The sequence below is a fragment of the Saccharopolyspora sp. NFXS83 genome (assembly GCF_026241095.1).
Classification (GTDB): domain Bacteria; phylum Actinomycetota; class Actinomycetes; order Mycobacteriales; family Pseudonocardiaceae; genus Saccharopolyspora_C.
The window spans coordinates 56715-113549 of record NZ_JAPFGB010000019.1 but is presented as its reverse complement, the minus strand read 5'-3'; the positions used below and the strand labels follow the sequence as shown (position 1 = coordinate 113549).

Sequence of the window (56835 nt, the reverse complement as noted above, 5' to 3'; positions counted from 1 at the left end):
TGGCCGGGTTCCTGGTGCGCGCCGCCGAGCACCGGCTGCGCGGCAGCGACCTGCGCGTCGACGCCGGCCGCCAGCAGGTGCTCGACCGCAGCTCGTGCCAGCTGCTGCCCGGTGGCGGGGTGCGGTTGCGGCTGGGCATCGATCTGCCCGGCCGGGGCCGCAGCATCGACGGCCGCGCCGCCGAACGCGCCCTGTGCGACCGGTTGCCCGACATGGTCGCCGCGGCCCTGCGCCACGACACCGCCGACCAGCAGCGGATGCGGGAGTTCGTGGAATCGGTGGAGGACACCGACGCGCTGCGGGAGGAACTGGCCGCCCGCGACCTGGTGGCGTTCGTCGCCGACGGGGCCGTGCTGCCTCGGCGCAGCGGAGTCGACGAACGCCCCTTGACCGACGCGGTGCCGTTCTCGTCGCCGGAGTCGATGCGGGTGCGCGTGACCCTGCCCAACCGGGGCGAGATCACCGGCATGGGCATCGGGGAGGGCATCACCCTCATCGTCGGCGGCGGCTTCCACGGCAAGTCCACGCTGCTGCGGGCCCTGGAGAACGGCGTCTACGACCACGTGCCCGGTGACGGCCGCGAACTGGTCGTGGCCCGCGAGGACACCGTGAAGGTCCGCGCCGAGGACGGGCGCCGCGTGCACCGGGTCGACGTGAGCCCGTTCGTGAGCCACCTGCCCACCGGCGCCGACACCGCGGACTTCTCCACCGACAACGCCTCCGGCTCCACCTCGCAGGCCGCGTCCATCGTCGAGTCCGTCGAAGCCGGAGCGGGGGTGCTGCTGGTCGACGAGGACACCGCCGCCACGAACCTGATGATCCGCGACGCCCGCATGCAGGCGCTGGTGGCGAAGGAATCCGAACCGCTGACCCCGTTCCTCGACCTGATCCGCCCCCTGTCGCGGTCCCGCGGTGTCTCCACGGTGCTGGTGATGGGCGGGTCCGGGGACTACGTGGACGTCGCCGACCGGGTGCTGATGATGGACTCCTACCAGGCCAAGGAGGTCACCGGGCGGGCGCGGGAACTGGCCGCGACCCCCACCGGCCGCAACCGGGAGGCCGACGAGTTCCCCCCGGTGCGCCGGCGGGTGCCGGATCCGCGGTCGATCCCCACCGAACGCCCGAAGGTGCGGGCGCGGGGCACCGACGCGCTGACGCTGGGGGAGTCGACCGTGGAGCTGCGGGCCGTCGAGCAGATCGTCGACCCGTCCCAGGTCACCGGGATCGGGCTGGCGCTGGTGACGTGCGCGCGTTCCGGCCTGCTCGACGGGACCCGCACAGTCGCCGAGGTCCTCGACGGTTACGGCGCCGAGGTCGCCGAACGCGGGGTCGATGCCGTCGACGCCCGCTACGTGGGCGACTTCGCGGTGCCGCGACGGTTCGAGCTGGCCGCGGCGCTCAACCGGCTGCGGCTGCTGCGGGTGGTGTCCTTCCGCGACTGAGCGAGCCACGTTTCCCGGTACCGGCGCGGCGGGCACCTTCGGTGGTGGGAGCAGGGCGCCTCTAGGTGGGACGGAGGCTCGTGATGGCGGGCATCGGCGCGGCCGGTCGCTACCGGGACCGCCGCCACGCGGGTCAGGTGCTGGCCCGCCACCTCACCGGCCGCGATTGGCACCGCCCGCTGGTGCTGGGGCTGGCGCGCGGGGGCGTGCCGGTCGCCGCCGAGGTCGCCGCCGCGCTGGGCGCGCCGCTGCGGGTCGCGGTGGCCCGCAAGATCGGCGCCCCCGGGCGGGCGGAACTCGCGCTGGGCGCGGTCACCGCCCACGGCCCGCCCACCTACGACCAGCGGCTGCTGCGGGCGTTCCACCTCGATCCGGCCGCGCTGGAGCAGGAGTGCGAACGGGAACGCGCCGAGGCCCGCAGCAGGGAGGCCCGGTTCGGCCAGCACGACGGCCCACGGCCCGCGGGGCGCGACGTGCTGCTGGTCGACGACGGCTTGGCCACCGGTGCCACCGCGCGCGCGGCGATCCGGATGCTGCGCGAGTCCGAGCCGCGTTCGATCGTGCTGGCCGTGCCGGTCGGGGCCCCGGACGCGGTGGCGGCGCTCGAGCAGGAAGCCGACGAAGTGCTGTGCGTGCTGCGGCCGGTGGACTTCAGCGCGGTGGGGCAGTGGTACGGCAGTTTCCGGGAGACCACCGACGACGAGATCCTGCGGCTGCTGGCGGACCCCGACACGGGCGGGCGGGACTGACCCCGCCCGCGGTTCGCTCCGCGCTCGTCGGCCGTGGTCTCAGGAAGGCTCGCACCACCCACCCCGAGTGTTTCCCGATGCGCAACATGCTGAGGAGGTTGTGCGGGAAACGGGTGGATTCGGGATCTTTCGTCCCGAAGGTGTGGTCTCGACCGCTCAAGTGGGGTTGGCTGAGCCCTTATGACCCTCCCCGGACATTCCCAACACCCGCCGGCCCCGACGCAGCGGTCCGCCGCTCGCTCCGGCGCCACGCGCACCGGGGACGACGACGGCCGCTACACCGCCGAGGTCGCCGCCCAGATCGGCGAAGCCGCCCAGGTCCTCGGCGAACGCCTCCAAGACCCCGCGATGCCGCACAGCGTCGAGGACCTCGAACACGTCACCCGCGGCTTCGCCACCACCGTCGAGGGCATGTCCGCCGGAGTCGCGGGCATCACCGAATGGCTGCGCGCCGCCGGGCACGCCGGGGCGCTGTCCGGGCACGCCAGCGTCATGTCCGAACGGCTCAGCCACATCAGCCGCGAACTCGCGCGGCTGGCCGATGCCGTCGACGCCGCCGAACACCCGGCCTGAACCAGGGCGCTCAGGCGTTCTCGTCGTCCTCCGGAGCGGGGGAGTCCAGCACCGCGGGATCGTCGTCGGCGGGCGGTTCGGCGTCGAGCTCCTCCCGCGCCCGCGTGGGGTGGTTGTCCTGGAGCATGCCGCGCACGTCGCTTTCCATCGCGTCGTCCTGCAGCGAGCCGTGCTTGTCGCTGCCGCGTTGCATCGTGCTCACGTCCTCACGTCGGTTTCCGCGCCCCGCGTGCTGCGGGCGCGCAACAACCACCCGGCGCCGCGGTGATCCGCACCCCGAACCTTTGAAGTTAGGCAAACTAAAGAACTAGGCTGGCGTGACGTGACCGCCCCACCCGCAGACACCCGCGAAGGCGGACGGCACCTGCCCCGGGGTTTCGTGCTGACCATCGCCGCCGGCTCCGTGCTCCAGGCCCTCAACGCCTCCACCATGACCGTCGCGATGATCGACATCCGGGACGCGTTCGACGCGGGCGCCGCCGCGTCCTGGGTGATCTCCGGGCTGTACCTGGCCACCGCCGTCGGCTCACCCACCGCGGGCAGGCTCGCCGACCGCGTCGGCGCGCGCCGCGTGTTCCTCGTGGCGCTGGCGCTGACCGTGCTCAGCTCGCTGCTCGCGCCGCTGGCACCGGACCTGGGCTGGCTGATCGCGCTGCGCATCCTGCTCGGACTGGGCACCTGCGCGGCGTTCCCGGCCGGCGTCGCGATGCTGCGTGCCGAATCGGACCGGCGCGGCATGGCGCTGCCCGCAGGGGCGCTGAGCCTGCTGGCCATCGCCGGGCAGGTGATGGTCGCGTTCGGCCCCGTCCTCGGCGGAGTGCTGGTGACCTGGCAGGGCTGGCAGTCGATCTTCCTGATCAACGTGCCGCTGGGCGTCGGAGTCGCCGTGCTCGCCTGGAGGTACCTGCCCGCCGACGAACCCCGCGAACGCGCCTCGATCACCGAGGTGCTGCGCGGCCTCGACCTGCCGGGCGCGGCGCTGTTCACCGGGGCCGCGGCGGTGCTGATGCTGTTCCTGCTGTCGCTGACCGCCACCCCGAACTGGTGGCTCGCCGCGGCGCTGGTCGTGCTCGTGGCCGCGTTCGTCGCGTTCGAAGCGCGGGTGCCCGACCCGTTCGCCGACGTGCGGATGCTCGCCCGCAACCGGGCGCTGAGCGCCACCTACCTGCGCACCGCGCTGACCTACGTGGCGTTCTACACCGTGTTCTACGGCTACCCCATGTGGTTGCAGAACGCCCGGGGGCTCAGCCCGGACGGCGCGGGCCTGGTCGTGCTGCCGATCGCGGTGCTGGCGATGGTGTCGGTCGCGGCGGCGGGCCCGGTGATGCGCCGTCGCGGCCACCACCCGGTGCTGGTCGCCGGATCGGTGGCGCTGCTGGCCGGTGGCCTCGGACTCACCTGGCTGCACTCGGCCAGCCCCCTGGTGTGGCTGCTGCTGGTGGCTGCGGTGCTGGGCGTGCCCAACGGGTTCAACAACATCGGCAACCAGGCCGCGATGTACCGCCAGGCCGATGCCTCCGACGCCGGGATGGCCTCCGGGCTGTACCGGACCTCGCAGTATGTTGGTGCCAACATCGCGGCGGCCGTGATCGAACTCGGCTTCGCCGGGCCCGCCGCCGATGACGGGCTGCACCGGCTCGGTACCGTCGTCGCCGTGATCAGCGCGGCACTGCTGGCCGGTGCGCTGCTGGAACAGGTGCTCGGTCACCGCCGCGGCGGGCGGCGGTCCCCGACCGCGCACAGTTGATCACTAGGGTGGCGTGCGGCGGGCGCGGACGGCGCCCGCCGATGTGGAGGTGTACCGGTGGATCGGGGCAGTGCAGGCGATGCGTCGGCCGCATTCGATTCGCTGCTCAACAGCCTCGTCGAAGGCGGCGGTGAGCAGCGGCGCGCCGAGGCGGGCCCGGGTGGGCTCGGCTTGGCGAACCTGCTCGACCCCGAAGCCCACGACGTGGTGTCCAAAGCGATCCGAGCCACCGTCGACTGGGGCAGCCGCGAACTCGACAGCACCCACCTGCTGTGGGCCGTGACCCAGGTCGAGTCGACCTCCCAAATGCTGTCGGACTCCGGGGTGCGCGTCACCGACCTCGCCGCCGGAGTGCGCACCGTGGCAGGCACCGTCGACGCCGTGTCCGGAGGCGCCCGCCGCGCCCCGATCCTGTCGTCCTCGGCGCGCCGCGCCCTGCTCGGCGCCCACCAGCAGGCGCTGGGGGAGGGCGCCGAAGTCGTCGGGGCCCGCCACGTGCTGCTGGGCCTGGCCACCGACCCCGAATCCGTCGCAGGCCGCGCCCTGGCGCGCGCGATGGAAGGCGGCGGCGACCGGGCACGCGGATCCCGCACGTCGAACTCGGCGCTCAGCGCCACGCCGCGCCTCGACGAGTTCGGCCTGGACATGACCGAACTGGCCCGCGCGGGCCGCCTGGACCCGGTGATCGGCCGCGGCGAGGAGATCGACCAGGCCGTGGAAGTGCTGGGGCGGCGCTCCAAGAACAACCCGGTGTTCATCGGCGACCCCGGGGTGGGCAAGACCGCGCTCGTGGAGGGCTTGGCGCAGCGCATCGTGGACCGCGAAGTGCCGTGGCCCCTGGCCGGCAAACGCCTCGTGTCGCTGGACCTGGCGGGCATGGTCGCGGGCGCGAAGTTCCGCGGCGAGTTCGAACAGCGGTTCCGCGATGTGCTCACCGAACTGCGCTCGCACCGCGACGAGGTCGTCGTGTTCATCGACGAGATGCACTCCATCGTCGGAGCGGGCGCCGGTGAAGGCTCCATGGACGCGGGCACCATGCTCAAACCGGCCCTGGCCCGCGGCGAACTGCACCTGATCGGCGCCACCACCGTCGAGGAGTACCGCAAGCACGTCGAGAAGGACCCGGCGCTGGAACGCCGGTTCCAGCCGATCCTCGTGCCCGAACCGTCCGTGCCCGACACGGTGCGGGTCCTCGAAGGCGTCGCCGAGAAGTACCGCACCCACCACCGAGTGCGGATCGCCCCGGAAGCCCTCGACGCCGCCGCGCACCTCTCCGACCGCTACCTCACCGACCGGTTCCTGCCCGACAAGGCCGTCGACCTGCTCGACCAGGCCTGCTCGCGGGTGCGGATGCGCCGCGGCGGATCCTCGTGGGGACCGGAACCGCTCGTGGGCGCCTCCGACGTCGCCGACGTGGTGGCCCGCCGCACCGGCATCCCCGTCGACGAAGTGTCCGCCCAAGACCGGCGGCGACTGCTGGACCTGGAGAAACGACTCACCGAACGGGTCGTGGGCCAAGACGTCGCGGTGCGCTCGGTCGCCGAGGCGGTGCGCCGCGCCCGAGCGGGCCTGGCCGACCCGGAACGCCCCATCGGCAGCTTCCTGTTCCTCGGCCCCACCGGCGTCGGCAAGACCGAACTGGCCCGCGCCCTGTCGCGGGTGCTGTTCGGCGACGCCGAACGCATGACCCGGTTCGACATGGGCGAATTCCAGGACAAGCACACCGTTTCCCGCCTCATCGGCGCCCCACCGGGCTACGTCGGCTACGGCGAAGCGGGGCAGCTGACCGAACGGGTGCGCAGGCAGCCGTACTCGGTGGTGCTGCTCGACGAAGTCGAAAAAGCACACCCCGACGTGTTCAACACGTTGCTGCAGGTCCTCGACGCCGGACGGCTGACCGACTCCCAAGGCCGCGCGGTCGACTTCCGCAACACCGTGATCATCATGACCTCCAACATCGGCTCCGACCGGATCCTCGACTCCGCCGCGCCCGCCGACGAACTCGCCACCCTGCTGCTGGAGGACCTGCGCGGCTTCTTCCGCCCCGAATTCCTCAACCGCATCGACGAGGTCACCGTCTTCCGCGCCCTCGGCGAACGAGAACTCGGCGAGATCACCGCGCTGCTGCTGGAACGCACCGCCGCGCAACTGCACGACAAGGGGGTGCGCCTGGAGGTGTCGACGGCCGCGGTGGCGTGGTTGACCGAACGCGGCGCCGGCGGCGAGTACGGCGCCAGACCGCTGCGGCGGGTGATCCAGCGGGAACTCGACACCCGCCTGGCGTCGCTGCTGCTCGACGGATCCCTGACCGAAGGCAGCGAAGTCCTCGTCGAAGTTCTCGGCGGCGAACTGTCCCTGCACGTCTCCGCCGCCCGCCACGGCGCGGCAGGCGGACGCCACGCCGCGCCCGCCCACCGCCGCACCGGCGCCCCCGCTTGACCGCACCACCCCGGTAGATCGTTTCGCCACGCCGCCGAGCGGGTAGTCCGCCGGAGACCGACGGTGATCGGCCACGACAGGGCAGGGGAGGCGCGATGCCGCGGACGCTGGCGCACAAACTCATCGACGCGCACCTCGTCGACGGCGAAACCACGCCCGACGCGGAGATCGCGCTGCGCGTCGACCAGACCCTCACCCAGGACGCCACCGGCACCCTGGTCATGCAGGAACTGGAGGCGTTCGGCCTGGACCGGGCCCGCACCGAGCTCAGCGCCCAATACGTCGACCACAACCTGCTGCAGGCCGACGAGAAGAACGCCGAAGACCACACCTACCTGCGCACCGCCTGCGCCCGCTACGGGCTGTGGTTCTCCCGCCCCGGCAACGGCGTCTCCCACCCCACCCACATGCAGCGGTTCGGGGCACCGGGCAAGACCCTCGCCGGATCCGACTCCCACACCTGCGCCGCCGGCTCCCTGGGGATGCTCGCGATCGGCGTCGGCGGATTGGAAGTGGCACTGGCCATCACCGGCCAGCCGCTGCGGCTGCGGATGCCGCGGGTGTGGGGCGTGCGGCTCACCGGCGCACCACCACCGTGGGTGTCGGCCAAGGACGTGGTGCTGGAGATGCTGCGCCGCCACGGCGTGTCCGGCGGCGCGGGCCGCATCATCGAATACCACGGGCCGGGCCTGGCGTCGCTCTCGGCGATGGACCGCCACGTCATCGCGAACATGGGCGCCGAACTGGGCGCCACGACCAGCGTGTTCCCCGCCGACGACGCCGTGCGGGACTTCCTACGCGCCGAGGACCGCGACACCGACTTCACCGAGTGGGCCGCCGACGACGACGCCACCTACGACCTCACCGAGGACATCGACCTGTCCCGGCTCGAACCGCTGATCGCACGCCCCTCGTCGCCGGGTGACGTGGTGGCCGTGCGGGAGGTCGCGGGCACCGACGTCGGCCAGGTCGTCATCGGGTCCTCGGCGAACCCGGGGCTGCGGGACTTCGCGGTGGCCGCGGCCATGGTCCGCGGCCACCACACCGCCCCGCAGGTCAGCTTCGACGTGAACCCCACCTCGCGGGAGATCCTCACCGACCTCGCCCGCATCGGCGCCCTCAGCGACCTGATCACGGCGGGCGCCCGCCTGCACCAAACGGGCTGCCTGGGCTGCATCGGCATGGGCCAAGCCCCCGCGTCCGGGCAGAACTCGCTGCGCACCTTCCCCCGCAACTTCCCCGGACGCTCCGGCACCCCGCAGGACTCGGTGTGGCTGTGCTCCCCGGAGACCGCCACCGCCGCCGCGCTGACCGGCCGGATCACCGACCCCCGCGACCTCGCCGACCGGCTCGGACTGACCCACGAGGTCGCGCTGCCCGACCGGGCCTCGGTCAACACCGCCATGCTCGTGGCCCCACCACCGCCCGGCGAAGCCGCGCAGGTCCAGCCGGTGAAAGGCCCCAACATCTCCGCGCTGCCGGAGTTCACCGCGCTGCCCGAGAGCATCGAGGCACCGGTGCTGCTGATCACCGGCGACGACGTGTCCACCGACGAGATCTCCCCGGCGGGCGCCCGTGCGCTGCCGCTGCGCTCCAACATCCCCGAACTGGCCCGGTTCACCTTCACCCGCATCGACCCCGACTACCCGGACCGCGCCGAACGCACCGGCGAGCACATCATCGTCGGCGGCGACAACTACGGGCAGGGCTCGTCGCGCGAGCACGCCGCGATCACACCCCGCTACCTGGGGGCGCAGGTCGTGCTGGCGAAGTCGTTCGCCCGCATCCACTGGCAGAACCTGGTCAACTTCGGCATCCTGCCGCTGCGCTTCACCGACCCGGCCGATCACGACCGGATCGGCACCGGCGACGTGCTGCGCATCGACGCCGCGCGCTCCGCCGTCGCCGACGGCGGCCACATCACCGTCCGCAACACCACGCGCGGTGACATTTTCACCGCCTTCCATCACCTGTCCGAGCGACAGGTGCAGGCGGTCCTCGCGGGCGGACTCATCCCTCTGTTGGCGGCCTCCCCGTAAGTCTTCACACGATGGTGGCCACCCTTGTTTCGGTTGGACTAGCGCTCCTACGGTGGGAAAACGCGGTTGAGCACCAGGCCACGACAGCACTGGCCGCCCTCGATCCGCGGCGTCGCGGGAGGCCCCGCACCACCCGGTGTACTCGGCGTGATCGCCGATGCCCTCGCTGCGCGCCGCGGCCCCGTCGGCGACCGGCAGCGGCCCGCGACCGCGGCACCACGTCGACCAAGGGGAGGCAGTGTGATTCTCGCGAACACCGGCAACAGCGACCGCACGGCGCAACACCGGCGCCCCCCGGTCGGCACGCCACGGCACGGCACGATCGCACCGCCTCGGGACGCGGGAGAACCGATCACCGGCACCCCCGCCCACACCAGGTCGCTGCGCCTGTCGGTGCAGCGACCCGACCCGGGCGTCGTCGTGGTCCGCGTCGGCGGCGAAATCGACCTGTCCTCAGCACCCCGCCTGGCCGAACTGGTGCGGCAACGCCTCACCGCCGCCACGCTGCGCGCCGTCGTGCTCGACCTCTCCGAAGTGACGTTCTTCGGCTCGGCCGGACTGGAACTGCTGCTGCACGCCCAACGCCGCGCAGAAGGCCGCCGAACACCCCTCTACGTCGTGTTCGGCACCGGAGCGGTGCGCCGGCTGATCCTGCTGACCGGGCTCACCGACCGCTTCACCAGCCGCGACACCGCCACCGAAGCCGTCGCCGCCATCCGCCGCCACCACGGCTGACGCCCCACCTCAGAGGTCGCGGCGCATCGCGACCCGCGCATCACCCGGCAACAACTCGGCCTCGGCAGCCAGCCGCGCCACCAGCCCCGGCGTGAGCTCACCGGTCTCGATCGCGCGGAAACCCAGCCGCGCGTAGTACGGGGCGTTCCAGGCCACGTCGCGAAACGTCGTCAACGTCAACGCCCCCACGCCGCGCCCGGCCGCGCGCCGGGCGGCGTGGGCGAGCAGCGCGGCCCCGATGCGGCGGCGAGCCCACACCGGATGCACGCTCAGCTGCGCCACGTGCACCGCGCCGTCGAGGTCCTCGGCGGCCAGGAACGCCACCGGGCCCACCGCCTCCACCGCCACCCACAGGCCCCCGGAGTCGCGGTAGCCGTTCAACATCGGCACCGGCATCGGCGGATCGTCGGCGACGTGGCCCATCCCGACATCCCGGAACCACCTGCCGGATTCGCGCTCGACCTCGGGCAGCAACGCCACCTCACCGCCACGAGCGTCCCGGATCCGCACGAGCACGCAGCCTTCCCGACACGGGCAACCGCGGCAACCGAATTCGCCCCCGAGGTGTGGCCTTCGTCGGTATGACGATGGAACCCGCACCGCCGGCCCCCTGCGCAGGGCAGACTGGCCCGGTGACCGGATCAGTGGAAGATCGGCCCGTCGCGTCCCGAGCCCCCAGCATCACCGACCCGCCGAGCCTGGTGGAGCTCGCGGCGAGCACCGTGCGCCGCATGATCGTCCGCGGCGCGCTGCGCTGCGGGGAACGGATCATCGAAAACCGCCTCACCCAGGAACTCGGCATCAGCCGCCCACCGCTGCGGGAAGCGCTGCGCATGCTGGAACGAGAAGGCCTGGTGCGCCAACTGCCTCGCAAAGGCGTGATCGTCACCCCGCTGACGCTGCACGACGTCTACGAGATCGTCACGCTGCGCCGCGAACTGGAACGCCTCGCCGTGCGCCTGGGGGTGCCGGTGCGCGACCCAGCGCGCTTGCGGCGCTGCCGCTCGGCGCTGGCACTGCTGACCGAGGCCGCCGAGGACGGCGACGCCGCCCTGTTCGCCGAACGCACCCTGCGGCTGCGGCTGGCCGTGGTCGGCCTGGCAGGCAACCGGCGCCTCGAAGACGGCTGCCGCTCCCTGGGACTGCAGCTGATGCTGGCGATGACCCTCAACCACCGCGCACCCGACCGGGCGCTGCTGGAGACCGACCTCAGCAGGCAACGACGCCTGGTGGCGGTGATCGAAGACGGCGATGCGGATACGGTGCTGGCGGAACTGGCCCGCTGCACCGATCCGAGCATGTTCGACGGCATCGAATCGACCGTCGGCGGCCATTCCGAAGAGGCGGTGCAATGGCTGCGCCGGGAACGCGCGAATCGGGAGGATCAGTGAACGCCCCAGACAACACCGCAGGTGAGGTTCGCACCATCGTCATCGACGACCACCGGCCGAACCTGGACGAGGGAGCATGGGCCGCTCCGGGCGCCACGCTGATCGGCAGAGTGCACCTGGAGCCCGACGCGAACGTCTGGTACGGGTCGGTGCTGCGCGGCGACACCGAGCACATCACCGTCGGGCAGGGCAGCAACGTCCAGGACGGCTGCGTCATCCACGCCGACCCCGGATTCCCCGCGACGGTCGGGGCAGGGGTCACGGTGGGGCACCGGGCGGTGCTGCACGGCTGCACCGTCGGCGACGACAGCCTGATCGGCATGGGCGCGGTCGTGCTCAACGGTGCCGTGATCGGCGCGGGCTCGCTGGTCGCCGCGGGCGCGGTCGTGCTGGAGGGCACCGAGGTGCCACCAGGATCCATGGTCGCCGGCACTCCCGGCAAGGTCCGCCGTGAACTGACCGAGGACGAGCAGGCCGCGCTGCGGATCTCCGCGCAGACCTACGTCGCCAACGCCGCCCGCCACCGCGAGGCCCTCAGCGACTGACCCGCGGCAGCCGCCGGGGGAGACCCGCCCGGCGGGGCCGGGGAAATGCGAAGTGCCGTGGTCCCTCCCCTGCTCGGGGTGGGACCACGGCACGATTCAGCAAGCCTGCATGGGTCGCCAGGTCTCACTTGATGTGGCGTTGACCGTGCTCGCCGGTGAGACACCGCCGAAGCGGTGGTGACCCGGTCCGCGACCCGGTGTGGGCGCCACGTTCAGCCGTTGTCCCCTAGGGCTGACGAACAGAACCGACGAGTCAGCTCTGACCGCGACGGGCGGCTGAGCTCAAGGCTTGCGAGTGGGGGTGTCGCATCACGGTGCGAGCCCGGCCCATCTCTCGTGCCATGTCACCCAGCCAACGAACCAGACCTGCCATTTCGGCGTCCCTTCACACGTAGTGGTCCAGCCGCCACCGCTCGTCCAGGGTTCGCGGACTGGTGTGCCCCCGGGTGAACGTGCGGTGCCATCCCCGTAGTCGTCACTGGTGAGCGCCGTGTTTCACCCATGAGGTCACGAAAACATAACGAAGGAACCGGAAGGCGGGTTTGGCCGCTCAACGACCGGATGAAACGTTTCAACCGCCGCGCGCAGCACCCACCCGATCACACCGGGTGACTCCCCACCGCATCGCGGATCTCGGACACCATCGACATCCCCGACTCCCGCGCGCAATGCGCGCAACAGAAGAACCGGCCGCTGACCTCCACACCATGACCCAGAATGCGGCAACCGCAGTGCTCGCACTGCGGAGCCAGCCGCTGCGCCGCGCACTCGAACGAATCGAAGGTGTGCACGTTCCCGCCGGTCGTGTGGACCTCGAAGCTCATCCAGTACTCGTTGCCGCAGACTTCACAGGTCGCCATGACACGCCTCCGCATACACAGGAAATGACTTTCAACGAAGGCCCCAGCATGCGGCGACCCGCACCCCTCGGCAACCGCACCAGCCAGCCGTGACCTGCAGCGATACCCGCCCTGCTCAGTTGGGGGCTGCCCGCCGCCACACCGCTGTGCCACGATGATCGACGCTCTGAAGTGGTCTGCACCAACCGGTCGGCTTCAAGGGGAGAACACATGCACGACGATCGCGCCGTAGTGGAAAAACGACTGGACCGAGTCCTCGCCGAACGCCTGCGCCCCGCCGTGCACGCACGAACGCACCCCCTCGACATCGCCACCTGGCAAGTACCCGGAGAACCCGTCCCCGCCACCCAAGCCCTCCACGCCCGCTACAGCCCCGCCCAAACCGGCCACGAATGGGGACCACCCTGGGGCACCACCTGGTTCCGCATCACCGGAACCATCCCCCAAGACTGGGCAGGACACCCCATCGAAGCCGTCATCGACCTCGGCTTCGACCTCGACCGCCCCGGATTCCACTGCGAAGGCCTCGTCCACACCGCCGACGGCACCCCGATCAAAGGACTCAACCCCCGCAACACCCACATCCCCATCACCACCCCACCCGGCCAAGAACTGCTCTTCTACGTCGAAGCCGCCGCCAACCCCCTCATCCTCGGCGACGACGGCTACAAACCCACCGCCCTCGGCGACCCACCACCCTGGCTCCACGGACACCCCACCACCGGAAAACCCCTCTACCGCCTCACCCGCGCCGACCTCGCCATCCGCGACCTCGACGTGTGGAACCTCGTGCACGACACCGAAGTACTCACCCAACTCATGCGAGAACTGCCCACCAACTCCCCACGCCGCCACGACATCCTCCGCGCCCTCGAACGCATGCTCGACCGACTAGACCTCCACGACGTCCACACCACCGCACCCGCCGCCCGCGCCGAACTCACCACCACCCTCGCCGCCCCCGCCCACACCAGCGCACACCGCCTCAGCGCCATCGGCCACGCCCACATCGACTCCGCATGGCTGTGGCCACTGCGCGAAACCGTCCGCAAAGTCGCCCGCACCGTCGCCAACGTCACCGACCTCATGACCGACCACCCCGACTTCCGCTTCGCCATGAGCCAAGCCCAACAACTCGCCTGGCTCAAAGAACACCAACCCGCCCTGTTCGACCGAGTCCGCCACCACGTCCGCACCGGCCAATTCGTCCCCGTCGGCGGCATGTGGGTCGAATCCGACACCAACATGCCCGGCGCCGAAGCCATGGCCCGCCAATTCCTGCACGGCAAACGCTTCTACCTCGACGAATTCGGCATCGACACCCCAGAAGTGTGGCTACCCGACTCCTTCGGCTACAGCGGCGCACTCCCACAACTCGTACGACTGTCCGGATCGCGCTGGTTCCTCACCCAGAAGATCTCCTGGAACCAGACCAACCGATTCCCGCACCACACCTTCCACTGGGAAGGCATCGACGGCACCCGCGTGTTCACCCACTTCCCACCCATCGACACCTACAACTCCGAACTGTCCGGAGCCGAACTCGCCCACGCCTCCCGCAACTTCGCCGAACACGGACACGCCACCCGATCCCTCGTCCCCTTCGGCTACGGCGACGGCGGCGGCGGACCCACCCGCGACATGCTCGCCCGCGCCCAACGCCTCACCGACCTCGAAGGATCACCCACCGTCCAACTCGACTCACCCGCCGAGTTCTTCGCCGCCGCCGAAGCCGACCACCACGACCCCGCCGTGTGGTCCGGCGAGCTCTACCTCGAATTCCACCGCGGCACCTACACCTCCCAAGCCCGCACCAAACAAGGCAACCGCCGCAGCGAACACCTCCTGCGCGAAGCCGAACTCTGGAGCACCACCGCCACCGTCGCCCTCGGCCGCGACTACCCCCACGACCAACTCGATGCGCTGTGGAAAACCGTCCTGCTCCACCAATTCCACGACATCCTGCCCGGATCCTCCATCGCCTGGGTCCACCGCGAAGCCGAACAGACCTACCAACGCGTCGCCGCCGAACTCCACGAACTCATCGACCAAGCCCAACGCGCCCTCGCCGGACCCGGCACCGGCCGCACCACCTTCAACGCCACACCCCACACCCGCGACGACATCCCCGCCCTCGGCGCCGGCACCCCCACCCGCACCGCGGCCACCACCGCCACCGAACACCCCGACAACACCCTCGTGCTCGACAACGGACTCATCCGCGCCACCCTCGACCAACGAGGACTCCTGAGCTCCATCACCGACCTCACCACCGGACGCGAAGCACTCCCACCCGGCCGACCCGCGAACCTCCTGCAACTGCACCCCGACCACCCCAACGCCTGGGACGCCTGGGACCTCGACGAGTTCTACCGCCACCAAGGCCACGACCTCACCACCACCGACCACCTCACCCTCGACGGCACCACCGCCGTCGTACACCGCACCTTCGGCGACTCCACCATCGAACAACGCATCAGCCTCCACGGCCGCAACATCGAAGTGCACGCCGACATCGACTGGCACGAAACCGAAAAAATCCTCAAAGTCGCCTTCCCGCTCGACGTCCACGCCGACCGCTCCGCCGCCGAAACCCAATTCGGCCACGTCCACCGCGCCACCCACACCAACACCTCGTGGGACGCCGCCAAATTCGAGATCTGCGCACACCGCTGGCTGCACGTCGGCGAACACGGCTACGGCCACGCCTTGGTCAACGACTCCACCTACGGCCACGACGTCACCCGCGACACCCGCGACGACGGCGGCACCACCACCACCGTCCGGCTCTCCCTGCTGCGCGCACCCCGATTCCCCGACCCCGACACCGACCACGGCCGACACCGCCTGCGCTACGCCCTGGTCGTCGGCGCCGACATCGGCGACGCCGTGCGCGAGGGCTACCGGATCAACCTGCCCCCACGCGACATCCCCGGCTCCGCGCACATCACACCCCTGGTCACCGTCGACTCCGACGCCGTGATCGTGGAATCGGTGAAACTCGCCGAAGACCGATCCGGCGACGTCGTCGTACGCCTCTACGAATCCCGCGGCGGCCGAGCCACCGCCACCCTCACCCCCACGTTCGACACCTCCGCAGCAGTGCGCACCGACCTGCTCGAACGGCCGACGGGGGAGACGTGGCACGAACCCAGCCCACTGCGGCTGCGCCCCTTCGAAATCGTCACCGTCCGCTTCACCCGAACCTGACCCGAACCAGGGGAGTCCGCATTCACCGATACCGCGCGAACGCGGACTCCCGCATTCCCAGGAACGGCCCGCAACGCACCACTCGCACCCACCCGGCCGAGGGTTGCCCCGCAACGACGAAATCAATCGAACGCCACCCGGAAAAGACCAACCACACCATTCCCTCGATCGAACGGACTATTGCCGAGACCGACCCGGCGATGAAAAATTCCCCCAGCACTGGGGAACCGAACACCACGAGGGACACCCACATCCCCACCGCCGCGCACTCACCACCGACCACCGGCCCAGGACGCAACACCGTCCCCCGACCCGGTAACCCCCCAGGGCACACCCTCGGCACAGCCGGGTGACACACCGCCCGCTCCGGTGATCGCCGCCGCGCCCCGCAACACCGAAGTGCGCATGATTGCCGGTGCGCCAGTGAGACCCGCCCAGGCGGGCCGACACCAGCGCACCGGTGCCGCCGGTCCCGCACCGACGGCGCGAAAGAAAAAAGGGGATCGTCCGAGCCGCCACATCGGCTCGGACGATCCCCTCCCCACATCACCCCAACAACCGCAACCACGTCTCGTGATCGCACACCCCGCTCACCCGCAACCCCCGCGCCGCCTGGAACTCCCGCACCGACCCGGCCGTGCGCACCCCGAACCGATCCTGCTCACCGGAACGCACACCCCGCGCCGTCAACAACACCTGCACGGCCTGCACCGCATCACCCGAAGCATCCACCCCCAGCACCGGCGCCAACCGCGCCCAATCCGACCCGCCGAACACATCCGGCTCGGCCACCCTCGACGCGTAGCACGACGCCCCCGGCGCACCCCGCTTTCGCCGGAACCGCCCCACCGCATCCCCGGTCACCGCATCGAACACCCCGTTGACCACCACACCACCCGCACCCCACGCGCGCAGCAACAACTGCAACGCCGAAACCACCGGACCCGTCGCCCCCGGACGCACCAACGGCCACACCACGGGCTGCACCACCACGCTGCCCGTCGCCGACCCCACCGCCGACCGCAGATCCGGCAACCGCGCGTAGAGCACATCACCAGGGCACGCCGTGGCCATGAAGTCCCGATGCCCGTAGATCGCCCCGGCCTCGATGCCGTACTGCGAAACCATGTAGGAGCACAACTCCACCAACGACTCCCACAACGCGTCCGGCACCGACGCATCGGTGTAGGTGCCCTCGTTCTCGATCCCCAGCGCCACGTCGTTCTGCTCACCCGCATGCGCACCCAGCACGTGCTGCGACCCGCCCTGCAACGCCGCGAGGCTCTTGTGCCGGCCCTCGGTGAGATGCCCGCCCCGGCTGTTGGTGAAGTTCTGCCCCGTGTCGATCCAGCCGTTGGAGTCCATGTGGTAGTCCTGGATCTGCCGGGACAACGCGAACGCGTGCGACTGCGACGTGTCGGAACTGTTCGCCGTAGCCGTGTGATGCACGATGATCTTGCTGGGCTTCGAATCGAGAACATCGATGCTCCCGTTGGCACTGCGGGCGTCCCACGCCCCCGTACCCGAGATCGACGGCGCCGCCAACCCGCCGCGCGCGGAACGCGAACCCGCCGCGAACGCGGGCGCCCCCAGCGCCCCGGCGGCGGTCACGGCGAGCCCGGCGCTCAACAGCGCGCGGCGGGCGAGTTCAGGATGACGCGACATGAATTCCTCCCAGTGCGGTTCTTGATCGTGCTGGTGAACCTAAGAACCGCAGCGTGCCTGCTGCACCCACCGGATGTGAATTCCTGGCTAAAACCCGCCATCAATCGTTGCTCGCCCACCGTGATGTTGTGGGGTGATCTTCACACCCGCCGATGGGTACCGTCGGACGGTCAACCGAGAACCCGCGGAGGTAACCCGTGTTCGTGGCAGTCACCGGCGCGCAAGGCCTCGTCGGACGCGCGGTCATCGCAGCCCTGGCCCACGCCGGGCACCGGACCCGCCCCATCGACCGCAACGCCACGACCGACCCCGACGTGGTCATCGCCGACGCCTGCGACTACCCGCGACTACGCGACGCCCTCGACGGCACCGACGCCCTCATCCACCTCGCCGGCATCCCCAACCCGCACGCCGCCGACGCGCCCACCGTGCACAACACCAACGTCGTGGCCTGCTACAACGCTCTGCACGCCGCCGTCGAATGCGGCATCACCACGATCGCGCTCGCCTCCAGCATCAACGCCCTCGGCGGCGCCTTCAGCCGACGCGCCCACTACGACCGATTCCCCGTCGACGAACGGCACCCGACCTACAACGAAGACCCCTACAGCCTCTCGAAGTGGATCGCCGAAGCCCAAGCCGACAGCATCGCCCGCCGCCACCCGCGCATGACCATCGCCAGCCTGCGCCTGCACGGCGTCACCGACTCCCGCGACATCGCCCGCACCCGGCTCGGCCCCACCGACTCCACCATGGCCATCAACCACCTGTGGGGGTACGTGCGCGCCGACGACGTCGGCCGCGCCTTCGAAGCCGTCCTGCACGCCACCTGGCACGGCCACGAAACGTTCAACATCGTCGCCCCCGACACCATCAGCGACCGGCCGTCGCTCGACCTCGCCCGAGTCCACTGGCCCGACGTCGAACTGCGCGGCGACCTCACCGGCAACCGCGGCTTCTACGACTGCACCAAAGCCCACCGGCTGCTCGGATGGGCCCACACCGCAACATGAACGCCCCACCTCACGTCACACCCCACCGCCCACCGCGTCCCCTTCGAAGCGGGCCGAGAACCGGCCCCGCGCGGCGGGCGACGCCGCGCACCAGCGGTGGGGGACAGTGATGAACCGCTTCGCCGAGTTCCTGCGGCGCCAGATCGACATCGACCTGGAACTGCTGCGCTGGGCACGCGAGGACTTGGAAGCGGGCACCACGACCACCCGCTGCGGCGGCAGCGTGTTCCGCGGATTCCGCGAGTGCGAGCTCAAAACCCGCCTGCTGCGGCTGCACCAGCACTGCGGCGTCGGCGGCGGCCCGTGCGACGAGCTCGGCCAGACCTATCCGCCCGAAGACGAACGCGGCTGCACCACCCGCGCCCTGCTCGGCCTGCCTTACTCCGACCGGCCCGGCTACCGCGCGCGCTGGCGTCCCTGAACGGCCGGGTCAGGAGGTCAGCAACCGCCAGCCGCCGCACGCCAGCAGCAACGTCGCCAACAGCCCCGCCAGCAGGAACCCGGCCACCTCTCCGAGCAGCATGCACAGCACCGCTACCACCACCGCCACGATGCCCAGCACCACCCGCACGCCCGGCCGGGACCTCTCCGGCAGCTCCGCCTCCCGCAGGCGATGGGCGAAATCAGGGTCCTGCAAGCTCAGGCCCTTCTCGATCTCCGCGATACGGCGACGTTCGTGCCTGGGCAGCATCCCTCGACCTCCCTGCAGTGGACTGGTGAGGGAGTACCCGGCCCCAGGAGATCGCTACACCCGCGCGCGGCGAACGGAAACCCCCGAACAGGGGGTACCTTCGCGGGTCGGGTGGGTGCCGGGAGAGGGGAGTGGAGGCGGCAGCGAGCTGCCAGGGAGCCGCCAGGCCCCGGAGGGGCGGCTCGGGTCGAGCGAGGAGCGCGGGCGAGAGCGGCTTCGCGGGATAGCGGAGACCGGGGAGCGGGACGTCAGGTGACCCGGTCGGCGAGCACGGACGCATCTCGAAGTTGATCAACGTGATTTGATGGATAACGTTGATTATCCATCAAATGGAGAAGGGGATGAGGGCTCTCGGCCCAGGGGACCTGCTCGCCGCTGCCGGGCCTCCGTCGGCACGACGTCCGCTCCACGCGTCGGCATCCGCGTCTCCGAACCTGCGTCATCGTGATGATGCCGGAGCGCCGAGGGCTCGTCCCGGCGACCTGCTGGGCCGATCGTTCCTTGATCCACGACGGCCTCATGGATCTTGAGCGGCGTTGGATCCACCTTGCTCGTCGACGATCGACAGCCCTCCGCAAACCCTGAAAACGTCACTGTGACGGAATGAGGGCGGGTAAGGGGAAGCGCAGTTCAGGTGGGGTACTCGGCTCGGATCGACATGGCACCGCGCTTGGGCGCGTGGATCGCCGCCCGTCATCCGCCGCCGCGCCGATCCGGCCCGCGCAGCGCCCGCGACGACGTTCGCCGTCGCGACCCGAACGGCGCGCCTCGGCCGAGTCGGCGCCTGCACACCGAAGGCCGCCCGGGTTCGGCGGACGGCCATCGTCGGCGGTGTGGCGCCGAGTCGGTCGGCAGCGGGATTTCGGCCCCTCTCGTACCGATGACCCCAGGTCGACGAAGTGCCGATAATCTACATTATGTTAAGTAACGGGGATCGGGCCGCACTTCCCCCTCCTGTCGCCTACACCTGGAAGTACGACTTCACCGGGGCCAGCAGCTGCTCGCGGTGCTCGGCGAGGAACGCCTCGATCGAGCGCGGCGGGTTCCCGGTGAGGTCGGTGACCGCCGTGGTGACCTGAGCGAGCGCGCCATCGGTGACGAGACCGGCGAGCTCGACGAAGTGCCGCACGTACGACTCCGGCATCCCCCGCTCGACCATGATCGGCGCGAGCTCGTCGAGCCCGGGCTGCACGAGCTCGATCTCGCGGCCCAGGGCCGTCGAGAGCGCTGCGGTCAGTTCCGCCGCGGTCAGCGCGGCGGGCCCAGTGAGGTCGTGCGCCCCTCCCCTGGGCGCCGCGCCGGTGAGCACCGCGAAGGCGCTGTCGGCGACGTCGCGGGCGTCGACGTGGGCGATCTTCCCTCCGAAGGGCTCGAAGAACCGGCCCTCGGGCGTGATGCCCGAGATCCCGCGGACGAGGTTCTGCATGACGGTGTTGGGCCGCAGCACGGTCGCGGCGAAGCCGGAGTCGGCGAGGTGGGCCTCGATCGCGGCGTGGGTGCCGAACGGCATGGGCCCACCGGTCCGCGTGCCCACCGCGGAGATCTTGACGACGTGCTCGACCCCGGCGGCTGCGGCGGCGTCGATCGCGGCGCGCTGCTGAGCGATGACCGGCTCCTCCGCCGGGTAGGGCCCGGCGGTGTTGAGGAAGAGCTGGTCGATCCCGTCGAACGCCGCGGGAAGGGTCGCGGGGTCGTCGAGGTCGCCGAGGACGACTTCGGCTCCGGGGAGGGTGATGCCGTCGCGGCGCACCAGGGCGCGGAAGGGCACCTCGTGGGCGGCGAGGAGGCGGGCGAGGGCACCGCCGATGGTTCCGGTGGCTCCCGTGAGCAAGAGCATGAACGGCCTGCTTTCATCGATGAACGTCGAACATAGATGAACGCTACACTTCTCGGCGTGCGCCGCCTCGACCACCCGAACCTCGACGACGTCCCGCTGGCCAAGGCCCTGTCCGCGCTGGGCGATCCCGTCCGGCTCGCGATCGTGCGCGGGCTCAGCGACGGCGAGGAGCACCAGGGAGCGCAGTTCGAGGTGCGGGTCTCCCAGTCGACGTTGAGCCACCACTTCACGACGCTGCGCGGCGCCGGCGTGGTGTTCATCCGGCCGGAAGGCACCCGCTGCTGGCATTCGCTGCGCCCGGAGTTCGAGCAGCGCTTCCCCGGCCTGCTCGCCGCCGTTCTCGCCCAGGACTGAGCCGGGCTTCTTCGAGTTCCGGACAAGTCCCTTCCGGTGCGGCCCGCGTGGCGGATCATGGTCCTGCTCCCCCGCCGGCGTTGCTCCGCGCGGCGGTGCCGGCGCGGATCGGTGGGACGGACTTCGCACCGCGTGTTCCGCTCCGGCCGCGGAATGCGTAAATTGATCCACTCTGCATACGTAGTCAGTTGATGATGACGGGAGTGGGTCACATGGTGGTGTCCAGGCGATCGTTCATGCTCGGGACGGGTGCGGCGTTGACAGGGGTGGCGTTCGCTCCGTCCGTGCTCGCCGCGCCGGGGGCGTCCGCGGCCGGGGGCACGCCCTCGTGGCTGGCCGACTCGGTCCTCTACCAGCTCTACCCGCAGAGCTTCGCCGACACCGACGGCAACGGCATCGGCGACCTGCGCGGCATCATCGAGCACTTGGACCACCTGCAGTGGCTCGGTGTCGGCGCGATCTGGGTGAACCCGGTGTTCCCGTCGCCGCTGACCGATGCCGGCTACGACATCGCCGACTACACGGGCGTGCACCCGCGCTACGGCGACGAGCAGGACGTGGCCGAGCTGGTGGAGCAGGCGCGCAAGCGCGGCATGCGGGTGCTGTTCGACCTGGTCGCGGGCCACACCTCCGACCAGCACCCGTGGTTCCTGGACTCGTTGCAGGACGACCAGGACCACAACTACATCTGGGCGACGCCGGAGCAGCTGCCCGAGGACGGTTCGCTGCCGGAGGAGTTCGTGGCCTCCCCCGGTCCGCGCCAGGGGGCGTTCCGCAAGAACTACTACGAGACCCAGCCCGCGATCAACTACGGCTACGCGCGGATGGATCCGGCGGAGCCGTGGCGCCAGGGCGTCGACGACGAGGGGCCGCGGCGCAACCGCGAGGCGATCTTCCAGGTCATGGACCACTGGCTGCGACTGGGCATCTCGGGGTTCCGGTGCGATCTGGCGGCCACCCTGGTCAAGGACGACCCGGGCTGGGTGGAGACGAGCAGGTTGTGGGGTGAGCTGCGCGAGCGGGTCGCTCAGAGCCACCCGGAGGCGGTGCTCATCTCCGAGTGGGGCGACCCGGAGACGTCGGTGCCCGCTGGTTTCGACGCGGACTTCTACCTGCCGGTCAACGGTCCTGGTGACGGGGCGCCGTGGAAGTCGTTGTGGCACGAGAACCCGTTCTTCGGCGCTGAGGGCACCGGGACGGCGAAGATCTTCGTGGACGCCTGGACGACGGCGACGGAGAAGATCGGGCCGGGCCGCATCATGCTGCCGACGGCCAACCACGACAGCGCCAACCGGCTCAACGACGGGGTGCGCACGCCGGAGGAGCTGCCCGTCGCGTTCGCGTTCCTGCTGACCTGGCCGACCGTGCCTTCGCTGTACTACGGCGAGGAGATCGGGATGCGCATGATCGAGGACCTCCCGGAGGTCGAGGGAAGCGCCGGGCGTCAGCGCAACCGCACGCCGATGCAGTGGAACGACGGCCCGAACGCCGGGTTCTCCAGCGCTCCCGCCGATGACCTCTACATCCCGATCGATCCGTCCTCGGATCGGCCGAACGTGCAGGCGCAGCGGGAGGATCCTGGTTCGTTGCTGCACTTCGTGCGGCGGCTGCTGGCGTTGCGCAAGCAGCATCCGGAGCTCGGCACGCGGGCCGACGTGCAGGTGTTCTCCGATGGTTATCCGCTGACCTACCTGCGCGGTGGTCGTTTCCTGGTCACCGCCAACCCGCGGCGGGAGGAGGCCGCGGTGACCGTGGCCGATGAGCGGCTCGCCGGGGCGCGGCCGGTCGAGGACAGCGGTGTGCGGGTGGAGGGCGAGGTGATCACGGTGCCGGGATTCGGTTACGCGATCTTGGACTTGCAGGGCTGAGCGGCGCGTGGGCGGCCCGCGTCGCGGGTCGCCCACGTCCTCGTGGGAATCGGGTCTTGCGCTCGTGCGCACGGCGGACGCAGGCTGCCCTCCTCCGCGTGCTCGGCGTCGCCGCGCGGTTCGCCCGGTGGCGGCCGGTGGCGGCCGGTGCTTCTTGACGCCCCTGCAGCCGGAAGCTAGCCTCCGACAACCTTCATACGTATGCATAAGCGTGCACTGGGGCCGCGACCACTGGAGATGCCCATGTCCATCGGAGTACCGGGATCACCCGCTCCCACCGCTGCGGCGGAACCGGAGCAGACGACGCCGAAGAAGAAGATCCGCAGAGCGGTTTACGCCGGCGGTGTCGGGAACTTCGTCGAGCAGTTCGACTACGGCCTCTACGGCTACATGGCGCCGATGCTGGCCTCGTCGTTCTTCCCGGGCGGCAACAGCGCCGCGGCGGTGATGAGCACGTACGCGGTTCTGGCCGTGGCCTGCGTGTTCCGGCCCTTGGGCGGCACGCTCGTCGGTCGCTGGGGTGACCGGGTCGGGCGCAAGAAGGCCCTGCTGTGGACCATCATCATGATGGGCGTGTCCACGGCCTTGATCGGCGTGCTGCCGACGTACCAGCAGGTCGGGTTCTTGGCGCCGCTGCTGCTCGTGGTGATCCGGACGTTCCAGGGGATGATCTCCGGTGGCGAGTACGTGGGCGCCGTCGCGTTCATCGTGGAGTGGGCGAAGCCGAACCAGCGGGCCTACTACACCTCCTACGCGTCGAACAGCTGCTTCCTCGGCATCCTCTGCGGTGCGGGTGTCGCGGCTCTGGTGAGCGCTGTTTTCGAGCAGCCGCAGCTGGAGTCGTGGGGTTGGCGGATTCCGTTCTTGGCGGTGTTGCCGCTGTCGCTGGTGGGGTTGTGGCTGCGCAGCCGCATCGAGGAGACCCCGGAGTTCATGCGTGAGACCGAGGGCGGCACGAAGATCGTCAAGGCTCCCGTCCGGGAGGCGCTGCGCGAGCAGTGGCGGCCGATCCTGGTCTTCTGCGGTGCTTCGATCATGTTGGCGATCTTGTCCTACACCTGGGTGACCTACTACCCGGAGTACCTGGTCAGCGAGCTCGGTCTGACGAGGTCGGAGGCGTTGCTGTCGAACTTGATCTCGGTGGCGGTGCTGATGCCGCTGCTGCCGCTGGCGGGCAAGCTCTCGGACCGGATCGGTCGCAAGCCGATGCTGATCAGCGGTGCGGTCGCGTGCATCGTGCTGGTGCCGGTGGCGTTCGCGATCGGTGAGCAGGGCAGTTTCGAGTCGGCGGTGTGGAGCCAGCTGGTCTACATCATCCCGGAGTTCTTCCTGACCGGGATCGTGACGACGTGTTCGGCGGAGTTGTTCGCGACGCGCACCCGGTTCAGCGCGAGCGCCATCGCGTACAACAGCTCGTTCTCGGTGTTCATGGGCATCACGCCGTTCGTCGCGGCGGTGCTGGTGAGCACTTTCGGCACGATCTACGCGGTGTGGGCGTACTTGGCCGTGGCGGCGGTGCTGGCCCTGGTCGTGATCACGGTGTTCATGAAGGAGACCTACCGCAGCGATCTCGGTGCGGACAAGTTCGCCAAGGAGGAACCGGTCGGGTCCGGCCGGTAGGCCGGGTGGGCTTCGGCGGTTTCCTCGCCGTTTTCGGTTGTGGCTGCGCCGCAGGCGGACGGTCCCGGCGAGGGGGCCGCCGAGTGCCGTCCGGGGTCTGTCGGCTGGTCGCTCGGGTCGGTGGTGCCGCGGGTGTGGCGAGGTCACACCCGCCACGCTCGGCGCAGGGTGGGCGGCGCGTGGGTGCCGCGGCGCACGAGTTCCGGGGCGAAGGCGACCTGGCGGGCGGATCGGTTCGCTTCGCCGGAGAGCCGTTCGACGAGCAGGCGGGCGGCGGCTCTGGCCATTTCGGGGAGGTCGTAGCGGATCGTGGTGAGCGAGAACGCTTCCCACGAGGCCATCGGCAGGTCGTCGAAGCCGATCAGGGTGAGGTCGTCGGGGATGCGGAGTCCTTCGCGCAGCGCGGCGTTGTAGGCGCCGATGGCGACGACGTCGTTGCCGCAGAACACGGCGGTGAGGTCGGGGTCGGCGTCGAGGAGTTCGGTGAGTCCTCGGTAGCCGGTGTCGAAGTCGTAGGGTCCGCGCCGGATGCGGGTGGCGGGCAGGGTGATGCCGGCGTCGGCGAGTCCGCCGACGAACCCGTGTTCGCGGTCGCGTCCGGAGCTGGTGTCGGTCGATCCGCCGAGCAGGGCGACTTTGCGGTGGCCCAGTTCGGCGAGTTCGCCGGCGACGATCTGGCCGCCGCGTTCGTTGTCGACGACGGCCGAGTCGGCGCCGTCGCGTCCGTCGACGCGGTTGAGGAACACGAACGGGACTTGCTTGCGCCGCAGCGCGTCGGGCAGTCCTGATCCGCTGGTGGCGGTCGTGAGCACCGCGCCGTCGATGGAGTGGTCGAGCAGCCGTTCGGTGGCGAGGGCGTCGTCGGAGCGTTCGGTCAGCAGCATCATGCGGTAGCCGCGCTGTTCGAGTTCGTCGTGCAGCGGGCCGACGAGGTACGGGTAGAACGGGTTGGCCAGGTCGCTGACCAGCACTCCGATTCGGCGCGTGGAGCGCGTGGAGAGGCTGCGGCCCGCTTCGCTGGGGACGTAGTTGAGCGCCTCGGCGGCGTTGCGGACGCGTTGTTGCGTCGCCTCGGACACCCGCGGGTCTCCGCGCAGGGCGCGCGAGACCGTCGCTTGCGACACCCCGGCGAACCTGGCGACATCATGACTCGTGATCGACATTCGACCTCCCGGTATACGGATTCTAGTCGGGTGCGCGCGGGGTGATCTGGACGGATCGGCGGCGGCTTTCACCTGCGGGACTCATTGACCGGCATCCGCGCCGGTGCTGTAATGCATACGTAGTCATCAATTGCGGAGGTGCACGGATGCAGCAGGGATCGGTACGGGTCAACGAGGAGGAGATCGCGCGCAGGACGATCCGCCGCAGCGACTTCGTGTCCTGCGACCAGGCGTTCATCGACTGCCGCACTCCGGGTTCGGAGCGCAAGGAGAACTACGCGATGATCGGGCCGGGGGTGTCGCAGAACTCCAAGCAGGTCATCAACCTCCGCGAGCCGCACGGCTACAACATCGGTGCGGCGGCGATGCCCAACGGCGTCGTCAACAACCTGCACCTGCACTTCACCGCCGAGGTGTTCCTGTGCTTCCGCGGCGAGTTCCTGCTGCGCTGGGGCTCCGACGGCAACGAGGGCGAGCTGGTGCTGCGGGAGGGCGACATCGCCTCGATCCCGACGTGGATCTTCCGCGGGTTCACCAACATCGGCCCGGACGACGGCTGGTTGTTCACCTCGCTCGGCCACGACGACACCGGCGGCATCATCTGGGGCCCCACGGTGCTGCGCGACGCCGCCGGGTACGGGCTGCACCTGACGGAGGACGGGCAGCTCATCGACACGGTCGCCGGTGACGAACCGCCGGAGGACGTGGAGCTGGTGCGGCCGATGGCCGAGCAGGACCTGGCGCGGCTGCGGTCGTTCTCCGCGGAGAAGATGCGTCGGCGCGTGGTGACCCAGGACGACCTGGAGTGGTGCTCGCAGCCGTTCCTGGACTCGGTGGTCACCGGTGGCGGTGCGGAGCTGGCGCTGGTCGTCGGGTTCGGCATGACCGAGGACCTCGACCAGGAGCCGCGGATCTTCAACCCGCACGGGCACAACATCGCGTGGCTGCGCGCCGAGCCGGGTGCGGGGATGCTCGGGCACCGCGTGGAGCAGACGCAGGTGCTCATGGTCAAGGACGGTCGCTGGGAGGTCACGCTCAACGACCACGAGCCGGTCACGGTGGAGCTCGGTGAGTGGGACATGCTCTCGGTGCCGCCGGGCGCGTGGCGCAGCATCCGCAACGTCGGTGAGGACACCGGCAAGCTCGTGGTGATCAACTCCGGGGACGGGCGGGTGCGCGTCGACTGGGACGAGGAGGTCGTCAAGGCAGCCGCGGACGCCGGGTACTCGATCGACCACAACGGTTACGTGGCGCCGTACGCGCTGGTGCCGCGCGCTCGTGGCTGATCCGACGGTGCTGCTGGTGCCCGGCATGCTCTGCGATGCGGCGCTGTGGGCGCGGGTCGAGGGCGCGCTGGAGCTGCCGGTGGTGCACGCGCGGGTCGACGCCCCGAGCATCACCGGCATGGCCGAGCAGGTGCTGGCGGCCGTGGACGGTCCGCTGCTGGTGGTCGGGCTGAGCTTGGGTGCGATCGTCGGGTTCGAGGTCGCGCGGCTGGTTCCGGAGCGGGTGGCGGGTTTCGCGGCGTTGGCCACCAACGCCGCCGCTCCCCGCCCGGAGCAGCACCAGGGGTGGTCGTGGATGGCTCGGCGGACGCGGGCGGGTGATTTCGCCGGTGTCGTCGAGGAGGTCCTGCCGACCATGTACTCGCGGCCGTCGGCGGGGTTGGAGCAGGAGTTCCGCGGGATGGCCGAGCGGATCGGCCCGCGGCGTTTCCTGGGCCAGCTGGCCGCGCAGGGCACGCGGGTCGACGCGCGCGAGGCGCTGGGCTCGATCCGGGTGCCGTCGTTGGTGGTGGGCGGTGTCGAGGACGCGTTGTGCCCGCCGGAGTTCCACCGCGAGATCGCGGCGGGGTTGCCCGGTTCGGAGCTGCACCTGGTGGCGGGCGCGGGGCATTTGTTGCCGTTGGAAGTTCCCGAGGTCATCGCTGGACTGCTCGCCGGGTTGGTGCGCCGGTGCGCTCCCCCGGCTGCGAATCAGAGCTCATCTGCGAATTGAGGAGGACGACGTTGTCCGAAGTGTTGAAGCGAGCGGTGCCGAAGCCGACCGCCACCGATGATTCCGCGTTGCGCGATCGGGTTCGCGGGATCATCGATGACGTCCGGGCCCGCGGTGACGTGGCGGTGCGGGAGTGCTCGGAGCGGTTCGACGGGTGGAGCCCGGAGTCGTTCCGGCTGTCGCCGGAGGAGATCGAGCGGATCGTGGCGTCGGTGCCGCAGCAGGTGCTCGACGACATCCGGTTCGTGCAGGAGCAGGTGCGGGGTTTCGCCGAGCACCAGCGGGAATCGTTGCGCGATGTCGAGGTGGAGACGTTGCCGGGGGTGCGTTTGGGGCACCGGCACGTTCCGATCGACGCGGTGGGCGCGTACGTGCCGGGTGGGCGGTATCCGCTGACGGCGTCGGCGCACATGACGATCGTGACGGCGAAGGTCGCGGGTGTGCCGCGGGTGGTGGCGGCGACGCCGCCGATCCGTGGTGAGGTGCCGGCGGCGACGGTGGCGGCGATGCACTTGGCGGGGGCGGACGAGATCCAGCTGCTCGGTGGTGTGCAGGCGGTGGCGGCGATGGCGGTGGGCACGGAGTCGGTGGGTTCGGTGGATCTGCTGGCGGGGCCGGGCAACGCGTACGTGGCGGAGGCGAAGCGGCAGCTGTTCGGTGAGGTCGGGATCGACTTGTTCGCGGGTCCGACGGAGATCTTGGTGATCGCCGATGAGCACGCGGATCCGTTCGTGGTGGCGGTGGATCTGCTGTCGCAGGCCGAGCACGGCCCCGACTCCCCTGCCGTGCTGGTCACGACGTCGCGGACGGTGGCGGCGCAGGTGGTCGAGCACGTGGAGAAGTTGCTGCCGGGGATGCCGACGGTCGATTTCGCGGGTCCGGCGTGGCGTGATCACGGCGAGGTGGTGCTGGTGGAGTCGATCGACGAGGCGTTCGAGGTGGCCGATTCGTATGCGAGCGAGCACGTGCAGGTGCTCACGGAGCAGCCGCGGCTGGCGTTGGAGCGGATGCGCAACTACGGCGCGTTGTTCCTGGGTGAGGGCACGTGCGTGTCCTACGGGGACAAGGTGATCGGGACGAATCACGTGCTGCCGACGAAGGGCGCCGCGCGGTACACGGGCGGGTTGTGGGTCGGGAAGTACTTGAAGACGGTGACCTACCAGGAGGTGACGGATCCGGTGGCGAGCGCGGAGCTCGGTGCGGTGTGCGGTCGGGCGGCTCGGGTGGAGTTGTTCGAGGGGCATGCGCGGTCCGGTGATGTGCGGGCGGCGAAGTTCGGCGACGCGGCGTTGGAGTGGGCCGATCATGTCCGCGCCTGAGCTGGCTGGGCGCACGGCGCTGGTGACCGGGGGCGGCAACGGGCTCGGCCGGGCGATGTGCCGGGCGTTGTCGGCCGAGGGTGTTCGGGTGATCGCCGTGGGTCGCACGCGTGGGTCGTTGGAGGGGACGGTCGCCGGGTTGGCGGGTGATGGGTTGGCGGTGACCTGCGATGTCGCTGATCCGGATTCGGTGGCCGAGCTGGCCGGGCGGCTCGGGGACGAGGAGGTGTCGGTGTTGGTGAACAACGCCGGGATCGCCGGTCCGGTGGCTGCGTTGACGGAGGTCGAGCCGGATGAGTGGGATGAGGTGTTCGCGGCGAACGTGCGCGGCACTTTCCTGATGTGCCGGGCTTTTCTGCCTGCGATGACGGCGCGTGGTGTGGGTGATGTGGTCAACGTGGCGTCGGTGTCGGGCAAGCGGCCGTTGGCGCGTCGCACGCCGTACTGCGCGTCGAAGATGGCGGTGCTCGGGTTGACCACGACGTTGGCGGCGGAGGTCGGGCCGCTGGGTGTTGCGGTGAACTCGTTGTCGCCCGGTCCGGTGGAGGGGCCGCGGATGGAGCGGAACTTCCGGTTGGAGGCCGAGCGGACCGGGACGACGGTCGAGCGGGCGGAGGCGGAGTTCGTGTCGCGTGCCGCGTTGGGCCGGATGGTCACCGAGGACGAGGTGGGTGCGGCGTTGGTGGCGATGCTGCGGATGCCGGGGTTGTGCGCGGCCGATGTCGATCTGTCGGCGGGGATGGTGGGTCGATGAAGTTGAAGTCGAAGCTGCGCTCGGGGGTCCGGTTGCGCGGTGGGATTCTGCGGTTGCCCGCTGAGATGCTGGTGGAGTTGTCGGGGATCGCCGAGTTGGATTACGTGTTGGTGGATTGCGAGCACGGTCCGGACGATCTGGTGGTGTTGCAGCAGCACATCGCGTTGGCGCAGGCGCATGGCGTGCCGGTGTTGGTGCGGGTGGGGCGTGCGGATGCGAACCAGGTGTTGCGGGTGCTCGATCTGGGTGCCGAGGGCATTGTGGTGCCGCACGTGGAGTCGGCGTCCGAGGCGCGGGAGGTGGTGCGTTCGGCGCATTATCCGCCGCGTGGGGAGCGGGGTTTCGCGACTTACAGCAGGGCCGGTCGTTTTGGTGCGGTCACGGCGGCGGAGCATCTGCGTGCCGCGCAGGACGTGCTGGTGATCGCGATGGTGGAGACCGCGTTGGGTGTGGAGAACGCGGCGGAGATCGTGGCGGTGGACGGGGTGGATGCGGTGTGGGTCGGTCCGGCCGATCTCGCGGTGTCGCTCGGGGTGCCGCCGGGTGATGCCGCTGTGGGGCGGGCGAAGGAGCAGGTGCATCGGCGGGCGCGGGAGGCGGGTGCGGCGGTGATGAGCATCGTGTCCAGCGCGCGGGCGGGTGCGGGTGAGGATGCGGATTTCGTGGTGTACAACCTCGCGCACATCTTGTTGGACGCGTTCCGGTCGTTGCGGCCGGGTTCGGAGTCGGGCTGAGGTGGGCGTGGAAACGGCCCATCGGATCGCTCGGTGCGTTCCGGTGGGCCGTTTTCGTCGTGCGGGGTCAGTAGAGTTCGGGGCGGCGGTCGGCGAACAGGTCGGCGTGCGGGGTGAGCCGTTTGTCCCGGGAGGCGGGCAGGTCCAGGTCGGTGTGGGCGGCGTCGGTGGTGTCGGCTTCGGCGCGGACCCAGCCTTGCTGGTCGATGATGGCGGTGCCTTCGGTCCAGTGGGTGCCGCGTTCGGTTCCGGTGCGGTCGCAGCAGGCGATGGCGAGGTGGTTGACGCGGGCGGCGGCCATGGCGATGACGACTTCGGGGGCGCGTTCGGCGGTGGGGCGTGGCAGCAGTGGCCAGTTGGTCGGTACTGCGAGCAGTTCGGCGCCGTCGAGGGCGAGTTTCCGGGTGAGTTCGGGGAATTCGAGGTCGTAGCAGATGAGCACGCCGATGCGGCCGTGGCCGGTGTCGAGCACGGGTGGTGGGGTCGTTCCTGGGGTGAACAGGAGTTTTTCCTCGTCCCACAGGTGGGTTTTGCGGTAGACGGCGACGAGCGTGCCGTGGTCGAGGACGGCGGCGCTGTTGTGCAGCGTCCCGTCGGGGCCGCGTTCGCAGAATCCGCCCACGACCACGGAGTTCGGGGCGGCTCGGCCCCATTCGGTGAACAGCGGGTCGTCGGCGTCGATTGCGACGGATTCGGCTTCGGTGACGGAGTTGAGCCGGTATCCGGAGGTGACGAGTTCGGGCAGGACGATGACGTCGGCGCCGCGCGCGGCGGCCCCGCGCACGGCCGCTGCCGACAACTCGCGGTTGTGCGGCAGGTCGGCCACGCGCGGGGCCAGCTGGGCGCAGTGCACCCGGGTCATGGTCGCCTCGGGTGTCGTGGGGTCATCCGAGTTGCGCCGGTGGTTCGTCGGCGAGCAGTTGGGCGAGGACGTCGAATTCGTTGAACAGCGACCACTCCTCGACGATGCGCCCGCCGGAGAAGTACAGCTGGGACATGCCCCACAGGTGGGCGCGGCGCCCGGTGGGGGTGCCGTAGAGGCCGTAGCCGCGGTGGGTGCCGGTGCCCGACCAGCGGACCGAGACGCTGAAGCCGTCGGCTTCGTTGCCCATCCAGTACACCTCGTCGACGGCGACGCCGAGGTCGGGGAACGTGGCCAGCAGGGAACGGGCCATGCCGCGCACGTCGGAGCGGTTGCGGCCGGTGCGGTTGGTGGTGCCGTGCCAGCGCACCGCGTCGGCGTAGACGCGGTCGAACATGCTCAGGTCGCGGCGGTTGTAGACGTTGTGGAACAGGGCGCGCACGGTCTGCTCCACGTCGAACGCGCCGGTGGGCAGTGGTAGCGGTTCGGGTTTGCGGCCTCCGGTCAGGCGCAGCGGTTCGCTGAACTGGCGGGCGGTCAGCGGGGCGATGCCGCCTTCGCTGCCGTAGGTGCGGGCGGCGTCGACGACGTTGATGCCGAGTTGCTGGAGTTTGGCGGCGGTGTTGTAGAGGACCCACTCCTCGTAGATCTCGTTGTCGCGCACCACGCAGTTGGCCATGACCCAGGTGTCGAGTTTGCGGCCGGTCGGGGGTCCCCAGCGCCACGGGCCGGTGTGGTGGCCGATGTTGATGGCGCGGTGGGAGGTGACGAATCCTTGGTCCTGGTCGCCTGCCCAGATGACGTCGTCGGCGTAGTGGCGGCAGTCGGGGAACGCGTTGATGGACTGCATGGTGCCGTCGACGAGCTGTTCGACGCCGTAGGAGTAGCCGTTGTCGCCGTGCAGGCGGCAGCCGGGGCTGTAGGTGTCGTAGATGTAGCCGACGTCCTGGTCTTCCCAGATGCGGTGGGTGATCCGGACGATGTAGTCGACGATGTCGGTGTAGGTGTCTTCGAACCCGCGCATCGGTTGCCTGCGCTCCCCTGCCACGCGCTGGGGTTCGTCGGCGCCGTGGCCGGAGTCGACGCGGATGCTGTGGTCGGTGGGCATGGTGCGTGCGGGCGGGTGCATGGTGCCTTCGGGTGCGCCGCGCCCGGTGGTGCGCGGCGCGGAGGCCACCAGGGCGGCGGTCTCGGTGTTGTGCTCGTCGGACTTGCCGCTCATTTCTGGTCTTTTCCCTTCTGGTGGCGTTCGGTGCGGATGGTGGCGGTGGCGCGGTGGGCGCTCATCTGCTCGTAGTCGGAGATGACGTCGACGGCGTCGGCCAGCAGTGGTGTGGCGTGTTCGGCGATGCGCTGGTAGGTCAGCGGTTTGAGGAATCGGGAGACCGACAGGCCTGCGCTGTGCTTGGCGCCGCCGGCGGTGGGCAGCACGTGGTTGGTGCCTGCCATGCCTTTGTCGGAGTAGGCGACGGTGCTCCACGGGCCGAGGAAGATCGAGCCGTAGTTGCGCAGTGCCCGGTGGTAGTGGGCGTCGTCGGCGGTGATGACTTCGAGGTGTTCGGGGGCGAGGTCGTCCATGAGGGCGACGGCGGTGTCGGCGTCGGCGGCCCAGGTGACCGAGCCGTGGTCGCGCCAGGCGGGCCCGGCGATTTCGGCGGTGGTCAGGGTGGTGAGCTGGCGTTCGACTTCGGTGATCACGGCGTGGCCGAGGGTTTCGGAGGTGGTGATCAGCGCTGCCGGGGAGTTGATGCCGTGTTCGGCTTGGCCGAGCAGGTCGGCGGCGACGAGTTCGGGGTCGGCGGTGTCGTCGGCGAGCACGGCCACTTCGGAGGGGCCGGCGAGCAGGTCGATGCCGACGGTGCCGAACAGTTGGCGTTTGGCTTCGGCGACGTAGGCGTTGCCCGCGCCGACGAGGATGTCGACGGGGCGTTCGCCGAGGAGTCCGAAGGCCATCGCGGCGAGTGCTTGCACGCCGCCGAGGACGTAGACGTGGTCGGCGCCGGAGAGGTGCGCGGAGTAGAGCACGGCGGGGTCGGGGGTGCCGTCGCGGCCGGGTGGCAGGCAGGCCAGGACGGTGTCGACTCCGGCGACCTTGGGCACGCCGACGGTCATGAACGCGCCTGCGGTCAGGGGGAATCGTCCGGCGGGCAGGTAGGCGCCGACGCGCTGCACGGGCACGTAGCGGTGGCCGGTGATCAGGCCGGGGGCGAGTTCGGTTTCGAAGTCTTGGAGGTGGTCGCGTTGGGCTTGGGCGAAGGCGCGGGTGCGTTGGGCGCCGAGTTCGAGCGCTTCGCGGTGGGCCGGGGTGAGGTGGTCGCCGCTGCGCTTGATGGTGGCGGCGTCGAGCTCCACCTGGGTGTCGGTCCAGCCGTCGAGTTCGCGGGCGTAGCGCAGCACGGCGTCCATGCCGTCGCGTTCGATGGTGGTGAGCATGTCGGAGACGCGTTGCACCACGGCCGGTTCGCGTTGGGCGGCGGGGCCGTCGTGGGCGGGTGCTTTGAGGATGCGGTGGGAGCCGCCGAGTTCGCTGAGCAGGGAGGGGGCGAAGCGCATGGCGCGAACACTACGAACCGTCCTGGCACAGGACAAGATGAGAAGTTCCTGCGCGTGCCATAGGGTTTTCCTGTGACGTTGAAGCAGTTGCGGGCGTTCGTGCTCGCCGCGCGGACCGGTTCGTTCACCACGGCTGCGGCCACGATGGGCATCGCGCAGGCGTCGGTGTCGGAGTTGATCCGCAAGCTTGAGGACGAGCACGCGACCCGGTTGTTCACCAGGGGTGCGCGGCGGCTGGTGCTGACCGCGGCGGGTGAGGCGCTGCTGGGGCATGCGGAGCAGGCGGTGGCCGCCGCTGATGAGGGGGCGCAGGCGCTGCGTTCGGTGCGGTCGTTGCACGGTGGTGTCGCGACGTTCGGGTTGCTGCGCAACGCCGGGTACTACTTGCTGTCGGATCTGGCGCAGCGGTTCCACGACCGCTACCCCGACGTGCGGATCCGGTTGATCGGGTTGAACTCGGTGGAGGTCGCCGCGGCGGTCGCGGCGGGCACGGTGGAGGCGGGGCTGGTGGTGCTGCCCATCGATGACGAAGGTCTCGAGGTCACTCCGCTGCTGCGCGACGAGGTGTACTTCGCCACCGCCGATGCCGCCCGCGCTCGGGAACCGCTGGGGATCGCGGATCTCGCGGAGAGCCGGTTGATCCTCTACGACGCGCACTACGGCTGGTCGGATCCGACGCGGCGGCAGCTGGCCGACCGGGCCCAGCTGGCCGGGCTCAAGCTCGAACCGTGGATCGAGGTCGAGCACGTCGAGTCGGCGTTGTCGCTGGCGCAGCGCGGCGTCGGTGACACCGTGGTGGCGGGCGCGGTCGCGGAGAGCCCGGCGTGCCCGGCGAACCTGCACATCGTGGGGTTCCGCGAACCGGTGCACGACACGATCGCGCTGGTGCGCAAGCAGTCGACGGCGCTGTCGCCCGCGACGCGCGAACTGGCCCGCCTCGCTCAGCGCATGATCCTGCACCGCGGAGACGGCGACCGGTGAGTCCGGCGTGGTCCGGGTTCCGCGGCGGGTGCGCGGCGCGGAACCCGGACCGGGGTCAGGCGGTGCCGGTGCGTTCCGGGGCCACGGCGGCCGGTGCCGGGGTGGTCGGTTGCCCGCGTCGTTGCAGCACGACGCCCCACACGACCAGCACCACTGCCAGGCCGATGGACAGCCACAGCTCCAGGCGCTTGCCCGGCAGGATCGCCATCGCCAGCAGGATCCCCGAGATGCCGGCGATCGTGAGCACCGTGAGGTACGGGAACGCCCACATCGGTGATTCGAGCCGCGATTCGGTGCCTCGCGCCCGCATCGCCCGCCGGGTGGCGAGCTGGGTGACGGCGATGACGAGGTACATCATCAGCACGATGGCGCCGCTGGAGGCCAGCAGGTAGCCGAACAGCTCGGGCACGACGTAGTTGACGACGACCGCGACCGCGCCGATCACCGTGGAGGCCAGCACCGCCGCCCGCGGAGTGCCGTTGGGTCCGGTGGTGCCTGCGAACCGCGGCGCGTCTCCCCTGCGGGCGAGGGAGAACAGCATGCGCGACCCGGTGTAGACGGCGGAGTTCAGGCAGCTGCACACGGCGACGAGCACGACCACGTCCATGATCACCGCGGCGCCGGGGATGTTCATGGTCTCCAGCGCGGCCTGGTAGGAGCCGCCCGCTTCCAGGCCGGGCGCGTTCCACGGCACGAGCAGGACCACGACGAGCACCGAACCGATGTAGAACAGCGCCAGGCGCCACACGACGGCGTTGATGGCCTTGCGGATGTTGCGCTTGGGTTCGGCGGATTCGGCGGCGGCGATGGTGACGATCTCGCTGCCCTGGAACGCGAACATCGCGGTCAGCAGCCCGGCGAGCACCGCGATGCTCCCGTTGGGCAGGAACCCGCCGTGGGCCCACAGGTTCGCCGGGCCGGAGACCTCCGAACTCGGCAGCAAGCCGAGGATCGCGGTCAGTCCCAGCACGATGAACCCGATGATCGCCACCACTTTCAGCAGCGCGAACCAGTACTCGATCTCGCCGTAGTTGCGCACCGACAGCAGGTTCGTGCCCGCGAGCACGGCGATGACGACGAACGCCGGGATCCACGTCGGCACTGACAGCGACGCCCCGATGATGTTGCCCGCCGCGATCGCCTCGATCGGGATCACCAGCACGTAGAACCACCAGTACAGCCAGCCGATGGAGAACCCCGCCCACCGGCCCAGCGCCCGGTCCGCGTAGGTGGAGAACGAACCGGTGTCGGGGTTGGCCACCGCCATCTCCCCCAGCATCTTCATCACCAGCACCACCAGGGTCGCGGCGATGAGGAAGGACACCAGCACTCCGGGGCCGGCTTCGGCGATCGCGGCCGAGGAGCCCACGAACAGGCCGGCGCCGATCACGCCTCCGATCGAGAGCATCGTGATCTGGCGGCCCTTGAGGCCGGTGGTGAGCGCGCCGCCGGAGGCGGGCTCAGGTGCGGGTGGGGTGTCGTGGGACATGCGGGCTCCTGCCGGGAACGCCAGGGTGGGCGTGGGACGTGGTGGCGATCAGGTGCGGGCCGGTGGTGGCGCGTGGGCTGCGGGCAGCCGGTTCGCCGGGGCCCACCGGCGCGGCGAGGCGATGCGCATGACGGGGCACGGTAGGCGCATCACCGCCGCGGAACCAGAGGTGATTCCCGGACTTTTCTCCGGGAGTGCGTCGGTGCTGCTCACCGCTGGACCCGATGCGCGATTTCCTCGGCCCCGCAGGCGTCCGGGGGCCCGGTGGTGCCGATCGGTGCAACGCCCGGCGCGGACCGCGTCCTACGCTCACGGGATGTGGGTAGCGATGACGACGCTCTGCTGGCCGAGCGGCTCGCCTACTACCGGGCGGCGGCCACCGAGTACGACCGGCCCTACGCCGAACGCGCCGACCTGCGCGCGTTGCTGGGCGTGCTCGACGAGTTCCCCGTCTCCGGTGACGTGCTCGAAGCGGCGTGCGGAACGGGCCAGTGGACCGCGCGGCTGGCGGCTCGGGCGCGATCGGTGACCGGGGTCGACGCGGCGGCCGAACCGCTGGCCGTGGCGCGCGCCCGGTGCGCCGCCGACGGGGTGCGGTTCGTCCAGGCCGATCTGTTCGAGTGGTCGCCGCCGCGGCGCTATGACGTGGTTTTCTTCGCGTTCTGGCTCTCCCACGTGCCTCCGGCGCTGCTGGCGCGGTGGTGGGAGCGGGTCGCGTCGATGCTCGTGCCGGGCGGCGCGGCGATCTTCGTCGACGACGGACCTCCGGAGGCCGCGTTCGAGGACGTCCTCGACGGGGACGTGCCGCTGGTGCGGCGGCGGCTCGCCGACGGCGGTGAGCACCGCGTGGTGAAGGTGTTCCACGACGCTGACGCCCTCACCGACGTCCTCACCGGCTGGGGCTGGTCGGCGCGGGTGCGGCCGGTGTGCGGGAACTTCGTGGCGGGCGTGGCACGACCCCCGGCGTGAGCCTCGCGTTGTCGGGGCGTGGTGCTAGGACGGTCGCATGGTGTGGACCTTGAGCGACCTCGAACGGGCGGTGCGGGCGGGTTGGGGCGCGGACACGTGCGCGCCGGAGGACCTGCCGAAGTGGTCGACGCGCAACCCCGCTCGCGGCCAGTGCGGGGTGACGGCGCTGGTGCTGCACGACCTGCTCGGCGGCGACCTGCTGCGCGGCGAGGTGCGGGTGGGTGGCGAGTGGGTGGACTACCACTGGTGGAACCTGCTCGGCGGTGGCGTCGAAGTGGACCTGACCCGCGAGCAGTTCGCCGCCGACGAGATCGTCGGCGCGGGCGTGGTGATCGTGCGGGGACCGTTGACGCGGATGCACGAGCAGTACGCGTTGCTGCGCGGCAGGGTGCTCGATGCCCTGGTCGCACCGCGTACCGGAGCTTGAGCGCGCACGGTTCCGGTGAACCCGATGCGCGGGTGCGGTGGGGCGGCGGTTCAGCGCTGGCCGATGAGCGCCAGTGCCGCCGTGACCAGCGCCGCGTTGTCCGGGGCGATGTCGCCGTCGGGCAGCTGCAGCGTGTCCTCCAGGCCGATGCGCACCTCGTGGTTCTCGCGCACCGCCAGCGCCAGCACCGGCCACGCCCCCGCGGACGCGCCGTGGAGCAGGACCGGGGTGCGGGTGGGGCCGATCTGGTCGAGGTGCGCCCGCGCGGTCGTGGCCGCGCCGCGCGCGGTGGGGTCGGTGATCTCGGCGAGGATCCGCAGCACCTCCCCGCGTGCCGGGGAGTCCTGGAAGTGCGCGGGACCGTCGGTGCCCGAGCGCAGGCCCGCTTCCACGGCGACACCGCGTTCGAGCAGGGCGCGGGCGATGTCGTCGGCGCCGGGTTCGTGCCAGTTCACCGAGGCGTGATCGGGCAGCACGGTCCAGCCTCGGATGGCGGCGATGCGATCGTGCGGGTCCGGTGCGGTCCAGGCCCCCGTGGTGACGCCGACGGGAACTCCGGGCGCTGCCGCACGAACCGCGAGCAGCGCGGCGGCCAGGATCTGCGGATCGACGCTGTCGGTGCCGTCGGGGTACTTCGGGTGCAGGTGCAGCTCGGTGGCTCCGGCCGCCGTGCAGGCCGCCGCGGCGGCGGCGAGCTGTTCGGGGTGCACGGGCAGGTGGTGGTGCTCGCGCGGGGATCGGGCGCCGTTGAGGCAGGCCTGCAGCATGCGTCGATTGTGTCGGTTTTCGGCGGGGTGGGGTATTCGGTGCGCTGGGTCGTTGCCGTGCTGGTGGCGTGTCGTGATCAGTTCCCGGAGGCGACCGGTCCCGGCCGAACCGGCGACCTCGGTCTGACAGCGGTGGGTGGCGGCGGCGCAACATCGGCGGTGCCGGTTCCGCCGGTCACCGGCCTGGCGGCACCTCGACTGGCGATCCCGGACGCGAGATCGGGAACGTGCGCCGATGTACCACCACCCCGCCGCGCAACCTGCCGCGCGCGCACTCGTTAGCGTGGTGGTGTGGTGATGTTGGGTCCGCGCGAGCGGATTGCGATCGACCGGCAGCTGGCGAGCTGGGACGTGTCCTCGGCGCGCGGCCCGTGGACCCGGTGGTTCTTGGAATCGGTGCGCGACCGCCCCGGCGTGCGGGCCGCCGAACTGGCCGCGCAGCTCGACCGCCCGGTGTCCCGGCTGAAATCGCAGGCGTGGTCGCTGGCGGAGCTGGACCTGCTGGTGCGTTCCGGGCAGGCCTACTGGTTGTCCGAGCGCGGCGCCGCCTACTTGGCGGGCCGCGACAAATGAGTTGCGCCGCCACGCCGCGGCGCGTTTGAGTACCGGGCATGACGAGCTGAACGGATCTTCAAGCCTCCGCTATCGCGAGCCCGGAGGGGAAGGGGCGTCCGGCAGGAACCCGGCCCCCGCCGATTCGCGGCCCCGCGCCACCTGCGGAGGATTCCGCGCTTTCGCGAGGAATCGCGAGCGCGTCCCGAGCGCCGTCGACCAGCACGAGCACCGGTTCACCTGCACTGATGTGCTCCTCGCGGGGTGGCCCGGCGCCGCGATCTCTCGTGAGATCGCACGGGGGCGAGCAAGGTTCGAGCAGGTTTTTCGGGTGGTTGTTCGCGGTGGGCCGCCGTGCGCGTGCGCGGCGGCGGGAAGCTGGTGGGGATGAGTTCGACGGGTGCTCGTTTCGCGTGGGAGTCGCTGGATCCGGCGGCGCCGCTCGACGACCTCGCGCCGTTGCTGGACATCGTCGGGGACGCGCGCGTCGTCGCGGTCGGCGAGAGCAACCACGACGTGCGCGAGTTCGGGCTGCTGCGCCACCGCGTGGCGCGGCTGCTGGTGGAGCGCGCCGGGTTCGACGTGGTCGCGATCGAATCGGGATTCGCCGATGCCCGCGCGCTCGACCCGTGGGTGCGTGGCGGCCCCGGCGTCGTGGCCGACGTCGCCACCCGAGGCCTCGGGTACCGGTTCGGTGAGGCCCGCGAAGTCCAAGACCTGCTGAGCTGGGTGCGGTCCCGGGGCGACGTCACCTTCGCCGGGCTCGACGTCCCCGGATCGGCGGGCAACGCCGAACAGGCGTGGTCACTGGCCGAGGACGTGCTGCGGGACCTCGACCAGGACGCGCTGCCGCTGCTGGCGGAGGCGCGGCAGGCCATGGCGCGCTACGCGGCCGTGCACAGCGGCTTGGCGATGGGGCGCTACGCCGGGCTCGACCGCGCCGGCCGTGACGCGGCCACCGCCGCCGTCACCGAACTGCTCACCCGCCTCGACGGTCTCGCCCCGACCGTGCCCGCACCGGCCCGGGACCGGTACGCGGTGGCCGCGCACGCGGTGCGCGGCGCCTGGCGGCTCGACCAGTTCATGCGCGAACTGCTCGCCGTCGGCGCCGGTCACGGGCGGTTGGCCTCGCGCGACGCGCACATGGCCGAAACGGTGCGGTGGCTGCTGGAGCGGCACGGCCCGGACGCGCGGATCGTGGTGCTCGTCCACAACGGGCACCTGCAGCGCACACCCGTGGCGTTCGAAGGGATGCCGCATCCGATGGTGCCGATGGGCATGCACCTGGCCGCGGAGCTCGGTACGCGCTACCGGCCGGTGGCGGTGACCTGCGGTGCGGGCACCACCACGGGGCTGTCGGTGGACGCCGCGGCGCCCGGCGGGTTGTGGCTGCACGAGTCGCCGCTGCCCTCCCCGGCCGTGGGCAGCGCGGAGGCGTGGCTGGCGGATGCGGGCGCGGCAGGGGCGGACTTGCGGGGCTTGTCCGAGGGCCCGCAGTCGATCCGGCACGCGGATTCGTTCGTGCCCACACCGGTTGTCGACGCTTTCGACGCGGTGTTGCAGGTGCCGCGAGTGCGCCCCAGCGATTTCGTGCTGGCCGAGGGCGGTCTCGAACGCTAGCGGCCGGTCGCGCGGCGCGCGGTCTCCGGCCGGGTGAGGCGGGGCGGTGCGAAGTGCGGTGTTCGCCGGTTGGGCGCGGCGTGAACGACGGGCGACGCCCCCGGTAGCCGCCGCGACCGGAGTGATCCCGGTCCGCGCGGGGTTGCTCCCCGCCTCGGTGAGCGCGACCTGCCCCCGACGACGGGTGTGATCATCCCGGTCGGATGTCGCGGTGAGCGGCCGGCCGTGCCGCTTCGGCGCGTTGCCGGGACGGCTGTGCGACGGGGTCGAGCAGGGCGGTGGCGTGGATGTCGCCTGCGGCGACGCCGTAGGCGAGTTCGGAGAGCCGCTGATCGTGCTCACGTGCGTACCGGCGCAGCAGGACGTGCGCTTCGGCCAGGCTGATGCCGCCGCGTTCGGCGAGCACCCCGCGGGCTTGGGCGAGGGCGACGTTGTGGTTGAGGGTGGCTTGGAGCTGTTCGGAGAGGATTTCGGTTCGATCGACGGCGCGTTGCTGCAGGATGCTGATCGTGGCGACGTCGGCGAGGGCTTGACCGAGCCGGGTGCTCGTGTCGTCAACGCCCTGGGCTTCGGCGTTGAGCAAGGTCAGGGCGCCGATGACCTGGTCGCGCAGCCGCATCGGCATGGCTGCGGCTGCCCGGCAGCCGTGCTGTTCGGCGGCGGCGGCGAACCGGGGCCACCGGTCGGTTTCGGCGCTTGAGTCGGAACTGGTCACCTTGGTGCCGGTGCGCAGGCAATCCCGGCAGGGCCCGTCGTCGGTTTGGACGGCGACGAGTTCGAGCACGCGCGCCTGCTCGGAGGAGGCGGCCGTGGTGGCCATGCCGCCGCGTTGGTCGGAGAGCACGACCCCGGCTGCTGAGACGCTGAGCAGTTCGGCGGCCTGTTCGGCGAGGGTGCCGAGGAAATCGAGGGTGTCGAAGTCGTCGACGAGGGTGTCGGCCAAGGTGACGAAGGCTTCCGCCAAGCGTTGTTCGTGCTCCGCGTTCATCACGGGTCTTCCTTTCCACGTCATGCGTGACGGGGCGGCCTCATCCGGTCCTGTCCGAGCCGAAGCGCAGCGTCCGATCGGTGACCTGCTTGGCGACGTCGGTGACCAGCAGCTCGTGGGTGTAGGCGTGGGCGCGCAGGCGCAGCAGGGCCACGTCCATCGTGACGGCGAGTTGTGCGGCGGCCATGCCGGTGGCTTCGTGGACGGCGGTGTGGGTGTCGGTCAGCCACATCGCGTCTTCGGTGCCGCGTCCCCCGATCTGTTCCAGCAGCGCCTGGGTGGCGGCTTCGGCCAGCAGCAGCGCGTCGGTGAGTTCTTGTTCACCGAGGGCGCCTGCCGTGCCGCGGTACACGTTGAACGAGCCCAGCCGCACGGCGCCGACGAGCAGGGGGAAGGAGAACACCGCAGCCGCACCGAGTTCGCGGGCCGCCGGGGTGAATCCGGGCCAGCGCGCCCCGTCGGCGGCGAGGTCGGCGACCAGGACGGGAGCGTGGGAGCTGAACGCGTCGAGGCAAGGACCTTCACCGACGGTGAGTTGAAGGCTGTCGAGCTGGTGGCTGATCGTGTTCGTCGCGTGCACCAGGCCGCGTTGGGGCAGCGTTCGGTCGGCCAAGTGGGACAGCGCGGTGATTCCGGCTCCGGACACCGCGAGCGTGGACACCGCGTGCGTGCAGATCAGCTCCAGCATGGAGCTGGAGTGGTCGTCGTCGCCCAGCGCGAGCAGTGCTTGCAGCCGGGTGCGTCCCTGTCTGGTCATCCCTTCACGCTCCTGCTTTCGACGGTACGTCCGTTCCCGGTATCGGGTCAGGTGCTGGGTGGAGGCACGTACAGGGGTGTGTGGCCGAGCAGGGTGGCGAACTCGGATTCGGGGAGCGCGTGGGCGAACAGCCACCCTTGGTAGGCGTCGGCGCCGAGGTCGCGCAGCACGTGGAACTGCCCGGCGGTTTCCACGCCTTCGGCGATGCACCGGCGGTCCAGCGCGTGGCCCATGTCGATGATGGCGCGGGTCATGGACCGGTCCGCGGCGTCGTGTTCGATTCCGGCGACGAACTGGCGGTCGATTTTGATCAGCTGGGCGGGCAGGTGCTTGAGGCGTGCCAGCGAGGAGTGGCCGGTGCCGAAGTCGTCGATGGCGAAGTGGGCTCCGCGCCGGACCATGCGCAGCATTCCTTGACGGGTGTTCGTGCGCGGGTCGGCCAGTTCGGTCTCGACCAGTTCGAAGATGACGCGGTGCCAGTCGATGCCGGCTTCGGCGACGGCTTCGGCGACGACATCGCCGAACGCGGGGTCACCGGGCACGAGACCGGTGAGGTTGACGGCGATGTTCACGGGCGTGCCGTGCGGACGCGGCCAGCGGGCGGCGTCGCGCAGCGCCGTGCGCAGCACCCACTGGTCGAGTTCGCGCAGCAGGCCGCCTCGTTCGGCGACCGGCAGGAACGCGCCCGGGGTGAGCAGGCCGCGTTCGGGGTGCGGCCATCGGACCAGCGCTTCCGCGGCGATGATCGATCCGTCGGCGGCCAGCACCGGCTGGTAGTGCAGTCGCAGCCCGTCGTGGTGGACCGCTTCGCGCAGTTGTCCTTCGACGCGGACCTGTTGGTCCGCTGAGGCCATCAGCGCGGGCTCGGCCCGGCGGACCTGGTCGATGCCGTGCTGGGTCGCTTGGCTCATCGCGGCGGTGGCGAATCGCAGCAGCCCCTCGACGTCGCCTCGGGGGTCGTCGCGGATGGCGGCGCCGATCGCGGCCGAGACGTGCAGGAGGTGGCCGCGCACCGGCACGGGGGTGCGCACGAGTCCGGATACGCGGCCGGTCAAGGCCTCCAGCCCGCCTGCTGCGGCCAGGTCCGAGCAGATGATGAGGAATTCGTCTTCGCCGGTGATGCGGGCGACGGTGCATTCCGCGCCGAGCCCGTCGATGAGGCGCCGGGACAGCAGGACCAGCAGCTCGTCTCCAGCGTCGTGGCCCAGTGAGGTGATGATGCGTTTGAAGTTGTCGATGCGGCAGGCGAGCACTGCGAGGCTTTCGGCGTCGGACCGGCCGAGCAGGGTGGTGAGCAGTTCGTGCACGGCGGCGCGGTTGGGCAGTCCGGTCACGACGTCGTGGGTGGCCCGGTATCGCAGCGCCGGGACGGACTCCCGTTGTTCGGTGATGTCCTGCGTGGTCCCGGTCAGGATCACGTTGCCGTCGGAGTCCCTGGTGGCCGAGCCGTGCGACCGGAAGATCCGCGTCGTGCCGTCGGGCCGCACGTACCGGTGTTCGACCTCGACCGGGTGGTGGTGGGCGACGAACGAGTACCAGGTGTCGCGCACCCACGCTCGATCGTCGGGGTGCACGGCGTCCAGGTAGTCGTCGAACGACATGCGCGTGCCCGCGGTGTGGCCGGTGAGTTCGCGCAACGTCGGGGACAGGAGCACGACGTTGGTGTCCGGCTCCCACTGCCACGTTCCGATGCGGGCCAGTCGCTGCACGTCTTGCAGCGACAGGTCTTCCGGCCCGGCGTTGCGCTGCGCCCCGGTCAGCAAGACCCGCTGGTCCGAGGACGGTCGGGCTGGTGCGCTCGCCAGGTCGGACACGTCCAGCAGGACGGTCACCAGCAGCCGTTCGTCTTCCGCGTGCGGCCACACGGCTGTGCGGACCAGGCTGACGCTCGGGCCGCGCGAACGCAGCCGCCACGCCGCGCCGTCGGGCACCAGCAGTTCGGTCAGCCGCCGCCCGACCAGCTCCTCGGGGAAGGCTTCGCCGGCGAGTTCCGCGGCCTGCTCGCTGGCGCGCAGCACCGTGCCGTCCGGCCCGCTGACGAGCGCGGCCACGTCCGGCAGCCACAGGTCGTTCGCGACCTCCACCAGGGCCGCGCGCGCTTCAGCGGCAGAGTCACACACCGGCGCCCTCCCCTTCCTCGCCGCTCGGGTCGCCGAGCCGTACTGATGATGCTGCCAGCTCGTGCCGTTCTCCACGCGTGGTGGAACCGGCGTTCGACCGTGGACGGCGGCGAGCGCACGCCCTCGGCGCAGCGCACGCGTGCGGCGCAGCGATGCGCCACTCGCCTGGCTCGTCGGCCGCGTCGCGGCTTCGCCACGGCGGGCGCGTGGTCGTGAGCACCGCGGCGGCCGGTGCGGTCAGCGCAGCCTGAATCGGTTCGGGGACACGCGGGTTGTGATCCGTTGCGGGCGCGCGTGCGGGCGCGTCGGTGCGGGATAGCATCGCGGTCGGTAACCGTCCGGCGAGCAGGAAAGACACTCCTATGACCAAAGCGCCCGTCACCGTCACCGTCACCGGTGCCGCTGGCCAGATCGGCTACGCGCTGCTGTTCCGGATCGCTTCCGGGCAGCTCATCGGGGCTGACACCCCGATCAAGCTCCGCTTGCTGGAGATCCCGCAGGCCGTCAAGGCCGCGCAGGGCACCGCGATGGAGCTCGACGACTGCGCGTTCCCCCTGCTGAGCAGTGTGGACGTGTTCGACGACGCGCGTGCCGCGTTCGAGGGCACCAACGTGGCGCTGCTGGTCGGTGCGCGGCCCCGCACGAAGGGCATGGAGCGCGGCGACCTGCTCGAGGCCAACGGCGGCATCTTCAAGCCCCAGGGCGAGGCGATCAACGCCGGTGCCGCCGACGACGTGAAGGTGCTGGTGGTGGGCAACCCCGCCAACACCAACGCGCTGATCGCCCAGTCCCACGCCCCGGACGTCCCCGCGGAGCGCTTCACCGCGATGACCCGCCTGGACCACAACCGGGCGCTGTCGCAGCTGGCGCAGAAGCTGGACACCACGGTCACCGACATCAAGAAGCTCACGATCTGGGGCAACCACTCGGCGACGCAGTACCCGGACCTGTTCCACGCCGAGGTCGGCGGGAAGATCGCCGCCGAGCAGGTCGAGCGGTCCTGGCTGGCCGACGAGTTCATCCCGACCGTCGCCAAGCGCGGCGCGGCGATCATCGAGGCCCGCGGCGCGTCCTCGGCGGCGTCCGCGGCGAACGCGGCGATCGACCACGTCCACACCTGGGTCAACGGCACCCCTGAAGGGGACTGGACCTCGGCGGGCGTCGTGTCCGACGGCTCCTACGGCGTGCCCGAAGGCATCATCTCGTCGTTCCCGGTCACCGCCAAGGACGGCCGCTTCGAGATCGTCCAGGGCCTCGACATCGACGAGTTCTCCCGGCAGCGCATCGACGCTTCCGTCAACGAGCTCGTCGAAGAGCGCGACGCGGTGCGCGGCCTCGGCCTCGTCTGAGCAGTGCGTTGACGGAGGGGCCCTACCGGATTCCGGTAGGGCCCCTCCGTCGTCCCAGGACCGGGGCCCGCCGCCGGAGCCCGTGTTCGGTCCCCTCCCGCACACGGGCTGGGGCGCGGCTCAGAAGTCCGGCAGCGCCGAGGTCTTCGCGGTGTGCAGGTTCGGGATGACGTTGCGGGTGCAGGGGTCGGGGGCGCCGCCGCTGCAGGCGGTGTCGGCGTACTCGTCTGCACCGGACTCGAACAGCAGGTACGTGGTGCCGTCGTGGTCGGTGATGCCTTCGGTGAGGCTCGGCGCGCGGAAGCACTTCGTCGACGCCACGTCGATGTCGGTGGCGCCTTCGTCGACGACGTAGATGTTGCTGCGGTTCGGGCGCCCGTAGGAGGTGCTGTAGAAGAAGTGCCCGGCCGCGACCGAAAGCCCCTGCGTCTTGGTCGGCACCTCGTACTTCGTGCCGGTGGTCAGCGTGCCGTCGGCGGCCACCGCGTAGGCGTGCATGCTGTCGCGGCCGGAGTCGTTGAACTTCCCGGCGTAGAGGGTGTCGCCGTCGGCGGCGAGGAACGACGCGCCGTAGACCTCGCGGGCCTCGCCGGTCTGGGCGAGCACGGTCCCGTCGTCGGCCTTGAGCGCCTGTGCGACCTCGCTGGTCTTGTACTTGCGGATGGTGTGCCCGCCGTCGCCGGTCTGGCGCCCCGACACGAACACCCAGCCCCGTGCCACGGCGATACCGCCCACGTGGGATTCGGCGATGTTGACCGTGCCGGCGCGCTCGCCGGTGGCGGGATCGACACCGTAGATGCGCGCGTGCTGCCCGTCCGGGCCGTACTCGGTGATCAGCAGCAGGTCCTCGTCACCGTCCCAGCCGTGCCACGTCGTGAGCCCTTGGGGCACGTACGAACCGAGCCCGGGAATGCCGGGGCCTCGGCTGAACTTGCCGTTGTAGACCTCGCCCGCCGAGGCGCCGTCGTAGAACCCGGAATCACCACCCGCATCGGTGTTGCAGCTGATCGCCGCGGGCGCGGCGACCGCGGCGGACACCGGCACGAACGTGACGGTGCTCAACGCCAGGGCGGTGCCCACCGCGGCGGTGGCGGTGGTGCGGAGTGCGGACTTCATGACGTCTCCCCTTGACGGATGTCCTGCTCGTGCACCACTACGACGCAGCAGCGGCACGCGCGGTTCCGATCTACGCGCCAACTCCGAATTTGCGGGTTCGGCAAGAACCTTTGTCAAATTCGGGTCAGGTGTGGAGTATTCGCCGGTAGAGGAGGAACCCCACATGAGCGAGCAGACAACCAGATCCGGCCGCTACGACGCGGTGATCATCGGAGGCGGTGCCGCAGGCGCGAGCGCGGCCCTCACCCTCGCGCGGGCACGCCGCCGAGTGCTGGTCATCGACTCCGGCGCACCCCGCAACGCCCCCGCCGGGCACGTGCACAACTACCTCGGACGCGAAGGCACCCCGCCCCGCGAACTCGTCGCCGACGGCCGCGCCGAAGCCACCGGCTACGGCGCCGAGTTCACCGACGCCACCGCGACCACCACCACCCGCACCCCCGGCGGCACCATCCAGGTCGCACTCGACGATGCCACCACGATCACCACCGCACGGCTGCTGATCACCACCGGTCTCGCCGACGACCTGCCCGACATCGACGGCCTCGCCCCGCGGTGGGGGCGCGACGTGCTGCACTGCCCGTACTGCCACGGCTGGGAAGCCCGCGACCAGCACATCGTCGTGCTCGGCACCGGCCCGCTCGCCGCCCACCAAGCCCTGCTGTGGCGGCAGTGGAGCCCCCGGATCACGCTGCTGCACACCGCCGAACTCACCACCGACGACCACGCCCGCCTGCACGCGCGCGGCATCACCACGCGCCCCGGAACGGCCGAACGCGTCGTCACCACCGACGACCACCTCAGGGGCATCGTCGTCGACGGCGAGATCCTCACCTGCGACGCGGTGGTCACCGCGCCGCGCTTCACCGTCCGAGCCGACCCGTTCACCGGCCTCGGCCTCCACACCGAACCCGTCGAACGCGACGGCGTCGTGCTCGGCGACCGGATCCCCACCGACGCCACCGGCGCGACCCGCGTGCCCGGCGTGTGGGCGGCGGGCAACGTCACCGATCCCATGGACACCGTCATCGGCTCCGCCGCCGCCGGAGTGCGCGCCGCCATGGCCATCAACGCCGACCTCGTCGACACCGACACCCGAACTGCCCTGACCACCGAACCCTTCGGCGCCCGGCAGGAACGCGACGTCAGTCGCCGCGTCCTCGCCGACCGCCGCCACGGCCTCTGACCACCACCCCGAACAGGAGACGACCATGAACGACCGCACCGCCGAAGTGCAGCGCTGGAACGAGATGTACGAAGGCAACGAGCACCGCTGGAGCGGGCAGGCCAACACCGCCCTCGTCAGCGAAACAGCCGACCTGTCCCCGGGCCGAGTGCTCGACCTCGGCAGCGGCGAAGGTGGCGACGCCCTCTGGTTCGCCGCCCGCGGCTGGCAGGTCACCGCCGTCGACCTCTCTGCCGTCGCCCTCGAACGCGCCCGGACCCGCAGCGCCGAAGCAGGCCTCGACGACCGCATCCAGTGGCGCGAACTCGACCTCGCCACCGACTTCCCCGACGGCGAGTACGACCTCGTCTCCGCGCAGTTCCTGCACTCCTGGGGAGACCTGCCCCGCGAGGAAGTCCTGCGCAAAGCCGCCGACGCCGTCGCCCCCGGCGGCACGCTGCTCGTCGAAAGCCACTGCGGCGTGCCCGCATGGGAGACCGACCCGCACCCCGACGTGCACTTCCCCACCCCGCAGGAAGTCCTCGACGCCCTGCACCTGCCCGAAGGCCAGTGGGACGTGCAGGTGTGCGCCGAACACGAACGCACCCAAACCGGCCCCGACGGCACCGACACCACCCGCATCGACAGCACCGTGAAGATCCGCCGCCTGCCCTGAGACGGCACCGTGTCGGCCGCGCACCCCATGCCCGGCCGACACGATCGGCTCCCCCAACACCGCAGCGAACCGTCCCTGGCCGGAATCCGGTGGTTCCTGGCGATCACGCCACTGCCGAAGCACTCCCGCGACTGGCTAGGTTTCTTTCCGTCCCCACCGGAAGAAAGAGCCCCCGTGACGAAGTTCCTGCTCAGCGTGCACGTGATCGCCGCGATCGTGGCCGTCGGCCCCGTCGCCGTCGCCGGCAGCGCGTTCCCCCGCTACCTGCGCCAAGCCGCCACCGACCCCGGCGCGATCACCGTGCTGCGCGCCCTGCACCGCCTGTGCCGCGCGTACTCGCTGCTGGGCATCGCCGTACCCGTGTTCGGCCTGGCGACCGCCCTGCAACTCGGCGTGCTCGGCGACGCGTGGCTGATCACCTCGATCGCCCTGACCGCCGCCGCTGCCGCCGTGCTCGCCGCCTCGATCCTGCCCGCGCAGCGCCGCGCCCTCGACCTCACCGCCGACACCGAAGCGCTCACCGCGTCCCGGCTGCCCGCGAAACTCGGCACGAGCACCGGAATCTTCAACCTGCTGTGGGCCACCGTGACCGTACTCATGATCATCCGCCCCGGTTCGACGACGGGAGCGTGACCACCATGCGCGGAGATCTCCGCCTGCTGCGCACCGCCGCCTACGCCGAAGCCGCGTCGCTGCTGGTGCTGCTGGCCAACCTCGCCACCGTGCACTGGCCCGCGGTGTCCTCGGCGACCGGACCCATCCACGGCTGCGCCTACCTGATCACCATCGCCGCCACCTTCACCACCGGCGCCCCCACCCGAGCGAAGCTCGCCGCGTTCCTGCCCGCCATCGGCGGCCTGCTCGCCCTGCGCCTGCAGCACACCGCGACCGAGCGCTGATCCGCCCAGGCGAGCCCGGCGGCGGCCGGCAGGTGTGAGGATTCCGTGCGACACGTCCTGTCCGCGCTGGTCGCAGCGCCCCTGCTTCTCGCCGCCACCGGAGCACCCGCCGACGCCGAACCCGAACCCAACGCGATTTCCGGTGTCGCCTCCAGCTCGACCGAGCCGGACACGACAGCACCACCCCGAGCCGTCGGCGATTCCCTCACCGGAAAAGGCGGCGAAAGAACCGTGCACTCCAGCATCCAGTAGCACTCCGGCACGCCGAGCTCCGCCGGAGCGAGTGAACGGACCGTTCGCCCAACGAGACTGGACGAACGGCCCGTTCACTTCATCCGATGCCCGTGATCGGGAGCGGCCTTCACGCCGCGGCCGGTGATCAGGTGCGGGTGTCCTCGTCGCGGGTCTGGAGGTCTTGGAGGAACACCGCGAACGAGTGCGGGGCGAACCGCAATGCCGTTCCGTTGGGGTCCTTCGAATCGCGCACGGCCGCGAAGCTCGGCGTGCGGGCCACTTCGACGCAGTTCTCCTGCGTCCCGCTGTGGCTGCTCTTGTGCCAGGTCAGGTGCGTTAAATCGGTGGGCTCCACGTGCTGTCGGCCTCCGCGTCCATCGCTGTTGCCAGGCTGGCAATCACCTCACTCGATTGTGTCTGAGTGAGGGCCTGGGTCAACAGTTCCCGGACGGCCGTCTCGTACGTCGCGATCTCCACCGGATCCTCGACGAACAAGCTGCACGTCAAGTTCTCCAAGAACACCACGTCCGGCCCTTCCGGCTGTCGCAGCAACGAGAACGACCCGTTCACCCCCGCGTGCGCGCCCGAGTTCGTGACGACGTGGATCCGGATGCGCGGCCACTGCGCCAACTCCAGCAGATGTTCGAGCTGGCGGCGCTGCACGTCGACCCCGCCGACCACCCGCCGCAGCGCCAACTCGTCGATGATCGCGACCAGCGTCGGCGCATCGTCGCGGCGCAGCACCCGGTGCCGGTGCAGGCGCGTCACCATCCGCCGCTCCACCTCATCCGGCGCCACCAGGCCCGACTGCGACATCAACGCACGGGTGTACTCGCCGGTCTGCAACAGGCCCGGCACGAGCATCCCCTCGAAACCAACGATGCTCGCGGCCCGCGACTCCAACGAGATCAGCGTGCGCTGACGTTCCGGGAAGTCCGGCCGGTCCCGGTGCCACCAGCCGTCCCCGCCGTCCTCCCGCGCCAACGCCACCGTGCTCCTGCGCCGCGCACCGGTGATCCCGTAGATCGCCAGCAGCGCGGTGACCGTCTCCACTCGAGGGTGACGACGCCCGTGCTCGACCCTGCTGAGCTGACCGGCCGTGACGTCGATGCGAGCGGCCACCTCGGCCAGCGGCATTCCCGATTCGACGCGGAATTCCCGCAACCACATGCCCAGTTCCTGCCCCTGCACGGTGATCTCCTGCGATGACATGGCGTCTACCTCCCGATATCGGAAAACGGTCATGATCAATGCGCAGGAGCAGTCACGTCCGGACCCCGCGCGGCGTTTTCTGCTCAACCACACCAAAGCCGGAACGCGTGCCGGGCCCGCAAAACCGGGATCCTCGTAGCGCTCAGGAAATCGCGGACGGGCCGTTGGGGCGTTGAGGTGAATCGGACTTCGGCAAAGCGCATCCGTGCCACACTTCCGGTGTGACCGCAGATGAGATGTACACGGCTGGACGCCAACTGGAAGCGTCCGGGAACGTGGGTGACTCACCTGAGGTAGAGCGGTCGTACCGCAAGGCGGCTGCCGCCGGATCGGTCGAGGCGATGTCGCGGTTGGGGCTTCTGCTGGAGGGGCGCGTCCAGGCCCAACTGGAAGGCCGCTCGGAGTACAGCGGCGACTTCGTCGAAGCCGACTCCTGGTATCGGAAGGCCGCGGACCGAGGGGACACGTGGGCGGCATTCGCCCTGGGCCGCTTGTACGCGGACAAGTTCAACGACTGGAACGCCGCGGTGCCGTGGTTCAGCAAGGCGGCGGCTCAACAGCAGCCCGGCCACTGGCAAGCAAAAGAGCGGCTGCAACAAGGGCCGGCCGGCGTCGAACGACGGCGTGCCGACGCTCGCTATCTGGACGAATTGGGAGATCGTGCTTCTTCGCGATCCGGCACCGGTGGCGGGAGTGGCGGATGCATGGTCGCCGCGATCCTGCTGGTCCTTCCGGAAATGCTCGCTCTGCTCTCCTTGCCGGGCTACTTCGCCTGAACTTCCGCCTGAGTGCTGCGCGAACCGAATTGGCAAGACCCGCGTAGCGCGGCGTCACGCCCGCACAGGGCGACGGAGGCAGTGCGCAACGCGAGTCGATCATTGCGACGAAGCTTCCTCCGCCGAACGGCGCAATTTCGGTGGAAACCCGGCACTTCCTCGTGCGCTGCGCCGAATCCGGGCAACCGCTCCGCGTCACGGGCGTCCTACTGATGAAACCCGGCCGCAGCGCGGCGGCCACTGGAATGACGGCGGTATCGCCGTCCCAATCAGGAGGACATCGTGCGAAGTGTTCTGGCCGCTGCCATCGCGGCGCCGCTGCTGCTCGCCGTCACCGGAGTTCCCGCCTACGCCGAGGAGCCGGCCAGCACCATGTCCGGGTACGTCTTCTTCGACGCCAACGGTGACGGCGTGCGCCAGGCGGACGAGACCGGTGCCGCCGGGTTCGAGGTGAGCTTCGCCCCGGTCAGCTTCCCCGACGACGCCGCGAGGGTCGTCACCGACGACAACGGGTACTACCGGTTCGCCGACATCACCGCGAAGGGCAAGTACTCGCTCCAGCTCTACGGCGAAGGCCACACCCACACCACACCGTGGGCCGTCGGGGGCTCGCTGGGCAACGGTGGCGTGGACCTCGGCCACGACTTCGGCGTCCAGTAGAGCGCGGAAACCGCGCCGCGCGTTCGGTCCTCGCCGGGCGCGCGGCACCGGTGCTCGCGACGTTCCCCGGGATCACCCGCTCGCCCCGCTCGGCGCCATCGGCTACACACCGCTGCGGCGGCTAGGTCCGACACGGGGAAACGGCCGTGAACGATTTGGCGACGCGAATGACCCGGCGACGGTGGGAGCACTTTTCCCTCACGCGCTCAAAGCCCGAGCGGACGCGAGCCCGCAACACGGCGAACCGCCCTCCCGGTACCGGTCGAGGCGGCGCGAAACACCGGAACATGGGACGAGAAACGACAAACCGGACCCCGCGCCGGGTTGCGGAATTCCGGGCTGTGGCTCGTGATTGCATTCTCCGGTGATTTCTGATGCCACGATGCCCCCAGGTATGTACATCGAGCGGATCCTCTCCCGGTGGGAGCAGGACGAGGAGCAGGACGCGCTGGTGTGCGGGCCGATGCGGCTCACGCGCGGGCAGGCCCGGCGGCGGCTGTTCCAACTCGGGCACGCGCTGCGCGGGCAAGGGCTCGCGCCGGGCGACGGCGTCGGACTGTTCCTCACCAACCGCGCGGAATCGGCGCTGCTCGTGCTGGCCGTGCACATGATCGGCTGCCGGGCGGTGATGCTGCCGCCGGAACCCGGTCCGGGTGAACTCGCCGCGCTCATCGACCAGTCCGGTGCGCGCATCGTCGTCGCCGACCCCGCCTACGCGCAGCAGGCCCTGCACGCTGCCGAGCGCTGCACCCGTGCTCCCACGCTGCTGAGCCTGGGCGCGTCCGACGAGCCGTTCGCCGACACCGACGTCTTGGCGCTCGCGGCGCAGTGCCCCGCGGAGCGGCCTGAGCCCGCGCCGGAACCCGGCCCGAGCGATGCGGTCACCGTGTTCTACACCGGTGGCACGTTGGGCCGGCCGAAGCTCGCGGCCCACGGTCGGCTGCCCTACGACGTGATCGCCGCCGTGACGGAAGCGGCCCGCGAACCGCAACCCGCGGGCGGAGACCGGGTCCTCGTCGTGACCCTGCTGACCCACACCAGCGGTCATCTGACCATGCTCGCCGCCTTGATGACGGGGTCGCCGCTGGTGGTCCTCCCCGAGTGGGACGCGGACGCCGCCTTCACCGCGCTGCGGGAGGAAGAGATCACCACCGTGTTCACGGTGCCGCCCATGCTGTACCAGCTCCTGGACCACCCGGACTGCGAGCGGGGCGCACTGCCCGCGTTGCGGCAGATCAGCCTCGGTGCGGCGCCGATCGCGCCGCACCGGCTGCGGCAGGCGGTCGAGACGTTCGGACCGGTCATCGCCCAGGGCTACGGGCAGACCGAGTGCGCGGGCATCACCTTCCTGCCCGCAGAGGAACTGCCCGAACCCGGTGACATCGACTCCGCGCGGTGGCGCAGCTGCGGACGTCCCTTTCCCGGCACCCAGCTGGAGATCCGCGCGCAGGACGGCGAGGTGCTGCCGCAGGGACAGGCCGGAGAGGTCTGCGTGCTCAGCCCGGCGAGGATGCTGGGCTACTGGCAAGACCCGGAACGCACCGCGGAAGCGGTCGACGCCGCCGGGTGGCTGCGCACCGGCGACATCGGCTACCTGGACGCGGACGGATACCTGTACCTGGTGGACCGGGCGAAGGACGTCATCGTGACCGGCGAGGCCAGCGGCAACGTCTACAGCAAGGTGCTGGAGGACTTCCTGCACACGCTGCCCGGTGTGCGGCACGCGGCGGCCGTCGGCGTCCCGGACGAGGCCCTCGGCGAACGAGTGCGGATCTACCTCGCCGGTGAGGGCATCGACATCGACGCGGTAGCCGACCTGGTCACCGCGGAACTCGGGCCGAACTACACGCCGCACGACACGGTGCTGCTGCCCGCCCTGCCCACGACCCGCGTCGGGAAGGTCGACAAGAAAGCGCTGCGCGCGAGCGAGGAACCCGCGCTCCAGCGCTGACACCTGCGCTCAGTTCCCAGTGCCCCACCGGCCCGGCGGGGCACTGGGCGGTGCAGGCCTCAGCCGAGGCCGGACACGAAACGGCGGAACGCGGCGCGGGAAACGACGAGCGCCGGGCCCTGCGGATCTTTCGAGTCCCGCATCGCGGTCATCGTCCCCGCTACCGCAACCTCCACGCAGTTGTCCTCAACGCTGTGGCTGCTCTTCTTCCACCGCAACGACGCCAAGCTGCTCAAGTCCATGCGCAATCCGCCTCCGCGTCCATCTCCATCGCCAAAGTGGCGATCAGCTTGGTCGATTCTGGCGTATCCAGGGCGCGGGTCAACAGCTTGCGGGCCGCGAGCTCGTACCTGACCACGTCGTCCGGGTCTTCGACGAACAGGCTGCACGTGAGGTTCTCCAGCATCACCACCGCCTGTCCTGAACGTTGGCGCACCATGCAGAACGGGCCTCGCAATCCGGCGTGAGCACCGGAGTTCACCAGCACCCTGATCTCGACGTTCGGGCGACATGCGGCTTCGAGTAGGTACTCCAGCTGGCGCCGCAACACGTCTTGCCCCCCGACGAACCGTCGCAATGCGAACTCGTCGATGATCGCGACGAAGTCAGGCGAGTTGCGGCGCAACAACACCGATTGCCGTCGTAGTCGAGTCAGCATGCACTGTTCGAGGCTGCTTCGAGGTTCCATTCCCGGCTCGGTGAGCAAGGCGCGCGTGTACTCCCCGGTCTGCAACAAGCCGGGAATGACGACGCCCTCGTAGTTCACGATGCGGTCGGCTCGGGACTCCAACGCTGCCAACGTGTCCTGCCTGCTAGGAAGATCCGGCCGGTCACGTTGCCACCAGCCGTGCTCGTCGTGTTCGCGGGCGAGCGCGAGAGCGGTCCTGCGCCGCTGCCCGGTGACCCCGTAGGTCGCCAGTAGGGCCGTGACGACTTCCACCGGTGCTCTGCGCTGACCGTTCTCCAAGCGGCTGAGCTGGCTCGGGGACATGTCGATGCGGCGGGCCGCGGATTGCAGGTTCATCCCGGATTCCGCGCGCAGCACGCGCAGTTGCTCGCCGAGTTCCTGGCCTCGGACGGTGAGAGCGTTCGCCGGCACGGGTGCACCTCCTCATTGGGGAAGCGGCCATGATCGACGTGCGCACTCGCCGAGATCCAGCATCGGAGACGGCGTTTCCGGCTCAACCACACCAAGTACTGACGGCGTGCCCCCTTCGCAACGGCCGCCGGACGAGCCGTTGCGAACCACGCTGCGGTCAACCTCATCGGCCAGAACACCGGAACTCGCCCCGGTGCGACGGATCGTGGGCTAGCTTCGATCGGACCGCAGGCGCGAGTTCGGGGGTCACGCGAGATGAACGGGTTAGCGGTCGATCCGTTGGACGCCGCGCTCGTCCGGCTGCGCGACGGGCGGCGCGTGCTCGGCGCGGGGTTCCTCATCGCACCCGGTGTGGTCGCGACCTGCGCGCACGTCATCGGTGACGCGGAGCCGATCGCGGACTTCCCCCTGCTCGGCAGCCACGGCCACGCCGTCGAAGTGCTGGAGCGCGACGACGAACTCGACGTGGCGATCCTGCGGCTGGCCGAACCGCCGACCGGTGCGCTGCCGGTTCCGGCGCGGATCAACGGCGACGTCCGCGATCACCGGTTCCGCACCTTCGGGTTCCCCGCCGCCGAGTCGGACGGCGTCTGGGTCACCGGCAGGCTCGTCGGCGCCCAAAGCAGGGGCCGCATCCAGATGGCGCAGGACACCGGGCACTGGCAGATCGAACCCGGCTTCAGCGGGGCGCCGGTGTGGGACGAAGAGCTCGCCGGGGTCGTCGGCATGGTCGTGACCACCGCCCGCAACGCCGCGACCGCGCACCTGGTGCCGACCACGGCGCTCGGCGACGCCTGGACCGCGCCGACCCGCAACCCGTACCGGGGACTGCGCTCGTTCCGGCAGGAAGACTCCGAGCTGTTCCGC

General features: G+C 70.6%; 54 protein-coding genes (2 of these 54 running past the window's edge). 34 read left to right on the top strand and 20 right to left on the bottom strand.

The annotated features are described in order from the left end of the window. The 3 genes from OOZ19_RS20835 to OOZ19_RS20825 all read left to right on the top strand — a co-directional run. A protein-coding gene (locus OOZ19_RS20835) for an ABC-ATPase domain-containing protein (RefSeq protein ID WP_266091815.1) crosses the window boundary here: on the top strand, window positions 1-1442 show its 3' portion. 334 nt of this gene lie to the left of the window's left edge; the window shows 1442 of its 1776 coding nt (coding positions 335-1776); its start codon lies beyond the left edge, outside the window; the stop codon is at window positions 1440-1442. Window positions 1443-1525: 83 nt separating this feature from the next. Further along, window positions 1526-2191, top strand: a complete 666-nt coding sequence (locus OOZ19_RS20830) for a phosphoribosyltransferase (RefSeq protein ID WP_266091814.1) — start codon at window positions 1526-1528, stop codon at window positions 2189-2191. A 180-nt stretch (window positions 2192-2371) separates the two neighbouring features. Beyond that, complete coding sequence (locus OOZ19_RS20825; RefSeq protein WP_266091813.1) at window positions 2372-2764, top strand: hypothetical protein; 393 nt, start codon at window positions 2372-2374, stop codon at window positions 2762-2764. A 10-nt stretch (window positions 2765-2774) separates the two neighbouring features. Here OOZ19_RS20825 and OOZ19_RS20820 read toward each other — a convergent pair whose 3' ends face one another. Further along, on the bottom strand, window positions 2775-2957 hold the full coding sequence (locus tag OOZ19_RS20820) for a hypothetical protein (RefSeq protein WP_266091833.1): 183 nt from the start codon (window positions 2955-2957) through the stop codon (window positions 2775-2777). Window positions 2958-3086: 129 nt separating this feature from the next. Here OOZ19_RS20820 and OOZ19_RS20815 point away from each other — a divergent pair, with 129 nt between their 5' ends. The 4 genes from OOZ19_RS20815 to OOZ19_RS20800 all read left to right on the top strand — a co-directional run bounded on the left by OOZ19_RS20815 (window position 3087) and on the right by OOZ19_RS20800 (window position 9724). Then, the gene (locus OOZ19_RS20815) at window positions 3087-4511 is read left to right on the top strand and encodes an MFS transporter (RefSeq protein ID WP_266091812.1); all 1425 of its coding nucleotides are present in this window, start codon (window positions 3087-3089) and stop codon (window positions 4509-4511) included. A gap of 57 nt (window positions 4512-4568) precedes the next feature. Continuing rightward, window positions 4569-6950 carry an ATP-dependent Clp protease ATP-binding subunit gene (locus tag OOZ19_RS20810; protein ID WP_266091811.1) on the top strand — a complete coding sequence of 794 codons (2382 nt, stop codon included), beginning with the start codon at window positions 4569-4571 and terminating at the stop codon, window positions 6948-6950. Window positions 6951-7045: 95 nt separating this feature from the next. Beyond that, complete coding sequence (locus tag OOZ19_RS20805) at window positions 7046-8989, top strand: aconitate hydratase (protein ID WP_266091810.1); 1944 nt, start codon at window positions 7046-7048, stop codon at window positions 8987-8989. Window positions 8990-9229: 240 nt separating this feature from the next. Next, window positions 9230-9724, top strand: coding sequence for an STAS domain-containing protein (locus OOZ19_RS20800; protein ID WP_266091809.1), 495 nt, complete (start codon window positions 9230-9232; stop codon window positions 9722-9724). A 9-nt stretch (window positions 9725-9733) separates the two neighbouring features. Here OOZ19_RS20800 and OOZ19_RS20795 read toward each other — a convergent pair whose 3' ends face one another. Further along, complete coding sequence (locus OOZ19_RS20795; RefSeq protein ID WP_266091808.1) at window positions 9734-10240, bottom strand: GNAT family N-acetyltransferase; 507 nt, start codon at window positions 10238-10240, stop codon at window positions 9734-9736. Window positions 10241-10356: 116 nt separating this feature from the next. Between OOZ19_RS20795 and OOZ19_RS20790 the strand changes: the two genes are divergently transcribed. Together OOZ19_RS20790 and OOZ19_RS20785 are read left to right on the top strand one after the other, a co-directional pair. Next, window positions 10357-11115 (top strand): GntR family transcriptional regulator, encoded by a 759-nt coding sequence (locus OOZ19_RS20790; RefSeq protein ID WP_266091807.1) that lies wholly within the window; start codon window positions 10357-10359, stop codon window positions 11113-11115. Continuing rightward, on the top strand, window positions 11112-11660 hold the full coding sequence (locus OOZ19_RS20785) for a gamma carbonic anhydrase family protein (RefSeq protein WP_266091806.1): 549 nt from the start codon (window positions 11112-11114) through the stop codon (window positions 11658-11660). Before OOZ19_RS20790 ends, OOZ19_RS20785 begins: the two co-directional genes overlap by 4 nt. Window positions 11661-12259: 599 nt before the next feature. On the opposite strand, the gene OOZ19_RS20780 is transcribed toward OOZ19_RS20785, so the two are convergent. Next, entirely contained in the window at window positions 12260-12520 is a 261-nt protein-coding gene (locus OOZ19_RS20780; protein WP_246456792.1) for a metallothionein, read from the bottom strand. A 210-nt stretch (window positions 12521-12730) separates the two neighbouring features. Between OOZ19_RS20780 and OOZ19_RS20775 the strand changes: the two genes are divergently transcribed. After that, complete coding sequence (locus tag OOZ19_RS20775) at window positions 12731-15730, top strand: alpha-mannosidase (protein ID WP_266091805.1); 3000 nt, start codon at window positions 12731-12733, stop codon at window positions 15728-15730. A gap of 546 nt (window positions 15731-16276) precedes the next feature. On the opposite strand, the gene OOZ19_RS20770 is transcribed toward OOZ19_RS20775, so the two are convergent. Next, a complete protein-coding gene (locus OOZ19_RS20770; RefSeq protein ID WP_266091804.1) occupies window positions 16277-17395 on the bottom strand; it encodes a peptidoglycan recognition protein family protein in 1119 nt (372 codons plus the stop codon). A gap of 197 nt (window positions 17396-17592) precedes the next feature. On the opposite strand from OOZ19_RS20770, the gene OOZ19_RS20765 reads away from it, so the two are divergent. After that, window positions 17593-18408, top strand: a complete 816-nt coding sequence (locus OOZ19_RS20765; protein WP_266091803.1) for an NAD-dependent epimerase/dehydratase family protein — start codon at window positions 17593-17595, stop codon at window positions 18406-18408. A gap of 109 nt (window positions 18409-18517) precedes the next feature. Further along, a complete protein-coding gene (locus OOZ19_RS20760; RefSeq protein ID WP_266091802.1) occupies window positions 18518-18829 on the top strand; it encodes a DUF6221 family protein in 312 nt (103 codons plus the stop codon). Window positions 18830-18838: 9 nt separating this feature from the next. Here OOZ19_RS20760 and OOZ19_RS20755 read toward each other — a convergent pair whose 3' ends face one another. Beyond that, the gene (locus OOZ19_RS20755) at window positions 18839-19099 is read right to left on the bottom strand and encodes a DUF3040 domain-containing protein (RefSeq protein WP_266091801.1); all 261 of its coding nucleotides are present in this window, start codon (window positions 19097-19099) and stop codon (window positions 18839-18841) included. A gap of 961 nt (window positions 19100-20060) precedes the next feature. Next, entirely contained in the window at window positions 20061-20936 is an 876-nt protein-coding gene (locus OOZ19_RS20750; protein ID WP_266091800.1) for an NmrA family NAD(P)-binding protein, read from the bottom strand. 36 nt (window positions 20937-20972) lie between these two features. Here OOZ19_RS20750 and OOZ19_RS20745 point away from each other — a divergent pair, with 36 nt between their 5' ends. The 3 genes from OOZ19_RS20745 (at window position 20973) to OOZ19_RS20735 (ending at window position 24778) form a co-directional block, all read left to right on the top strand. Next, on the top strand, window positions 20973-21290 hold the full coding sequence (locus OOZ19_RS20745) for an ArsR/SmtB family transcription factor (protein WP_266091799.1): 318 nt from the start codon (window positions 20973-20975) through the stop codon (window positions 21288-21290). Window positions 21291-21502: 212 nt separating this feature from the next. Further along, window positions 21503-23158, top strand: coding sequence for an alpha-amylase family glycosyl hydrolase (locus tag OOZ19_RS20740; protein WP_266091798.1), 1656 nt, complete (start codon window positions 21503-21505; stop codon window positions 23156-23158). 243 nt (window positions 23159-23401) lie between these two features. After that, window positions 23402-24778: an MFS transporter gene (locus OOZ19_RS20735; RefSeq protein WP_266091797.1), complete on the top strand. Its 1377-nt coding sequence runs from the start codon at window positions 23402-23404 to the stop codon at window positions 24776-24778. Between the two features lie 143 nt (window positions 24779-24921). Here the strand turns inward: OOZ19_RS20735 and OOZ19_RS20730 are convergent, their stop codons facing one another. Continuing rightward, on the bottom strand, window positions 24922-25941 hold the full coding sequence (locus OOZ19_RS20730) for a LacI family DNA-binding transcriptional regulator (RefSeq protein ID WP_266091796.1): 1020 nt from the start codon (window positions 25939-25941) through the stop codon (window positions 24922-24924). 146 nt (window positions 25942-26087) lie between these two features. On the opposite strand from OOZ19_RS20730, the gene OOZ19_RS20725 reads away from it, so the two are divergent. From OOZ19_RS20725 to OOZ19_RS20705, 5 genes are all read left to right on the top strand, one after another. Next, complete coding sequence (locus tag OOZ19_RS20725) at window positions 26088-27227, top strand: cupin domain-containing protein (RefSeq protein WP_266091795.1); 1140 nt, start codon at window positions 26088-26090, stop codon at window positions 27225-27227. Further along, window positions 27220-27939 carry an alpha/beta fold hydrolase gene (locus OOZ19_RS20720; RefSeq protein WP_266091794.1) on the top strand — a complete coding sequence of 240 codons (720 nt, stop codon included), beginning with the start codon at window positions 27220-27222 and terminating at the stop codon, window positions 27937-27939. The genes OOZ19_RS20725 and OOZ19_RS20720 overlap by 8 nt, the downstream gene beginning before the upstream one ends. 20 nt (window positions 27940-27959) lie before the next feature. Then, entirely contained in the window at window positions 27960-29258 is a 1299-nt protein-coding gene (hisD, locus tag OOZ19_RS20715; protein WP_266091832.1) for a histidinol dehydrogenase, read from the top strand. After that, a complete protein-coding gene (locus OOZ19_RS20710; protein WP_266091793.1) occupies window positions 29245-30012 on the top strand; it encodes an SDR family NAD(P)-dependent oxidoreductase in 768 nt (255 codons plus the stop codon). Before hisD (OOZ19_RS20715) ends, OOZ19_RS20710 begins: the two co-directional genes overlap by 14 nt. Window positions 30013-30077: 65 nt before the next feature. Then, window positions 30078-30746 carry an HpcH/HpaI aldolase family protein gene (locus tag OOZ19_RS20705; RefSeq protein ID WP_266091792.1) on the top strand — a complete coding sequence of 223 codons (669 nt, stop codon included), beginning with the start codon at window positions 30078-30080 and terminating at the stop codon, window positions 30744-30746. 67 nt (window positions 30747-30813) lie between these two features. Here OOZ19_RS20705 and OOZ19_RS20700 read toward each other — a convergent pair whose 3' ends face one another. The 3 genes from OOZ19_RS20700 to hisD (OOZ19_RS20690) are packed head-to-tail and all read right to left on the bottom strand — an operon-like array spanning window position 30814 to window position 34161. Beyond that, window positions 30814-31608, bottom strand: a complete 795-nt coding sequence (locus tag OOZ19_RS20700) for a nitrilase-related carbon-nitrogen hydrolase (RefSeq protein WP_266091791.1) — start codon at window positions 31606-31608, stop codon at window positions 30814-30816. A gap of 22 nt (window positions 31609-31630) precedes the next feature. Continuing rightward, a complete protein-coding gene (locus OOZ19_RS20695; RefSeq protein ID WP_266091790.1) occupies window positions 31631-32830 on the bottom strand; it encodes an ester cyclase in 1200 nt (399 codons plus the stop codon). Beyond that, a complete protein-coding gene (gene hisD / locus OOZ19_RS20690) occupies window positions 32827-34161 on the bottom strand; it encodes a histidinol dehydrogenase (protein ID WP_266091789.1) in 1335 nt (444 codons plus the stop codon). Before hisD (OOZ19_RS20690) ends, OOZ19_RS20695 begins: the two co-directional genes overlap by 4 nt. A 72-nt stretch (window positions 34162-34233) precedes the next feature. On the opposite strand from hisD (OOZ19_RS20690), the gene OOZ19_RS20685 reads away from it, so the two are divergent. After that, window positions 34234-35142: a LysR family transcriptional regulator gene (locus OOZ19_RS20685; protein WP_266091788.1), complete on the top strand. Its 909-nt coding sequence runs from the start codon at window positions 34234-34236 to the stop codon at window positions 35140-35142. Window positions 35143-35197: 55 nt separating this feature from the next. Here OOZ19_RS20685 and OOZ19_RS20680 read toward each other — a convergent pair whose 3' ends face one another. Continuing rightward, window positions 35198-36631, bottom strand: coding sequence for an amino acid permease (locus OOZ19_RS20680; protein ID WP_266091787.1), 1434 nt, complete (start codon window positions 36629-36631; stop codon window positions 35198-35200). A 318-nt stretch (window positions 36632-36949) separates the two neighbouring features. Between OOZ19_RS20680 and OOZ19_RS20675 the strand changes: the two genes are divergently transcribed. After that, window positions 36950-37600, top strand: coding sequence for a class I SAM-dependent methyltransferase (locus OOZ19_RS20675; RefSeq protein WP_266091786.1), 651 nt, complete (start codon window positions 36950-36952; stop codon window positions 37598-37600). Window positions 37601-37637: 37 nt separating this feature from the next. Next, on the top strand, window positions 37638-38027 hold the full coding sequence (locus OOZ19_RS20670; protein ID WP_266091785.1) for a YunG family protein: 390 nt from the start codon (window positions 37638-37640) through the stop codon (window positions 38025-38027). Between the two features lie 50 nt (window positions 38028-38077). On the opposite strand, the gene OOZ19_RS20665 is transcribed toward OOZ19_RS20670, so the two are convergent. Continuing rightward, complete coding sequence (locus OOZ19_RS20665; protein WP_266091784.1) at window positions 38078-38794, bottom strand: 3-keto-5-aminohexanoate cleavage protein; 717 nt, start codon at window positions 38792-38794, stop codon at window positions 38078-38080. Window positions 38795-39085: 291 nt separating this feature from the next. On the opposite strand from OOZ19_RS20665, the gene OOZ19_RS20660 reads away from it, so the two are divergent. Then, window positions 39086-39367, top strand: a complete 282-nt coding sequence (locus OOZ19_RS20660) for a hypothetical protein (protein ID WP_266091783.1) — start codon at window positions 39086-39088, stop codon at window positions 39365-39367. Window positions 39368-39733: 366 nt separating this feature from the next. Further along, window positions 39734-40966, top strand: coding sequence for an erythromycin esterase family protein (locus OOZ19_RS20655; RefSeq protein WP_266091782.1), 1233 nt, complete (start codon window positions 39734-39736; stop codon window positions 40964-40966). Window positions 40967-41156: 190 nt separating this feature from the next. Here OOZ19_RS20655 and OOZ19_RS20650 read toward each other — a convergent pair whose 3' ends face one another. The 3 genes from OOZ19_RS20650 to OOZ19_RS20640 are packed head-to-tail and all read right to left on the bottom strand — an operon-like array spanning window position 41157 to window position 44831. Further along, window positions 41157-41954, bottom strand: a complete 798-nt coding sequence (locus tag OOZ19_RS20650; RefSeq protein WP_266091781.1) for a GAF and ANTAR domain-containing protein — start codon at window positions 41952-41954, stop codon at window positions 41157-41159. Between the two features lie 40 nt (window positions 41955-41994). Beyond that, a complete protein-coding gene (locus OOZ19_RS20645; RefSeq protein ID WP_266091780.1) occupies window positions 41995-42711 on the bottom strand; it encodes a GAF domain-containing protein in 717 nt (238 codons plus the stop codon). Between the two features lie 47 nt (window positions 42712-42758). Continuing rightward, window positions 42759-44831 (bottom strand): putative bifunctional diguanylate cyclase/phosphodiesterase, encoded by a 2073-nt coding sequence (locus OOZ19_RS20640; RefSeq protein ID WP_266091779.1) that lies wholly within the window; start codon window positions 44829-44831, stop codon window positions 42759-42761. 362 nt (window positions 44832-45193) lie between these two features. On the opposite strand from OOZ19_RS20640, the gene OOZ19_RS20635 reads away from it, so the two are divergent. Beyond that, window positions 45194-46180 carry a malate dehydrogenase gene (locus OOZ19_RS20635; protein WP_266091778.1) on the top strand — a complete coding sequence of 329 codons (987 nt, stop codon included), beginning with the start codon at window positions 45194-45196 and terminating at the stop codon, window positions 46178-46180. 120 nt (window positions 46181-46300) lie between these two features. Here the strand turns inward: OOZ19_RS20635 and OOZ19_RS20630 are convergent, their stop codons facing one another. Then, entirely contained in the window at window positions 46301-47296 is a 996-nt protein-coding gene (locus tag OOZ19_RS20630) for a PQQ-binding-like beta-propeller repeat protein (protein WP_266091777.1), read from the bottom strand. Window positions 47297-47459: 163 nt separating this feature from the next. Between OOZ19_RS20630 and OOZ19_RS20625 the strand changes: the two genes are divergently transcribed. From OOZ19_RS20625 to OOZ19_RS20610, 4 genes are all read left to right on the top strand, one after another. Then, a complete protein-coding gene (locus tag OOZ19_RS20625) occupies window positions 47460-48482 on the top strand; it encodes an NAD(P)/FAD-dependent oxidoreductase (RefSeq protein WP_266091776.1) in 1023 nt (340 codons plus the stop codon). Between the two features lie 25 nt (window positions 48483-48507). Continuing rightward, window positions 48508-49137 (top strand): SAM-dependent methyltransferase, encoded by a 630-nt coding sequence (locus OOZ19_RS20620; protein ID WP_266091775.1) that lies wholly within the window; start codon window positions 48508-48510, stop codon window positions 49135-49137. A gap of 174 nt (window positions 49138-49311) precedes the next feature. Next, on the top strand, window positions 49312-49770 hold the full coding sequence (locus OOZ19_RS20615) for a hypothetical protein (protein WP_266091774.1): 459 nt from the start codon (window positions 49312-49314) through the stop codon (window positions 49768-49770). Window positions 49771-49775: 5 nt separating this feature from the next. After that, entirely contained in the window at window positions 49776-50036 is a 261-nt protein-coding gene (locus OOZ19_RS20610) for a DUF3817 domain-containing protein (protein ID WP_266091831.1), read from the top strand. A gap of 379 nt (window positions 50037-50415) precedes the next feature. Here the strand turns inward: OOZ19_RS20610 and OOZ19_RS20605 are convergent, their stop codons facing one another. Then, entirely contained in the window at window positions 50416-50625 is a 210-nt protein-coding gene (locus OOZ19_RS20605; RefSeq protein ID WP_266091773.1) for a DUF397 domain-containing protein, read from the bottom strand. After that, window positions 50607-51482, bottom strand: a complete 876-nt coding sequence (locus OOZ19_RS20600) for a helix-turn-helix domain-containing protein (RefSeq protein ID WP_266091772.1) — start codon at window positions 51480-51482, stop codon at window positions 50607-50609. The genes OOZ19_RS20605 and OOZ19_RS20600 overlap by 19 nt, the downstream gene beginning before the upstream one ends. A 221-nt stretch (window positions 51483-51703) precedes the next feature. Between OOZ19_RS20600 and OOZ19_RS20595 the strand changes: the two genes are divergently transcribed. The 3 genes from OOZ19_RS20595 (at window position 51704) to OOZ19_RS20585 (ending at window position 54869) form a co-directional block, all read left to right on the top strand. After that, the gene (locus tag OOZ19_RS20595) at window positions 51704-52258 is read left to right on the top strand and encodes a tetratricopeptide repeat protein (RefSeq protein WP_266091771.1); all 555 of its coding nucleotides are present in this window, start codon (window positions 51704-51706) and stop codon (window positions 52256-52258) included. 282 nt (window positions 52259-52540) lie between these two features. Beyond that, on the top strand, window positions 52541-52918 hold the full coding sequence (locus OOZ19_RS20590; protein WP_266091770.1) for an SdrD B-like domain-containing protein: 378 nt from the start codon (window positions 52541-52543) through the stop codon (window positions 52916-52918). A 382-nt stretch (window positions 52919-53300) separates the two neighbouring features. Beyond that, window positions 53301-54869 carry a class I adenylate-forming enzyme family protein gene (locus OOZ19_RS20585; RefSeq protein ID WP_266091769.1) on the top strand — a complete coding sequence of 523 codons (1569 nt, stop codon included), beginning with the start codon at window positions 53301-53303 and terminating at the stop codon, window positions 54867-54869. A 59-nt stretch (window positions 54870-54928) separates the two neighbouring features. Here the strand turns inward: OOZ19_RS20585 and OOZ19_RS20580 are convergent, their stop codons facing one another. Both OOZ19_RS20580 and OOZ19_RS20575 read right to left on the bottom strand, forming a co-directional pair. Beyond that, on the bottom strand, window positions 54929-55111 hold the full coding sequence (locus tag OOZ19_RS20580; RefSeq protein ID WP_266091768.1) for a DUF397 domain-containing protein: 183 nt from the start codon (window positions 55109-55111) through the stop codon (window positions 54929-54931). Further along, the gene (locus OOZ19_RS20575) at window positions 55102-55968 is read right to left on the bottom strand and encodes a helix-turn-helix domain-containing protein (RefSeq protein ID WP_266091767.1); all 867 of its coding nucleotides are present in this window, start codon (window positions 55966-55968) and stop codon (window positions 55102-55104) included. Before OOZ19_RS20575 ends, OOZ19_RS20580 begins: the two co-directional genes overlap by 10 nt. A gap of 255 nt (window positions 55969-56223) precedes the next feature. Between OOZ19_RS20575 and OOZ19_RS20570 the strand changes: the two genes are divergently transcribed. Continuing rightward, a protein-coding gene (locus tag OOZ19_RS20570; RefSeq protein ID WP_266091766.1) for a serine protease crosses the window boundary here: on the top strand, window positions 56224-56835 show its beginning. 3312 nt of this gene lie beyond the right edge of the window; the window shows 612 of its 3924 coding nt (coding positions 1-612); it begins with the start codon at window positions 56224-56226; its stop codon lies beyond the right edge, outside the window.

Coding starts and splice junctions, on each gene's coding strand:
- OOZ19_RS20630 (WP_266091777.1), bottom strand. CDS start 47,296: ATGAAGTCCGCACTCCGCACCACCGCCACCGCCGCGGTGGGCACCGCC.
- OOZ19_RS20680 (WP_266091787.1), bottom strand. CDS start 36,631: ATGTCCCACGACACCCCACCCGCACCTGAGCCCGCCTCCGGCGGCGCG.
- OOZ19_RS20655 (WP_266091782.1), top strand. CDS start 39,734: ATGAGTTCGACGGGTGCTCGTTTCGCGTGGGAGTCGCTGGATCCGGCG.
- OOZ19_RS20760 (WP_266091802.1), top strand. CDS start 18,518: ATGAACCGCTTCGCCGAGTTCCTGCGGCGCCAGATCGACATCGACCTG.
- OOZ19_RS20580 (WP_266091768.1), bottom strand. CDS start 55,111: ATGGACTTGAGCAGCTTGGCGTCGTTGCGGTGGAAGAAGAGCAGCCAC.
- OOZ19_RS20750 (WP_266091800.1), bottom strand. CDS start 20,936: ATGCTCTTGCTCACGGGAGCCACCGGAACCATCGGCGGTGCCCTCGCC.
- OOZ19_RS20745 (WP_266091799.1), top strand. CDS start 20,973: ATGAACGCTACACTTCTCGGCGTGCGCCGCCTCGACCACCCGAACCTC.
- OOZ19_RS20730 (WP_266091796.1), bottom strand. CDS start 25,941: ATGTCGATCACGAGTCATGATGTCGCCAGGTTCGCCGGGGTGTCGCAA.
- OOZ19_RS20805 (WP_266091810.1), top strand. CDS start 7,046: ATGCCGCGGACGCTGGCGCACAAACTCATCGACGCGCACCTCGTCGAC.
- OOZ19_RS20740 (WP_266091798.1), top strand. CDS start 21,503: ATGGTGGTGTCCAGGCGATCGTTCATGCTCGGGACGGGTGCGGCGTTG.
- OOZ19_RS20755 (WP_266091801.1), bottom strand. CDS start 19,099: ATGCTGCCCAGGCACGAACGTCGCCGTATCGCGGAGATCGAGAAGGGC.
- OOZ19_RS20650 (WP_266091781.1), bottom strand. CDS start 41,954: ATGAACGCGGAGCACGAACAACGCTTGGCGGAAGCCTTCGTCACCTTG.
- OOZ19_RS20775 (WP_266091805.1), top strand. CDS start 12,731: ATGCACGACGATCGCGCCGTAGTGGAAAAACGACTGGACCGAGTCCTC.
- OOZ19_RS20695 (WP_266091790.1), bottom strand. CDS start 32,830: ATGAGCGGCAAGTCCGACGAGCACAACACCGAGACCGCCGCCCTGGTG.
- OOZ19_RS20735 (WP_266091797.1), top strand. CDS start 23,402: ATGTCCATCGGAGTACCGGGATCACCCGCTCCCACCGCTGCGGCGGAA.
- OOZ19_RS20645 (WP_266091780.1), bottom strand. CDS start 42,711: ATGACCAGACAGGGACGCACCCGGCTGCAAGCACTGCTCGCGCTGGGC.
- OOZ19_RS20620 (WP_266091775.1), top strand. CDS start 48,508: ATGAACGACCGCACCGCCGAAGTGCAGCGCTGGAACGAGATGTACGAA.
- OOZ19_RS20585 (WP_266091769.1), top strand. CDS start 53,301: ATGCCCCCAGGTATGTACATCGAGCGGATCCTCTCCCGGTGGGAGCAG.
- OOZ19_RS20665 (WP_266091784.1), bottom strand. CDS start 38,794: ATGCTGCAGGCCTGCCTCAACGGCGCCCGATCCCCGCGCGAGCACCAC.
- hisD (WP_266091789.1), bottom strand. CDS start 34,161: ATGCGCTTCGCCCCCTCCCTGCTCAGCGAACTCGGCGGCTCCCACCGC.
- OOZ19_RS20700 (WP_266091791.1), bottom strand. CDS start 31,608: ATGACCCGGGTGCACTGCGCCCAGCTGGCCCCGCGCGTGGCCGACCTG.
- OOZ19_RS20780 (WP_246456792.1), bottom strand. CDS start 12,520: ATGGCGACCTGTGAAGTCTGCGGCAACGAGTACTGGATGAGCTTCGAG.
- OOZ19_RS20710 (WP_266091793.1), top strand. CDS start 29,245: ATGTCCGCGCCTGAGCTGGCTGGGCGCACGGCGCTGGTGACCGGGGGC.
- OOZ19_RS20830 (WP_266091814.1), top strand. CDS start 1,526: ATGGCGGGCATCGGCGCGGCCGGTCGCTACCGGGACCGCCGCCACGCG.
- OOZ19_RS20610 (WP_266091831.1), top strand. CDS start 49,776: ATGCGCGGAGATCTCCGCCTGCTGCGCACCGCCGCCTACGCCGAAGCC.
- OOZ19_RS20600 (WP_266091772.1), bottom strand. CDS start 51,482: ATGTCATCGCAGGAGATCACCGTGCAGGGGCAGGAACTGGGCATGTGG.
- OOZ19_RS20770 (WP_266091804.1), bottom strand. CDS start 17,395: ATGTCGCGTCATCCTGAACTCGCCCGCCGCGCGCTGTTGAGCGCCGGG.
- OOZ19_RS20635 (WP_266091778.1), top strand. CDS start 45,194: ATGACCAAAGCGCCCGTCACCGTCACCGTCACCGGTGCCGCTGGCCAG.
- OOZ19_RS20725 (WP_266091795.1), top strand. CDS start 26,088: ATGCAGCAGGGATCGGTACGGGTCAACGAGGAGGAGATCGCGCGCAGG.
- OOZ19_RS20820 (WP_266091833.1), bottom strand. CDS start 2,957: ATGCAACGCGGCAGCGACAAGCACGGCTCGCTGCAGGACGACGCGATG.
- OOZ19_RS20625 (WP_266091776.1), top strand. CDS start 47,460: ATGAGCGAGCAGACAACCAGATCCGGCCGCTACGACGCGGTGATCATC.
- OOZ19_RS20670 (WP_266091785.1), top strand. CDS start 37,638: ATGGTGTGGACCTTGAGCGACCTCGAACGGGCGGTGCGGGCGGGTTGG.
- OOZ19_RS20825 (WP_266091813.1), top strand. CDS start 2,372: ATGACCCTCCCCGGACATTCCCAACACCCGCCGGCCCCGACGCAGCGG.
- OOZ19_RS20705 (WP_266091792.1), top strand. CDS start 30,078: ATGCTGGTGGAGTTGTCGGGGATCGCCGAGTTGGATTACGTGTTGGTG.